This is a genomic window from Sporichthya polymorpha DSM 43042 (genome assembly GCF_000384115.1).
Taxonomy (GTDB): domain Bacteria; phylum Actinomycetota; class Actinomycetes; order Sporichthyales; family Sporichthyaceae; genus Sporichthya; species Sporichthya polymorpha.
This window is the reverse complement of sequence record NZ_KB913029.1, coordinates 1,872,244-1,926,524: the sequence shown is the minus strand read 5'-3', so window position 1 is coordinate 1,926,524 and position 54,281 is coordinate 1,872,244. Positions and strand designations below refer to the sequence as shown.

Here is a 54,281-nt window from a genome sequence, read left to right as displayed (position 1 = left end):
CCTGGGCGATGATCTATCTCGGCATCGTCCAGCGCGTCGCGAACGCGATGCCGATCGGCGGCACCGCCGCCCTGCCGAAGGCGCTGCACGCCTGCTTCGTCGCGCACGGCGGCGAGGTCCGCCTCTCCGCGCCGGTCGCCGAGCTCACGGTCGAGGGCGACCGCGTCGCCGCGGTGGTGCTGGAGTCCGGCGAGACGATCCGCGCCCGCGAGGCCGTGGTGACGACGTGCAACCCGATCGTCACCCTGACCAAGCTGCTCCCGCCGGGGACGTTCGGTTCCAAGCTCGAGGCGCGCGCCAAGGACATCCCGATCCGCAAGACCCACGCGACGTCGCTGAAGATCAACGTCGCGACCAGCGGCAAGATCACGATGGAGAAGCACCGGCAGTGGCGTAAGGACAAGCTCGACCCGACCGGGATCCTCGTCGCCTGGGCGACGCTGGAGGAGCAGAGCGCCGCCTGGGACACCACCGTCCGCGGCGAGTGGTACTCGCCGATGCCGGTGCACTGCTCGATCGTCCCGAGCCGGGTCGACCCGACCCAGGCCCCCGAGGGCGGCGACACCTTCTGGCTGTGGTCCGGCATCCCGCCGGTCAACCCGGTCGTCCCGTGGGAGCAGGTCCGGCACGAGGTCGGCCAGGCGGTCATCAAGGACGCCGCCCAGTACTACGTCGGCCTCGACACGTACGAGATCGGGCGGACCGTGCTGTGCGGCCCCGATCTGGAGGCGCGCTTCAACGCCCCGGCCGGGAACGTGTACCACGTCGACCCGCTGATCACCCGGTTCGGGCCGATGCGCCCCGCCCCCGGTTTCGGTCGGTACCGGACGCCGCTGAAGGGTCTCTACCTCTCCGGCGCCGGCACGCACCCGACCGGTGGCGTGTGCTCGCTCCCGGGCAAGCTCGCTGCCCAGACGCTGCTCGGGGACCTGTCGAAGAGGAAGTGACCAGGGGGACGTGAGGAGCGCCGCCGAGGGGGCCACACCCAGGGAGTAGTCAGGTGTGACTGCTCGCGGCCGGGGCAGTCCGGCGGGGACACGCACCCGCCCTTCGGAGGAACTCATGCCCCGGTCGCCCCTCGCCCGCCGCACCGTCGCCGTCGCCGCCGCCGCCGTCATCCTCGGCAGCGGCCTGCTGGCGGGCTGCGGGGACGACGAGGACGAGAACCCGGACGTCGGTCAGCAGATCACCGACACGACCGACGACGTCCAGAACGAGGTCGAGGACAAGGCCGGCGACGCCCAGGACGAGGCGGAGGACGCCAAGAACGACGCCGAGGACGCCACCGAGGACGCCGCGGAGGAGGCCAAGGAGAAGGCCAAGGACGCGAAGGACGACGCGGAGGACAAGGCCGAGGACACGGCCGAGGACGCGCAGGACGACATGCAGAACTAGGGACCGGTCCGCCGAGACATGAGAACGGCCCCCGCCGGTGGCGGGGGCCGTTCGTTGTCCGTTGGGTAACGGGAGTGGTCAGTACACCTCGACGACGACCGTGAGGTCGCCGAATCCGTCCGGCGCCGGGGCGCTCACCCGCGGAACCCGGAACCGGCGACCGGTCGTGGTCCCCGGGGGAACCCGGAGCCGCACGACCGTGCCCGGTGCGGGCACCTTGATCAGAGCCCCGTGCGCGGCCTCGGTGGCCGAGATCGGCACCACGAGAACCAGCTCGGACCCCTGCCGCTCGAACCGGGGTGTCGGCGCGGTCTTCGGCACGGTCTTCAACGCCGGCGCCGCACCACCCGGACGGGAGGCGGGTACGACGGGGCGAGGCTGGGACCAGTACTCCCGTTCTAGCCACGTCATCGCTGTCATGCCCAGACTCCTTCCCCCTCCGACCTGTCCGTACTCCAGAGTTGCTCGCGAACCGCACGGATGTGTTGCGCCGGAGTGAAATCCGCAAGTCCGTCGGGCCACGGATTGCTCCGGCGCCCGAATCTCCCACCACGCCAACGATCAAGCCCCGCTGACAGTGCCCGGCGACCAGCCCACTCCGGGCCCGGAGCGGTGTCAAGGCGCGAGCTCCGACGGAGCCGGCGCACCCCGGACATACAGGTAGATTCCCCGAGGCAGCTCGAGGAAGGTCCCGATCCGCGTGCAGCTGGATCTCGTCCCGGAGATCGTCGTCCTCGGCCTGACCGTGGCGGCGCTCTACGGCATGCTCCCGGTCGCGATCGTGCTCACCTACCGCATCAGCCGGACCATCGCCTTCGTCCACGGCGGCATCGCGATCTTCGGCGCCCTGACCTACGCCTACCTGGCGCGGGGCCCGGCCGGCACCACCGCGGAGGACTTCGGGCGCAACGATCCGATCGTCGCGACGAAGCTCGCGCTGCTGCTCACGATCGGCGGCGGCGCGGTGGTCGGGGTCGCGTTCGGGGCGCTGGTCATGTCGCGCTGGATGGCCGAGCTGCCCGGCATGACGTTGACGGTCGTCTCGATCGCGGGGCTGCTGGTCATCGGCAACCTGTCCGGCTACTACATCCGCCCGGGCGGGCTCTCGAGCACACCGAGCCCGTTCGGGGACGGCGGGACCCGGGTGGGCGACGTCGTCGTCACGCATCACCGCCTGGCGGCGTTCGTCGTGCTGTGCGTGCTCGTCGCCGCGCTCGCGCTGTTCCTGTCCCGCACCTACACCGGGTTGGCCATCCGCGCGATCGCCGACGACGTCGAGGCCAGCGTGTGGTGCGGCGCGAAGCTGCGCCTGATCGGCACCGGGGTCTACGGGGTCTCCGGCGCGGTCGCCGCCCTTGCCGGCGCGATGTACGCGGCCGCCGTCGCCGAGCCCGTCGACGGGCTGCTGCTTCTGATGGTCCGCGGGATGCTCATCGCCGTCGTCGGCGGGCTGCGGAGCCTGCCGCTCGCGCTCGCCGGGGCGGTCGTCTACGGCATCCTCGAGACGGCCCTGGTCGTCGGGTTCTTCGGCGAGGTCACCGCGGGGACGCGCGAGATCACGCTGTCCGGCACCCTGCTGGCGCTGATCGTGATCGCGGCCCGGTTCCGGCGCGAGACGTTCTTCCTGCTCGAGCGGCGGCAGGCGTGAGCCGCCCAGCCGGCACGGCCCCGGGCATCTTCGACGGCCTGGAGACGAAGTCCCGCCCGGTCGTGCGGGCGATGAGCAGTCCCGCCTCACTGGTTCTCGCCGGGTTGCTCGTCATGTGGGGCCTGGTGATGGCGGACTACCGGGTCTTCGGGCTCACGGCCGCGATCCCGGTCGCGATCCTCGGCCTCGGGCTGCTCGTGCTGCAGGGGTGGGCGCGGGAGATCTCGCTCGCCTCGGCCGGGGTGTTCGCCTCGGCGATGTACTACTTCAACTGGCTCGACCGCGACGACCAGGGCAAGGGCCTGCCGTGGATCGTCGCGGCGCTGATCGCGGTCGCGATCGCCACGGCGTTCATGGCCGGGCTCGCCCTCGTCTCCGGCCGGCTGCCGTCGATCTACCTCGTCATCCTGACGCTCGGCCTGCAGGTGACGATCGAGAAGACGATCTACCCGATCGGCTACCTGTCGGGCGGGGTCTCCGGCGGCAACGGCGGGGCGCCGCTGGTGAACCCGAGACCGGAGCCGTTCGGCGTCGACCTCGTCGACGACCGGACGTTCTACTTCTTCGCCCTCGCCTGGCTGGCGGTCGTGCTCGTGCTGCTGATCCGGCTGCGGCGCAGTCCCGCCGGGCTCGCGTTCCTCGTCGTCGGGTCGAACCGCCAGTCCGCGGCGGCGCTCGGCATCCCGCCGGTGCGGTTCCGGGTGCTGGCGTTCACCCTCGCCGGGTTCCTCGCCGGGACCGGCGGCGTCCTCGGCGCGATGTTCTACGTGACGCCGCCGCTGTTCCTCGGCTGGGACGTCGAGACCTCGCTGCTGCTGCTCTGCATCCCGGTCCTCGCGGGCGTCGACTCGATGGCGGCGGTGATCGTCGTCGCGGCCTACCTGTACGTCATGCCGATCGAGCTCGAGCGCTGGGACATCGAGCAGAGTTTCATCGCCTCCGTCGCGCTCGGGTTCGGCGCGCTGTTCGGGGCCCGCGGCGTCGGCGGACGGATGCAGGACCTGGAGCGGCGCCGCCGGTTCGGCAAGCGCCGGCAGCGGACGCGGCGCAAGCGGATGGCGACCGCGGTGCTGCGGGAGTCCGCGGGGCTGGCGGACGAGAACACCAGCGTCCTGAGCTCCGCCGAGCGCACCGCGTGCCTCGAGGTTCTCGAGCGCTGGCTGCCGCCACGGCCCGAGCGCGGGATCGCGCTGCGGACCACCGACGTGCGCCTGGCGTTCGGGCCGATCTCCGCGCTGACCGGGGCGAGCATCGAGGTGCCGGTCGGGCGGATGGTCGGCCTGATCGGTCCCAACGGCGCGGGCAAGACGACGCTGTTCGACGTCGTCTCCGGATTCACCGCGCCGGACACCGGCACCGTCGAGCTGTTCGGTCGCGATGTCACCCGCACGAACGCGTGGGACCGCTCGCGGCTCGGCATGACCCGGACGTTCCAGAACACGCGCGTGATCGGTGAGCTCACCGCGGGCGACAACATCTGCGGCGGGGCGTGGGCGTCGGTGCGCGCGCGGACCGCGTCGTTCGTCGCGGGTCGCCCGTCGGCGTGGGCCGCGCTGCGCGAGGCCGAGGAGGCCGGGTACGCGGCGGCGCGGCTGCTCGACGTCCACACCTACTGGGACGAACGGGTCGGGACGCTGGAGTTCTCCGCCCGGCGCCGGGTCGAGATCGCCCGCGCGCTGGTGGCCGGCCCGCGGCTCCTGCTGCTCGACGAGCCCGCGGCCGGGCTCGACCCCGCCTCGTCGTCGGCGATGTTCTCGCTGATCCGCCGGTTGCACAGCGACCTCGGGCTCTCGGTGCTCATCGTCGAGCACTACGTGAAGGCCGTGCTCGACAGCTGCGACCTCGTCCACGTCCTCGCCGAGGGCCGGGTGCTCGCGTCGGGCACGCCGGCCGAGATCGCAGCCAACACCGAGGTGCAGCAGCGCTACCTGGGCACGCGGCTGGACTACCTCGAGGGCCTGGAGCGCGTCCGTGACTGACGCGATCCTCGCGGTCGAGAACCTGGTCGCGGGCTACAGCGGGCAGGCCGTGCTGCACAAGGTGACGCTCGAGGTCCGTGCCGGCGAGGTCGTGTCCCTGCTCGGCGCGAACGGCGCCGGCAAGTCGACGCTGCTGAAGACGATCGTCGGCACGGTCCCGGTGATCGGTGGCTACATCCGCCTCGACGGCGTCGGCATCTCGGCGTGGTCGCCGCACCGCCGCGTCGCCGCCGGCATCGGCCTGTCCCCCGAGGGCCGGCGCATCTTCGCCAACCTCACGACCGAGGAGAACCTGCTGATGGGCGCGGCCTCCCTGCCGCGCGCCCGTAAGCGCGACGGACTCGACCGCGCGTTCGCCCTGTTCCCCGTCCTCGCCGAGCGACTGAGCCAGAAGGCCGGGACGCTGTCCGGCGGCGAGCAGCAGATGGTCGCGATCGCCCGGGCGCTGATGTCCGCCCCGAAGCTCCTCCTGGTCGAGGAGCCGTCCCAGGGCCTTGCTCCGGTCGTCGTCGACGCGGTCTACGCCACGCTCCGCGAGATCGCGGACGACGGGGTCGCCGTCCTCGTCGCCGAGCAGTTCCAGCAGGTGCACGAGGAGGCCAGCGACCGGATCCTCGTCATCGACAAGGGCACGATCGTCCCCGACCGCCACCGCTCCCGCTGATGCGAGTGCGGCGCTGACGGCCCGTCAGTCGCCGAGGGTGTCGATGACGCCGTCGAGGTCGGAGAGCTGCTGGTCGAGCGAGGTCGCCGCGGGCGGGGGGATCTCGGTGCCGGGGTCGTCGCTGCCGCCGGTGGTCGCGACGACCACACCGACGGTGGCGCCGACCGCCAGCAGCACCCCGACGACGGCGAGGACGATCTTCGCGCTCGGGCGGCGCCGGTAGCGATACTCCGGCGGGAGCGGAGCGGCCGGCACCGGAGCGGCGGTCGGCAGCGCCAGCGGCAACTCGGTGGCGGCCGGGGTCGGCTGAGCTTGCGGAGCAGCGGCCGGGGCCGCGAGCGGGAACAGCGGCGGCGGTTCGGCGACGGGAACAGCCGCGACCGGCGGGAACGGGACGTCGTCGACGGTCCGGGCCCGCGGGACCGGGGCGCCGCCGAGGAGGGCGAGGGCCTCGGCCGCGGAGCCGGGACGGAGGACGGACTCGTCGGCGGTGAGCATGCCGATCAGGACCAGCACCGGCGCGGAGGCGTACGGGCCCGCGGCGGCGGAGAGCACCTGCCCGCAGGCGAGCAGGTCGGCGCTGACGTCGTCGCCGCTCGGAGCGGGCCCGCGCTGGGTGCCGATCTTCGAGCTGTGCAGCCGGCCCTCGCCGTCGAGGCGGACGGTGTCGGGACGCAGATCCCGGTGCACGGTGCCCTTGGCGTGGAGCTGGGCCAGCATGTCGAGCAGGTCGCGGGCGAGCTGGGTCAGCTCGTCCCGCCCGAGCGGGCCGGCCTGGAGCCGGTCGGCGAGCGTCCCGCCGAGGTGGTCAGTGCGCACCGGAGCCTCCCGAACGCTGATCGCGGTCCCGGTCCTTCTTCTGGTCGGCCTTCTTCTCGGCCTTCTTCTCGGCCTTCTCGCGCTCGGCCTTCTCGCGCTCGGCCTTCTCCTGCGCCTCACGCTCCGCGAGCCGCGTCTCGATGTACTCCGCGAGCCGCTCGCGGAGCAGCTCGCTGAACCGGGCACCGGTCTCGCCCTGCAGGATCTGCTCCGGGCTCAGCGCCGGCGTGACCGGAGCCGCGACCGGCGCCGGCTCGGGCGTGGGAGTCGGGGTCGCAGTCGGAGTGGGCTCCGGCGTCGGGACGACGACGTCGGTCATCACCTTCGTCGCGATCGCGTCGGCGTGCGCGAGCAGACCCGCGGCCTCGCTGTCGGTCAGCTCCCCGGCGGCGAGCAGCCGCTGGACCTCGGCGCGGAACGACTCCACCGCCGCGATCGCCGCGTCGCGGTCGGAGCCGTCCGCGGCGGCGCGGACCTGCGCCACGCGCTCGTGCAGCAGCTCCTGCGACGCCGCACCCAGCGTGGTCGAGGCGCCGTTGCACCCCGCCAACGCGAGCACGGCGAGGCCCGCCACCACCATCCGACCGCACGCGGGCAGCCGTCGACCTTGTCGCGCAAGCATGCGCGTCCCCCTCCGTCGCCTACAACGCCCCCCGGCGCCGCCCGGATCCGGGCGTTCTGACGGTGTCTCTGCATCCACGAAAGCACGAGACGGAGCCGTTCGTCCCGGGACTTGCGGCATTCGTGTGCATCGTGAAAGTCACTCAGAATCACCTCTCAGCGACGGACCGCCTCGATCGCGGCGTCCAGCCCGTCGAACTGCTGCGACAGCGAACCCTGCATCGGATTCGGGACATCACGGGGCGCTTCCGACTTGCCGGAACTGAGCACGACACCCGCCGTGACCAGCACGACCGCGGCGGCCACCCCGGCGATCAGCGCTCGCGGCGGCGTGTGTCCGGCCGTCCGCAGCGGCGGCGCGGACCGGACGGGCAGCGTCGGTGCCGGCGCCGGCCGCACCTGGGCCGGGATGCTCGGCCGCGCGGCGACGATCGGTGACGTCGGCTCCCCGCCCGCGAGCAGGGCGAGCGCCTCGACGGCCGACGCCGGTCGCCGCGCCGGGTCGTCCTGCGTGAGCCGGGCGATCAGCGCCTGCACCGGCGGCGAGACGTCCTCGCCCGCGCACTCGGCGAGCAGCACCCCGCACGAGTACAGGTCGCTGCGAACGTCCGCGGGGCCGCCGGCGAGGACCTCGGGCGCCAGGTAGCGCTGCGTGCCGATCAGTTCGCCCGTGCCGGTGACCCGCGTGCCGTCCGCGAGCTGCGCGACGCCGAAGTCGGTGAGCCGCACCCGGCCGTCGGTGCCGAGCAGCACGTTGGCCGGCTTGAGGTCGCGGTGCAGCACCCCCGCGTCGTGCAGGTGCGTCAGCGTCCCGAGCAGGTCGCGCGCGAGCGCGGTGAGATCCCAGCGGTCCAGCCCGCAGGTCTCGATGCGGTCGGCCAGCGTCCCGCCGGGGACGTACTCCATCGCGAGATAGGGCCGCTCGGGCCCGCCCTCGACGAAGGCGTCGAGGATCCGGACCGCACCCGGGTGGTCGAGCGAGGCCGCGAGCTTCGCCTCCCGCGCGAACCGCGCGACGAACGCGGGGTCGAGCGCGAGCGAGTCCGAGAGGATCTTCAGCGCCACCTCGCGGCCCGTGCGCGTGTCGTCGGCGACCCACACCGAGGCCATCCCGCCGGTGCCGAGCAGGCGCAGCAACAGGTACCGGCCGTCGCGGCCGAACCGCTGGCCGGCGACGACGTGCACGTATCCCGCGGTCAGCGGTTCCGTTCCGGCGGTCATGCGCGCCCCCGATCGTCGCGGCGGTCGTCCCGGTCGCGGTCGTGGTCCCGCCACCCCTCGCGGGCTTCTTCGTCCATCCGTTGCTCGATGCGCTTGCGCAGCAGCGTCCAGAACGAGGACAGCTCGTCCCGGTCCGGAGTCCGGGCGACGGTCTGCTTCCGCTTCGGCTGCGGCTTCGCCACGACCTTCGGCTTCGGGGTCGGCTCGGGTGTCGGCGGGCGGACCTCGGCGGAGATCTGCTCCGCGACGGAGTCCGCGTGGGCGAGCAGCGTCACGGCCTGGTCGGGCGTGAGCTGCCCGCTCTCGAGCAGGCTCGCGACGTCGGCCCGGAACTGCGCCAGCGCGGTGCGCGCCGCGTCGGGGTTGTCGAGCACCGCGGCCGCGCGCATCGCGGCCACCCGGCCGTGCAGGCCGGTGGCGTCGGCGGCGGCCAGCCCCGTGGTGCCACCGGAACAGCCCGCGAGCCCCAACGGCACGGCCAGCGCCACGCCGGCCGCGACCCCGCGCCAAGAACGTACGGACACAGTCTTCCCCCCAAACGAGCGCATGCGCCCCCCTCTCGCGCCCCCCGGCGCCGCCCTCCCCAGGACGTTCCGACGGGATACCCACTCGGTCGGCGGCCGAATCATCGGGTTTGTCCACAGGGCGAAAGCTCGCCGGGCGCGGTGTCGGTTCGCACGCCTAGGGTGGGCCGCATGTGCCGCAACATCCGGACCCTGCACAACTTCGCGCCGCCCGCGACGCAGGACGAGATCGCCGCCGCCGCGCTGCAGTACGTGCGCAAGATCAGCGGGACGACCAAGCCGTCCGCCGCCAACGCCGCTGCCTTCGAGCGTGCGGTCGCCGCGGTGACGGCCGCCTCGGCCCAGCTGCTCGACGAGCTCGTCACCTCCGCGCCACCGAAGGACCGCGAGGTCGAGGCGGCCAAGGCCAAGGCGCGCGCCGCGGTGCGGTACGGCAACGCGTGAGTCCCTCCGCCGACAGGTCCGCCGGCGACCGGGCGCTGACGCAGGTCCTGACCTCTCTCGCCGGGCCGGACGCCCGCCCGCGCGCGGACCAGATCGAGGCCGTCGACGCGCTGCTCACCGGACGCCGGGTCCTGTTGGTGCAGGCGACCGGCTGGGGCAAGTCCGCGGTCTACTGGGCGGCGGCGTCCGCCCTGCGCGCCGCCGGCCGCGGCCCGACGCTCGTCATCTCGCCGCTGCTCGCGCTGATGCGGGATCAGGTCGCCGCCGCCGAACGGGCCGGGCTGCGCGCGGCCACCGTCAACTCGGCGAACGTCGACGACTGGCAGGCGATCTTCGACGACCTCGCCGCCGACCGCGTCGACGTCCTGCTCGTCTCGCCGGAGCGCCTGGCCAACCCGAAGTTCGCCGACCGCGCGCTCCCGTTGCTCGCCGGAGCCGGCCTGCTCGTCATCGACGAGGCCCACTGCATCTCCGACTGGGGCTTCGACTTCCGGCCCGACTACCAGCGCCTGACCCGCCTGCTTGCGCGCCTGACCGAGGGTGCGCCGGTGCTCGCGACGACCGCCACGGCCAACGGCCGCGTGACCGAGGACGTCGCCGCCCAGCTCGGCCCCACGACCCTCGTGCTGCGTGGTCCGCTCGCCCGGGCCACCCTCAAGCTCTCGGTGGTCCCCGGCCTCGGCGGCGTGCAGCGGTTCGCGTGGGTCGCCGACGCCCTCGCGACACTCCCCGGGTCGGGGATCGTCTACGGCCTGACGGTCGACGCCACCACCTCGCTCGCGGAGTTCCTCCGCAGCCAGGGCCACCACGTCGCCGCGTACACCGGCGCGACGCCGCCGGAGGACCGCGCCCGCATCGAGGCCGCCCTGCGCGCCAACGAGCTCAAGGCCGTGGTGGCCACCTCCGCCCTCGGCATGGGCTACGACAAGCCCGACCTCGGCTTCTGCGTCCACGTCGGGTCGCCGGACTCGCCGGTCGCGTACTACCAGCAGGTCGGCCGGGCGGGCCGCGCCCTGCCGCCGGAGCTCGCCGCGCAGGGGGCCGTCGGCGTCCTGCTGCCGGCGGCGGAGTCGGACCCGCGGATCTGGGACTACTTCGCCACCGCCACGATCCCCGACCCGCAGGCCGCGCGACAGGTCCTCGGACTGCTCGACGCGCTCGCCGAGGCGCAGGGCCCCGACGCGACGATGTCGGTGCCCGCGATCGAGGCCGAGACCGGGCTGCGCCGCGGCCGCCTCGAGGCGCTGCTGAAGACGTTGCACGTCGACGGCGCGGTCGAGCGCAAGGGCTCCGGCTGGTGCTCGACCGGCACGGGCTGGACCTACGACGCCGCGAAGTACGACCGCATCGTCGAGGCCCGGCGCGCGGAGGCCGACCTGATGCGGACCTACGCCGTCGGCCGGCGCTGCCTGATGGAGGTCCTCACCGAGGCCCTCGACGACCCGGCGGCCGGGCCGTGCGGGCGGTGCTCGGTCTGCACCGGCGAGCTCCCCGCCCCCGGCGCGGAGCCCTCCCCGGCGGCGCTGGCCGCCGCCACCCGGCACCTGCGGGGACGGCACCACGTGCTCGAGCCGCGCAAGATCTGGCCCTCCGGCGTCGCGCGCAAGGGCCGCCTCGCCGGGGTGGAGCCCGGCCGCGCGGTCGCCTTCGCCGACGACCCGGCGTGGCTGGAGCTGATCGCCGAGCTCGCCGGCCCCGACGCCGACCCGTCCGAGGAACTGCGCACGGCGTTGGTCGACGTCCTCAAGGCCTGGGCGAAGGACTGGGCCGAGCGTCCGGTCGCGGTCGTCCCGGTCCCGAGCCGGCGCCGGCCGCGCCGCGTCGCGGGGATGGCGGCGCACATCGCCTCGGTCGGGCGGCTGCCCCTGCTCGATGTGCTGACCGTCAGCGGTCCGGCGCCCGAGGCGGACGTCGCCTCCGCGGCCCGGGTGTCCGGCCTGCTCGCCGGGCTCGCGGTCTCCCCCGACGCGCCGGCGCTGCCGGACGGGCCGCTGCTGCTCGTCGACGACGTCAGCCGCACCGGCTGGACCCTCACCGTCGCGGCCGCGCTCCTGCGCGACGCGGGAGCGGGCCCCGTCCTCCCGCTGGTCGGTCATCGGTTGCCGTGATCGCCGCCTGACCGCGGGACTCGAAAAGCGGAAGGATGACCGCATGGCGTTCGAGATCCGCGCACTCGGCGAGCAGGACGACGCAGCGGCCTGGCAGCTCTCGCGGTTGGCCTTCGGCGGGCCGGTGGAGCGGCCGGCGTCCCGGCGACCCACCCCGGCCCCGGGGGCGCACGCGCTCGGCGCCTTCGCCGACGGGCGGCTGATCGGCAAGGCCGTCGGGCTGGAGCACTCGTACTTCTACGGTGGCCACGCCGTGCCCGCCGTCGGCATCGCGGGAGTGGCGATCGCGCCCGAGTTCCGCGGCGGCGGTGTGCTGCGCGAGCTGCTGGGCCCGGTGCTGGCGCAGGCCCGCGAGCGCGGTGCGGCGATCTCCGCGCTGTTCCCGACGACGGCGGTCCCCTACCGGCGGCTCGGGTGGGAGCTCACGGGCGTCCTGCGCTGGACGGCGGTCCCGACCGTGGCCCTGGCCGGCGAGCGCCGGCCCGCGAATGTGACGGTGCGTCCGGCGGAGGAGGGTGACGTCCCCGCGATCCTCGGCGCGTACTGCGCCTGGGCCGCGGACGGCGCGGGGATGCTCGCGCGCACCGGACCGCTGTTCGACCACGCCCCGGGCGCGGTGCTGTCGGGCCACGACGGATTCACCGTCGCGGAGGGCCCGGCCGGGGTCGAGGGCTACGCGAGCTGGGACCGCGAGGGCGGCTACGACTCCGCCGGCGTCCTCGCGGTGCCGGACCTCGTCGCCCACACCCCACGGGCGCTCACCGCGCTGCTCGCGATGCTGGGGACGTGGCGGAGCGTCGCGCCGACCCTGCACCTGCGGCTGCGCGCCGACGACCCGGCGTGGCTCGTGACCGGCCTCGCCGGGGCGCGCACGCACTCCGAGCAGCCGTGGATGCTGCGCCTGGTCGACGCCCGCGCCGCGGTCGAGACTCGCGGCTGGCCGCACGCCCTCGCCGGATCGGTCGACCTCGACCTCGCCGACGAGCTGTGCCCGTGGAACGCCGGGCCGCACCGCCTCACGCTCGACGGCGGCCGCGGGACGCTCACCCCCGGCGGCGACGGCACCGTGCACCTCGGGCCGGGCGGCCTCGCCGCGATCTACGCCGGCGCCCGCACCCCGACCGTGCTGCGCCGGGCGCACCTGCTCTCCGGCGGCGACGAGCGCACCGACGCGTTCCTCACCGCCGCGACCGCGGGTCCGGTGCCCTCGCTGCTCGACTACTTCTGAGCTGCTGAGGACCTGTCAGTACAGGAGCAGGCGCGGGACCACGACGCTCTCGAGGTGGTCCCAGCCCGCGATGCCGACGCGGCCGGTCTCCCAGTCGGCGAGCGGGACGTCGACGACCGCCCCGGCCGCCGGGTCGTAGACCACGACGGCCTCGTTGCGCGCGGAGATCGCGAGCACCACGTGCCGGTCGACGTGCCGCCCGACGTAGACCGGCACCGGGACACCGGCGGTCACGCCGCGCAGGACGGCGTCGAGGCACCGGCGCAGGTGGACGGGGTCGCTGCTGTCGACCGGGACCCAGCCGTAATGAGCCCCTGTCAGATTCGGGAAACGGTTGAGGAACGCGGCCAGGGCCCAGGGCGGGGAACCGAGTGCGCGCGGCCACGGCACCGGGCCGAGGGCCTTGCGCGTGAGCGCCTCGTGCACCGCGTGCTGCTGGCTGCGGAACCGCTGCTCGAACGGCAGTCCGTCGCCCGAACGCTCCGGCTGCAGGTGCTCGCCGCTCGTCAGCCACAGCGCGTACGCCGGGTCGAGCAGCACGCGGGTCAGGATCGCGCAGGTCGGGCCGCAGGTGGTCGGGCTCAGCTGGCGCAACCGCAGCGGGGCCCCGTCGTCGTCGACGAACGTCGCCGGACCCGCCAGACCGCTGAGCACGCCGAGGTGCCGGTGCAGCCACTTCGCGTCCTTGGCGTGGGGCGCCACCGCGGCCGCGAGCTGCTCGACGGCGCGCGGTCCCTGGCCGGTCGCGAGCATCGCGACGAGGTACGTGCTCAGCGCGAGCGAGGCACCGCTGAGCGCCTTGACCACGGTCTCGCGGCCCTCGACCCCGGCGGTGGTGAGCCGGTCGGCGGCGAGCACGAGGCGGTAGTGGGTGAGGATCGGACGCCCGTCGCCGCGGCGCACCTCCTCCACGGCCGCGAGCCCGGCCGGTCCGAGCAGTGCGCCGAGCTGTTCGCGGGCCCGGCCCAACGCGACATCGGAGACGACCGGCGCGGGCGGGGCCTCCGGGTCGAGCACACCGAGAGCGGCGTCGAGCGGCCCGGCCCCGGCGGCGGGTCCCCGCCGCAGGCCGGACTTCACGCGGTGCACCACGGTCCACAGCTCCGGCATCTCGACAGCCTGTCATTTCGCTGAGAGAGGTCCAAACGACCGCCCGCAGACGTGGCCTTTCAGTTCGGCAGCAGGACGCCGGGATTGAGCGTGCCGGTCGGATCGAACGCCGCTTTCACCGCGCGCCACAGCGCGATCTCCTCGGCGGAGCGCACCAACGGCAGCCACCGCTGCTTCGCGCGCCCGATCCCGTGCTCGGCGCTGATCGACCCACCGGCCGCCGCGACCAGCCGCAACACCGCGTCGTCCGCCTCCTCGTCGGCCGGGTCCAGGCCCGTGATGTTCAGGTGCAGGTTTCCCTCCCCGACGTGGCCGAAGATCCACGCCCGGGCGTCGGGGCGGCTGCGGGCGAGCTCGGCGGTGACGTCCTCGACGAAACGCGTGAGGACGGGCAGCGGCAGCGCGACGTCGAGCTTGTGGGGGATCCCGACGCGGCCGACCGACTCGGTGTGCAGCTCCCGGTAGGCCCACAGCCGCCGGGCGTCCGCGGCGTCGACCCCGGCCGCCGCGTCCGCGACGCCGGGCACGCGCTCGACCAGGTCACCGAGCAGCCCGCCCGCGTCGACGGCCGCGGTCACCTCGACGAGCAGCAGCACCGGCGGCTGCGACGCGAACGGCGGCGACATCCCGTGCTGTTCGCAGACGAGCTCGACCCCGGAGGCGAACATCAGCTCGAGCACCTCGACGGCGGGCTCGCGGCGCAGGATCGCCGCCGCGGCCACCGCCGCGGACAGGTCGGCGAAGCCGAGCAGCGCGGTGGCCCGGTCGGCGGGGTCCGGGAGCAGCCGCAGTCGGGCCGCGGTCACGACCGCGAGCGTCCCCTCGCTGCCGCAGATCCAGCGAGGCAGGTCGTAGCCACTGTTGTCGCGGGTCAGCCCGCCCCGCCGGGAGAGCACCGCGCCCGTCGTCAGCACCGCCTCGACGTCGATCAGCTGGGCGCGAGTGTCCCCGAGCCGGACGGCCCGCAGCCCGGCGGCGTTGGTCGCGATCGTGCCGCCGATCGTCGCGGTGTCCCGGCTCGCGAGGTCGACGCCGTAGCGCAGCCCCGCAGCGCGGGCGGCGGCCTGCACCGCCCCGACGGTGGCACCCGCGCCGGCCACGACCGAGCCGGCGACCTCGTCGACCTCGACCGAGTTCAGGCGGCGCAGATCGAGCACGACCGCGCCCTCCGGGACCCCGCCCCCGACCAGTCCGGTGTTACCGCCCTGGGGCACCACACTCACGTCGGCGTCGACGCAAATGTGCAGGACCTCTCGAATTTCCGCGACGTTGTGCGGCGCGACAACAAAAGGCGCGGAACCGGTCCATCGACCCGTCCAATCGGTGACATGTGACGACAAATACCCCTCGTGCACATGAGAGGGACCTACCGCCGCTTTCAGGGCATCCGCTAAACCGTCCACGCTCGGCACCTGCCGCTACCTCCCTGATCCAAAAGGGATACCCGACACCAATTTCCCCCCTTACGGAGGACTCCCTGGGGAAGGGAATCGGCGTTAGGTTGGGCCTTCCAGGTCGCAAATGGGAGCGACGCTGGAGCAGAGGGACGAAGGGTGCACGTGATGCTCGCAAGTTTGCGCACGGTGTGTGCCACCACAGCGGTCGCTCTGGTGGCGGCGGTCGCTCCCCTGGGCACCGCCACCGCCGTCGAGACGGCCCCGGCGGCCGAGACGAAAGCCGTCGCCAAGAAGAACCACGCTCCGCTGATCACCTTCACGATCTCGGAGGACCGCACGGTGGTCGAGGGCGCGCTGACGCAGCCCGCGGGTCCGCTCCACCTGCGCGTGCTGGCCGAGGACGAGGACCACCTTCTCTCCCTGTTCCAGTTCAAGCCCGGCTACACCGTGAAGCAGATGCGCGCCGACACGCGCGCGCTGGGCCGGATGTACCGCGAGGGCGGCGCGGAGAACGCGAAGGCCGTCAAGCGGATGCAGCGCAACACCATCACCTACGGCGGGGCGAACGCCAGCATGGGCTCGATGGCCACCGCCATCGTCAACCTCAAGCCCGGCAACTACTTCATCAGCGACAACGTCGGCCCGCCCGGAGGCCACCTCTACAAGCTGAAGATCGTCCCGGGCAAGAATCCCGCGGCGCTGCCGGACGGCGTCCCGGTCATCAAGATGACCGGCGACAACGAGTACAAGGGCGCGAGCCGACTGCCGGCAACCGGCACCGTCGAGATCGTCAACGCGATACGCAAGGGCCACGAGTGGCTGCAGGCCGCGTTCCTCGAGGTCCAGCCGGGCACGACCGAGGAGCAGGTCGCGAACCTGTTCCGGGGCACCGGCGACGGCGGGTTCGTCCTGTCCGGCTACGCGGGCGGCGACACGCTCTCGCCCGGCAACCGGCAGTTCCTGAAGTACTCGGTGGAGCCCGGTACGTACGCGCTGATCTGCTTCTTCCCGGACCCGAACAATCCCGGGTCGACGTACGTCGCCGACGGCATGGTCCGCATCATCTCGATGGACTGACCGCACCGGCACCCCGAACCCTCCGACACCACTCGACGAAGGCCGCGGCGCACGCCGCGGCCTTCGTTGTCGTCCGGGCCAGGGTCCCGACCGGCGGGCGGCGTACCGTGGGAGCGAGATGACCGATCCCGAGCGCCCCGTGATCCCCGACCGCAGCGAGGACGACTCCGACCGCGGCTGGGGCGACGACCGTCCCGGCGACTCCGACACCGACGCCCACGAGGAGTGGCTGCGCCGCCAGCGGCCGCCGCACCACGGGGGCTGAGCGCCCTCGACGGCCCGACGGTCGGCCGGTCGCCTAGGTGCGCAGGATCGCCTCGACCAGGTCGACGAGGGCGTCGTCCCCGGCGCCGAGCAGGCCCGCGAGGGCGTGGAAGTCGTGCCAGAGGCCGGGGTAGTCGCGGTGGTCGACGTTCACCCCGGCCGCGCGCGCCCGCTCGACGAGCTCGAACCCGTCGGCGCGCAGGATGTCGTCGCCGGCGGTGTGCACCACGAGCGGCGGCAGACCGGCAAGGTCCGCGTGCAGCGGGGACGCGCGCCAGTCGTCGCTGGCCCCGCCGACGTAGTCGCGGGCGAACCCGAGCACGGCGGCGCGGCTGAGCAGCGGGTCCGGGTCGTCGCCCGAGCGCCAGGACGCATCGGCGGTGAGGTCCACCCACGGGCAGATGAGCGCGGCGCAGCGCGGCCGCTCCCCCTCGTCCCGCAGGCGCATCGCCAGCGCGAGCGCCATGCCGGCCCCGGCCGAGTCGCCGCCGAGGATGATCCGGTCGGCCGGCGTCCCGCCCGCGCGCAGCGCGCGGTAGGCGGCGACCCCGTCGTCGAAGGCGGCCGGGAACGGGTGCTCGGGCGCGAGGCGGTAGTCCAGGCCGATCACCGGCAGGCCGGTGCCGACCGCGAGCCGGACGAAGCCGGGACGGTGCGAGGTCGGCGACCCCACCACGTACCCGCCACCGTGGAAGTAGAGGACGGCGCCGGCCTCCCGCGGCTTGGGATCTCCGGGCGGGTCGACGCGCAGTGCGGGGACGCCGCCGATGCGACCCCACGTCGCGCGCGTCCCGCCCGGGCGCGGCATCGAGCCGGCGACGAGGTCGAGCGCGGCCCGGCGCACCGGTCGAGGCAACCGGGGGGCGACGCTGAGTTCACGGACGAGGGGCAGTGTGGCCCGGACCACCGGGATGGGGAGACGTAGCACGCCTCGACCCTAGGGAACCCGAGCGGTAGGGTCGAGACGCGCGAGGGCCCGGGGAAGCCGGTGAAAGTCCGGCACGGTCGCGCCACTGTGTGCTCCGAGCGATCGGGGCGAGTCAGGACACCGGCCCTCACGACGCCGCCCCAAGCAGTGGGACGCACGATCCCCGAGGAGCCGACATGAGCAGCACGACCCCGAACGCGCACACCCACGAGACCGCGACGCCGCTGGTCCTCCCGACCTCGGCCGCGATGACGTGGCTCCTCGGGACGACCGTCGTCGCGATGATCGTCTACTACTTCATCGGTGTGGAGCAGGGCGCGACCGCCGTCTTCAGCGGTGCGCAGGTCCACGAGCTCATCCACGACGCGCGCCACTTCCTCGGCTTCCCCTGCCACTGACCCGTCGGGTCTGACCTGAGGGGACACCCGTGGAGAAGAAACTCATCTTCAGCGGGCTGCTCGCCGGTGCCGTCGGTGGCCTGGCGGCGTGGATCTTCGCGCTGATCTTCGCCGAGCCGCTGATCGACCGTGCGATCGCCTACGAGGACGGCCTGGCCGCCGCGCAGGAGGCGCTCGACCGCGCCGCCGGCTTCGAGGTCGTCGCCGACGACGGCGGTGACGTCGTCAGCCGGGGCATGCAGTCCACGCTCGGTCTCGGCATCGGGCTCGTGGCCTTCGGCCTCGCGCTCGGTGCGCTGTACGCGGTGACCTACACCGTCTGCCTCGGCCGCACCGGCCGGATCCGGGCCCGGCAGCTCGCGCTGCTCGTGGCCGCGGCCGGGTTCGTGACGGTGTCGCTGATCCCGTTCATCCGGTACCCGGCGAACCCGCCGGCCGCCAGCAACGACGACACGATCGACGACCGCGCCGGCCTGTTCCTGCTGACGCTGATTCTCGGCGTGCTCGCCGCGGTGATCGCGACCGCGGTCGGGCAGCGGTTGCAGCCGCGGTTCGGGACGTGGAACGCCGCGCTGCTCGCCGGCGCCGGGTTCGTCGCGGTCATCACGGTCGCCCTCCTGCTGCTCCCGCCGCTGGGACACCTCGACGCGAACGAGCTGGCCGACGGCGGGCAGCGGGCGACCGAGACCCCGCGGGCGCTGCGCGACCCGGACGGCAACATCGTGTTCCCGGGCTTCCCGGCCGACGTGCTCGCGGAGTTCCGCGTGTACGCGATCGCCGCGCAGGCTCTGCTCTGGGGCGTGATCGGCGTCGTGTTCGCGCCGCTCGCCGACCGGCTGCTCCGCTCCGGTCAGCGTCCCGAGGTCGCTCCGCCCCCGCGGGAGTCCGTCGGGGTCTGACGCCCCAGCAGAACACAGTCGCCGCAGTACCCGCCGCCGGGCACCTGGTAGTAGAGGCAGCAGGTACTGCGGCGAAATGCTGGTCCGGTGAAGGTGCCGGCGCCGTCCAGCGGCGCCTGCGCGACCAGGCGGTTGCCGACCGCGAGCGCGACCGCGCCGTGCTGGGGTGACGCGGCGGTGAGCATCTTGACCGCACCCGCCGCCGCGGACGCCACGTTCCCCCACAGCAACCGCGACGAGACGCCCCCGGCCGCCGCGATCGCGGTGGTCAGGGCGGCCACCGGACCGGCCGCCCACTGGGCGGACAGGGCGTCGGCGACCGCGACCGGGTCGTCGCCCGCGACCTCGGTGCCGCCGGGGTGGGGCAGCGTGAGCGGGACGGGGCCGAGCACGTCCCGCCACCACAGGCCGCGCAGGTCAGGGACGACGCCCCGCAACAGCGCGGCCCCGAGAACCGGCGAGATCAGTCGCGACGCCAGGCCGAGGTGAGCGAGGGACGCCGCCGCCCGCGGCGGCACCTCCTCGAGCGGGAGACCACCGCGCTCGGCGATGCCGGTGCGGATCGCGGCGATCCGGGCGCGCGTGACGTCGTGGTCGTCGGTCAGGTCGGAGAACGGCCGCCAGGTCGGGGCGCCGTCGGCGGACGTCGCCGGCGGGAGGTCGGTGTCGAGGGCGAAGAACGGTCCGAGTTCCGAGGCGGCGGCGAGCGCGTCGAGGACCCGCACGTCAGCGGCCAAGCAGACCCCGCACGTAGGCCGCCTGCCCGGCGTGCTGGAGACAGTCGTCCGCGACGCTGACCAGCCGGACCCCGAGGGTGACCGGCGGGTCGTAGGAGGTGTCGACGACGCGGTCGAGGTCGGCTCCGGTCAGCGAGCCGAGGTACTCGGCGGTCCGTGCGTCGACGGCGTCGAGGTAAGGGATCAGGTCGGCCGGACTCTGCGGCCGCACCGCCGCGACCTGCTCGGAGGTGTGGCCGTAGCCGATGTCGTCGGGATCGGCGTCCAGGCCCAGTCGGGCGGCGTGATCCCCGTCAATCCAGACCTGCGAGTTTCCCGAGACCTCGCCCACCTGATGGTCCAGCACTCGAGTGAGATGCCACACCAGCCAACCGATGTGATTGGCCGTCGGGGCAGGGCGCGCATTCAGCGCATCGGCGTCCAGACCGTCGACCGCATCCCGCGCCAACGGGGCGATCCGGCCGTACAACTCACGCAACAGGTCGGAGATCTCCATACCCCGATCCTTCCCACCTTCTCGTGGCGCATCGTCCACAGGCCGTTGATCAGTCGTCAGATCTTGTTGTTACGATGCCCTCGTGGCTAAATCTGACGCTCCGAAAGTCAAGCTCCGCACCGTCGACAAGCGCGTCGCCGGGCGTCGAGCGACCGAGACCCGGGACCGCATCCTCGAGGCACTGAGCACCCTGCTCGGTTCGATGTCGTACCGCAACGTGCGGGTCACCGACGTCGTGCGCGAGGTCGGCACGTCGCCAGCGACGTTCTACCAGTACTTCGCCGACGTCGAGACCGCCGTGCTGGCGCTCGCTCAGGACACGGCGAAGGAGTCCGCCGGCCTGAAGACCGCAGGCGCCGGTGCGCGCAACGCGGGTGCCGCGGTGGACCAGGTGATCGCCGCCGTCGCCGCGTACGTGAAGAAGAACGAGGCGCTGCTGCGGGTCATCGACACCGCGGCCGCCGAGGGTGACAAGCGCTTCGCGAAGGTTCGCCAGACCGTGGTGGGCAACGCTGCCGCCGGTCTCGCCGTCGTCGGCGGCAAGACCAAGGAGGTCGCGGGCAACGCCGACGTCCTCGCCACGCTGCTGCTGGCCGGACCGTCCGACGCTGCTGCTGCCCGCCGCCTCGTGCACTGGGGCCTGACCGGGCGCAAGCCGACGGGTTGATCCCGACCGATCGGCCGCTCGGGTACTGGATCAAGCACCTCGACAACCTGCTCGAGGAGTCGCTCGACCGCGTACTCGCCCGCAGCGGCATGCGACGGCGCCACTGGCAGGTGCTCAACGTCCTGCGTGAGGGGCCGCGGAACCGGGCGCAGATCGCCGAGGCGATGCTGGCGTTCTGGCTCCCGGCCTCCGTCACGCAGACCGATGTCGTCGACGATCTCGTCCGGCGTGGCTGGGCCGAGATCGACGGCGACGTCTACGCCCTCACCCCCGACGGTGAGGAGGCGTACTCCCGGGTGTCCCTCGACGTCGCCACGCTGCGGGCGCAGGTGACGCAGGGCTTCTCCGCGGACGAGTACGCGGCGGTCGTTTCCGCGCTGGCGCGGATGGCCGAGAACCTCGAAGGTTCAGAGCAGGGGCGGTAGCGGCAGGTCGGGGTCGAGTTCGACCCCGACACTGGCCAGCGCGGTCGAGATCATCGCCCAGGTCCACGCGGACAGGTGCTCGACGATCACGTCGGCGTCCTCGGCACCGTCGGCGCTGCCCTCCGGGCCGCCCTGCTCCGTCCACCGTTCACTGACCGACTCGACCATGCCCACGACCGCGTAGGCGATGGTCTCGGTCGTCTGGTTCTCGACGCCCACCAGCGAGAGGTAGGCGCCGAACAACCGCGTGAGGTGGTCGGCCACCGCCCGGCGCACCCCCGCGTAGCCGTCGAGCGCGCCGTCGTCGTCGTCCGGCCGCGCGTGCCGGCGCAGGTAGGCGTAGAGGTTGCGGTTCTCGGCGAGCCAGCCGACGTGCGCGGCGATCGCGCCGCGGATCATCTGCCGGGCCGAACCCTCGGGGCGCCAGAGCGGCTCGAGTTCGGCGACGATCATGCCCGCGACGCGAGCGGAGATCGCGCGTTCGAGGTCCGCGCGGTCGGTGAAGTGCCGGTAGACGCGCGTGCGCGCGACGCCGGCCTCGGCGGCGAAGTCCTCCAGCGACGCGCTCGGGCCCTGCTGCGCAATGACGCGGAGCGCCGAGTCGACGAACTCGGCCTGCCGGCGCTCGCGCTGCCCGGCCCACCGGGCGGCCTGGCCGGACAGGGGCTCGGGGCTCGTCACGAGAACAGCCTAGCCAATGACTGGTACGTGGCGTACCGTGTACCGGGTAAGAGTGGTACTCGATGTACCACCTCGACTGGGAGGGCCGAATGACCCCGCCGCTTCACCCGCTGTCCGGCACCGAGCTCGAGACCCGGCGCGAGCACGTCGCCGGCCGGCTGCTCGAGTCCTCGGCCCGGCACTCCTTCGACCCCGTCACCGAGGTCGGCTGGGACGCCCCGCTCGTCGACGACCTGCCGTACATGCCGTTCGAGCGGATGTCCCTCTACGGAACCGAGCTGTGGGAGGGCCTGACCCACTCCCAGCGCGTCGAGCTCTCGAAGCACGAGTTCGCGTCGGGGATGCAGGTCGGGCTGTGGTTCGAGCTCATCCTCATGCAGCTGCTCGCCCGCTACGCCTACGACCTGGACCCGCGCAGCCGACACGCGCAGTACGCGCTCACCGAACTCGGCGACGAGACCCGGCACTCGATCATGTTCGCTCGCGCCGCGGACAAGCTCGGCGTCCCGCACTACAAGCCGGCCCGCCTCACGCACGAGCTCTCGCGGCTGGCGAAGGCGACGATGGGCGGCCCGTCGATGTTCGGCGCCGTGCTGGTCGCCGAGGAGACGACCGACCGCATGCAGCGGGCGATGATGGACGACGAGAACATCCAGCCGCTGATGCGTCAGGTGAACCGGATCCACGTGATCGAGGAAGCTCGCCACGTGCGGTTCGCGCGCGACGAGGTCGTGCACCGCATGGCGGGGATGAACCCGGTGAGCCGCGAGTTCCACCGGCACGTCTGCGCCGTCATCTCCTACATGATCATCGACTCGATGATCGACCCGCGCGTGTACGCCTCCGTTGGCATCGCGCCGCGCGAGGGCCGCGCGGCCGCGCTGGCCAACCCGCACTACCAGGACACACGGCGCTGGATGGCGGAGAAGATCACCGCCTTCCTCCGCGAGAACGGCCTGATCGGTGGCCCGTCGACGGCGATCTGGAAGCGCGCGTACCTGATCTGACATCTGACCGGCGGCGCGTGCAAGACTGCGCGCCGTGGAGACGCTGGCCCCCGTACGACTGCAGCGGCTGGCCAGCTTCCTGCCGTGGGCGCTGGTGTCGCTGATCCTGCTGTGGGGCGGTCAGCTCGGCTCCGATCCGTCGGACAAGGTGATCGGCTACGGCGGCGCCGCGGTCCTCGCGGTCGTGTCCTACCGGGCGGCGCGCATGCGGCTGATGCTCGGCGACGAGGTCGTGGTCGTCGGATGGTTCCGCACCCGTCGCGTGCCGTGGTCCGAGGTGGAGAAGTTCGTCGTCACCGAACGCGGCCTGGCGATGCGGATGCGCGGAGGCCTGGAGGAGCAGATTCCCGCGTTCCCGATGGGCGGCTGGTTGTTCCGGTCGATGCGGGACTCGATGCGGGCGGATCTCGAGCGCGTCTGCGCGAAGGCGGAGCAGGCCCGGCGCGGGCGGCGCGGCCGTAAGTAAGGCGCACGCCGGGTCTGTGTGATCTTGGTGCGGCCGCCGGAATGGGGCCGGTCAAGTCCTGATCTGTCCGAGTTTCTGACGGTCTGACCAGCGGTAACGTCAGTCGGGCAGTTCCTGCCGACCCTTGTCGGATCGCCTGACAGGCCGTCCGGACCCGTCTTACCCTCGGCTCGGGGGGAGTTGTCATGCGCCGTTCGTGGCTTGCCGCGGCTTCGGTCGCGTTGTTGGCATGCCTGGGCGCGTGTTCCTCCGACGGCGACTCCGCATCCGTCGAGGCCGCGTCCGTCGAGCCCACGCCCACGCCGGTGCCGACCCCGTTCGACCCCTACGGCTGGGCCGACGTCGAGTACGAGGACTACCTCGAGGCCGCGCAGGAACTGGGTCTGCGTCCGGACGTCCTCGTGCCACAGGCCGGCTTCAGCTCCGGACTGAGCGCGCTCTGCCGCAGCTCCGCCGAAGAGCTCGCCGAACTGCGCACCTCGCACGCCGCGTACACCGAGGACTCGGAGACCTACTCGACCGCCAAGTACCTCACCGACGAGGTCGGCCTCCGGCTCGGACTCGCGTGCCCCCAGCGCATGGGCGACTGGACCGAGGCGTCGATGGAGCACGAGACGGGTCCGTCGGATTCCGACGCGGAGAACAGCGCCGTCACCGACGAGGACCTCGCGCGCGCCGCCGAGGAGGAGGCCCAGGGCGACGGTCACTCCTACGGCTCCCACGACTCCGATGACTCCGATGACTCCGGCCACTCCGACGAAGAGTCCCCGTCGGCCGAGCTGACGACGCCTCAGGCCACCCAGGCGCCGGAGTAGATCACCAGATTGGTGATGCCGCCGATGCGGGTCAGTTCCCCCTGGGGGTTGGTGGGGTCGAACCAGGCGAGCTGACTACCTGCGGCGTCACCGGTACGACGGACCAGCAGGCGACTCGCGTCCGGGTTCCACGCGATCGGTTGCGAGAGTCCGAGCTGCAGCTGCTTGCCCGCGACCGGGTCGAGCAGGATGACCGCGGCGGACGGGTCGTCACCCTTCTTGCGTTCGACGTTGTTCATGGCGACCGCGATGTAGCGCGATGAGCCCCACAGGAGCTCTCCGATGTCCCCTTCGATCGAGGTCTCGCGCGTGGCCCCGTCGGCGGCGCGAATGACGACGGACTCCCGGCCGTTCTTACGGGAGCGCACGAGCGCGACCTGGCCCTCGGGACCGGGCGCGGAGCTGATCAGGTTGTCCCGGATCTGGAACAGCGTCGACTTCGCCCGTTCCGTCTCGTCGAACAGGAGCGTGCGGTTCACCTGCACGTCCTCCTCCGGCACAAGGACGTCGTCGAACATCAGCGTGTGGTTGTCGACGAACGACGGGTTGTAGGCGAAGGGCCGGCCCAACCCGGGGATCTCGGTGAGCTCCCCGGCGGCGGTGACGAACGCGAGTTGGTCGACGGCGCCGTCGGCGGCGGCGACCACGACGCGGCCGTCCTGGGCGTCGACGGTCGAGATCCGCTTGTCGTGCGTGATGCGGACGGCCGTCAGCGGGTCGAGCGTGATGCCGTACAGGTCGGCGGCGAGCGCGTCGTTGGACTCGCTCGCCACGACGACGAGGTCGAAGCTGCTCAGGGGCCGGGGGCTCGCGCCGGTGGCCGAGTCCGCGGCGGAGGCCCCGTCGTCGCCGCACCCGGCCAGCCCCAGGAGCAGGGTGGCCGCGCAGAGGGCGGCAACGACCGAACGGAGGGGGCGCATGCCGTCATCGTGACCGGACCTCGTTACGCCTGTGTGTCCGCCGTGTCAGCCGGGGCCGTCGGCGCCGATCAGTAGGAAGAGGCCTCCACCACACGGAACGTCGAGGCGCCCAGGGCGGCGGCCGTCGCACCGGTGTGGTGCGAGAAGAGCGTGACGACCGTCGACTGATTCGGAGTCAGCGCCGTGGTGAACACGGCGTCGAGGGTCACCCGCCGGCCGGCCTCGTCGAGGGCCTCCACCGTGACGTTGTAGGACAGCGTCCGGTCCGAGGTGTTGGTCAACGTGACCGGCAACCCGCCGGCGGCGTACGTGCCGAGGCCGACGCCGAGGTCCTGGGCGAGTACCTGGGCGGTCGCGGCCCCGTTCGCCTTGGCGATCCGGCCGGCCGCGTCTCCGTTCCCGCCGAGGGAGACCGCGGCCAGGAGGCCGGCCACTGCGAGGACCACGGCGGCGCCGATGCCGAGGCTGAGCTTGAGGCGCGATGCTGAGGCGACCGGCGCGGACGCGACCGGGACGGACGCGAGGCGCTGAGCGCTCGGCGGTGCACCGAGGACGCGCTCGAGCGTCTCGTCCGGACTCGGTGCGGCCTGGCCGGGGACGCCCATCAGCAGTGTGAGGTCCACGGACTCCAACGGATCGATCTGACGCTCGTACGGACTCACAATCCCCCCCGAGATCGTGTCCAGGACGCCGCGGACACCCCGGCGGCGTTGTGACGGACCGGGACGCTGCCACGGGTCGGTAGGGCGCACCAGGCGCGATGGTGCGAGTGGGTGAGTCCGTCTCCGGCCGTGGTGTGACAAATGCCGACGAAGTCGCCGGGCGGCGCGACGACCGCGGACCCGACCTACAGTGGGCTTGTGGGGGCCGTGTTCGAGGAGATCGACGAGACGCTCGCGGGGTGGATCGCCGAGCAGCCGATGTTCTTCGTGGCGACGGCGCCATTGGCCGGCGACGCCCTGGTGAACGTCTCGCCGCGCGGGCACGACACGTTCTCGGTCCTCGGACCGCACCGCGTCGGCTGGGTCGACTACACCGGCAGCGGGGTCGAGACCATCGCGCACCTGCGTGAGAACGGCCGCATCTGCGTCATGTTCTGCGCGTTCGGCGCGAGCCCCCGGGTGGTGCGTCTGCACGGCCGCGGGTCGGTCCACCTGCCCGGCACCGCGGAGTTCGACGAGGTCGCCAAGCGGCACCCGTCCCACCCCGGAACCCGCGCCGTGATCACCGTCGACGTGCAGCGAATCAGCGACGCCTGCGGCTTCGGGGTCCCGATGATGGACGTCCTCGCGGAGCGCACCACGCTCCGGGTCCTCGGCGATCGCGCCGCCCCCGGCCAGATGGCCGAGTACCGCGCGAAGGCCAACGCCCGGAGCATCGACGGCCTCCCCGGCATGCCTGACGTCGTCTGACGTCCCGTCAGATCGACCGGTTCGACGCCGGCCTCAGGTGAGCCGCCGGTACCGGCGATAGCCGAAGAACGCGGCCGCGGCGGCGAGGATCAGCCCGATCCCCCCGAGCCCCGGGGAGTCGTCCGCCTCCCCCGCGACGACCAGGAACGCTCCGAGGACGATCAGCAGAACCGGGAGCACCAGCACCCGAACACGTGGCGACATATATCGAGGTTCGCTCGGAACCTATCGATTGTCAATCGGTTTCTCTCGAAATCGGCGGAGGGCCAGGGATTCGAACCCTGGAGGACGATCACTCGCCCTAGCGGTTTTCAAGACCGCCGCACTAGGCCACTATGCGAGCCCTCCTCGGCCGCCGAACCCGACGGCCGCATCGATCCTGCCACGTCGGGGAGGGCTGCCGATCCCGCCGGGAGGCCGGGCATCTCGACGTCGACAGCGACCGGGTCGGCGGTGAGGTCGACGATTAGGGCGGTCGGGGTGCGACCGGTGTCGGAGACGACGGCGTAGTAGCGACCGGCCGCCGGGTGGAGGGCGAACCGTCCGTCGGCATCGGCGCGGGCCCGGGTCACCTCGCGGCCGTCGGGGCCGAGGAGGGTGAGGACGGCGCCGGGGACCGGGAGGCCGCCGCGGCGGACCGAGCCGGTGAGGGCGACGGGTGAGAGGACGGTGTTCTCGACCGCCTCGGCGAGGGCGGGTTCGACGATCGGCGGGACGGCGACCGGGACCTCGGCGGGTTCGCGGCCCGGGCGGGGGATCGCGAGGACGCAGAGCAGGGCGAGGCCGAGGGCAGCGGCGAGGAGGACGAACGTCAGGGTGTAGCCGGCCTCCCGCGGGAAGCCGGTGTTCGCGACGACGTATCCGGTCAGCACCGCGGCGGCGACCTGACCGCCGATCGCTCCGCCGACCGTGCGCATGATTGCGTTCATGCCGGTGGCGACGCCGGTCTGGGTCGGCTCCACGGCCTCGATGATCAGGTTCGGCATCGCGGAGAACGCGAAGCCGGTGCCGAGGCCGGAGACGAAGCTGACCGCGTAGATCATCCACGGGTCGGAGTGCCACACGGCCAGGAAGATGAACGACACCAGCACCAGAACGGTGCCGAGCAGCAGGGCGAACCGCGACCCGTGACGAGCCGTCAGGCGCCCCGTCAGCGGGCCCGCGATGAGCATGGCGCACGCGTTCGGCAGCAGGAACATGCCCGCCTCGGTGACGCTCGAACCGAAGCCGTACCCGGCCTCCGACGGCGTCTGGACGAACTTCGGGAACAGGATGAACGAGCTGTACATCCCGAACCCGATCAGCACGGCCGCCAGGTTCGTCGTGAACACCGGCCGGCGGCTCATCATCCGCATGTCGACCAACGGCTCCGGGTGCCGCTGCTCGTACGCGACCCAGAACACCAGCAGCAGCGCGGCGGCCGTGAACAACCCGATGACCCGCGAGTCGAGCCAGCCCCACGAGTTGCCCTCGCTGACGCCGATCAGCAGCGCGACCATGCCGCCCGAGAGCAGCGCGGCTCCGCCCCAGTCGATCTTCGCCGGCGCCGTCACCGGCGACTCCGGGATGTACAGGGCCGTGAGGACGACGGTGAAGCTGGTGAACGCCAGCCCGATCCAGAAGACCCACTCGTAGCCGAGGTTGTCGACGATGACGCCGGAGAACACGACCCCGGTGGCACCGCCGATGCCGATCATCGCGCTGACCAGGCCGATGCCGCCGGCGACCTTCTCGCGCGGGAACTCGTCGCGGACGATGCCGAACGCCAACGGGAAGATCGCCCCCGCCGCGCCCTGGATGACCCGGCCGGCGATCAGCACCTCGATCGACGTCGAGAGGGCACTCACCAACGACCCGAGGCCGAACATCGCCAGCGTCGCGACGAGCATCTTCTTCTTGCCGAACATGTCGCCGAGTCGGCCGATGATCGGCGTCGACACCGACGCGGAGAGCAGGAACGCGGTCAGGACGTAGGTGACCGCGGTGGTCGAGACGTCGAGATCCTCCTGGATCGCCGGCAGGGCCGGCGCGACCAGCGTCTGCTGCAGGCCGTAGGCCATCGACGAGAAGACCAGGATCGCCAGGGTGAGTCGGTAGTGCTGGCGGACCGGAGCGTGCGTGTCGGTCACAGAGCGTCCAGCGCCTCGGCGAGACGGGGCAACAGGTGCTGCAACTGCGCCCGCTCCTCGGGCCTGAGCGAGGAGTACACCGCGGCCCGCCGGGCCTCGACCTGCGAACGCTTGGCCTCGAGCACCTCACGGCCGCTCGCGGTCAGCGTCACGCACACGCGGCGCTGGCCACGGGCCGACGCCTCGCGCGTGACGATGCCGTCGCGCTCGAGCCCCGCGAGCATGCGGGTGACGGTCGGCGCGCTCGCCCCGACCTCCTCGGCCAGCTCGCGCAGCCCGGCGTCGGGGCAGCGCTGCACGGCGCACAGCAACCGGAACTGCGAGATCGTCAGGCCGTCCTCGCGGGCGGCACGACCGCGGACCCGGCGCATGGCCGCGAAGAACTCGTCCCACGCGGTCCAGAACTCGACGGGCTCACCGGAAGCGGGGCGCGCGTCGGGCTGCGACCCGGTGACCGGAGCGTTCGCACTCGGCATCTCGGTCTCCTTCGTCAGCTCGCCAGGCGGCGCGGGGGAACCGCGCCGACGACACGGGGAACAGTGGGGGTCTCGGTCTCGACGAGCGGGACGCCGGTCGCGACCTTGGGCTCCGCGCTCGGCTTCTGACGAGGAATCAGCAGGGCGACGCCGAACGCACCCGCGACCGCAGCGGCGCACACCCAGAAGGCGACCGCGAAGCCGTGCTCGGTGGCGTACCCGTTCACGAGGTGTCCGGTGAGGATCGCCGCCGCCACCTGCCCGCCGAGCGAGCCACCGATCGTCCGCATGATGGTGTTCATGCCGGTCGCGACGCCGGTCTTCGTCGGCTCCACCGCGCCGATGATGACGTTGATCATCGAGGCGAACGCGAAACCGAGCCCGAGGCCGAACAGTCCGGTGGCGATGAGGATCGACGTCGCGCTGGAGTGCTCGAGCGCGAGGAACACGTAGGCCACGAGGGCGACGAGCAGACCACCGGCCAGGGGGATCTGCGGTCCGATGCGCCCGCCGAGCCAGCCCGCGACCGGGCCGGCCACGAGCGTCACGGCGGTCGCCGGCAGCAGGAACAGCCCGGCCTCGGTGACCGAGGCGCCGAACCCGTAGCCGGTCGAGGAGGGCGCCTGCACGTACTGCGGCACGAGGATGAACAGGCTGAACATGCCGAAACCGACGAGCACACCGGCGAGGTTCGTCGTCAGGACGGTGCGCTCGCGCATCATCGCCATGTCGACCAGCGGCTGGGGGTGCTTGTACTCGAACGTGCCCCAGGCGAGCAGGAGCACCGCGGACGCCGCGAACAGGCCGAGGATGCGGGCGTCGGTCCAGCCCCAGTGGTTGCCCTCGCTGACGCCGACGAGCAGTGCGATCAGCCCGCCCGACATCAGGACGGCACCGCCCCAGTCGATCTTCGCCGGGGACGTCACCGGCGACTCGGGGACGTAACGCCACGCCATGAACAGCGCCGCGACGACGACGAGGAACCCGAAGCGGAACACCCATTCGTAGGAAAGGTGGTCGACGATCACGCCGGAGAGGACGACGCCCGCGCCGCCGCCGATGCCGAACGTCGCCGACAGCGTCCCGACCGCGCCCGGCACGCGCTCGCGCGGGAACTCGTCGCGGACGATCGCGAACGACAGCGGGAAGACCGCCGCGCCGCCGCCCTGCACGGCGCGGCCGGCGATCAGCAACTCGATCGACGGGGCGAACGCGCAGAGCAGCGAGCCGAGGGCGAAGACCCCGAGGGCGATCACCAGCATCCGCTTCTTGCCGAACATGTCCCCGAGCCGGCCGGCGATCGGCGTCGCCACCGAGGCCGACAGCAGGAACGCGGTGAGCGTGTAGGTGACCGCGGTCGTCGAGGTGTCCAGGTCCCGCTGGATCGCCGGTAGCGCCGGCGAGACCAGGGTCTGCTGCAGCGCGTAGGACAGCGTGGCCAGCAGGAGCACCCCGAGTGTGAGGTTGTGGTGCGGCCGCGCGGGAGCGTGTCCGGGCGGCGTCACGGGAGTTCCTCTCGCGGGTGTTAGCTAGCTAAGTGAGGATACGTCCGCGTTCCGCCGAAGGAAAGGTGACGTGGGCCTCGTGGCCGTCCCCGCGTCGATGGCGACGGGGCGGCTCGCTCCCCACAACACGAGATCACCCCGCACCGATTCCCCGTCCGCGCTCCCGCTGTCCACGGGAGCGCCGATCTGAACGACCTCCGAGCCGTGCTGCCCCTCGAGCTGGGCGACGACGTAGTAGAGCCCCGCCCCCGGCAGGTCGAGGCCGTAGGTGCCGTCGGCCGCCGTCCGCGTCCGCGCCACCTCCCGACCGGACCGGCCGATCACGGTGACCATCGCGTCCGCCGCGGAGGCGCCGGTCGCGGTCCGAACCGTCCCCACGAGGTTCTCTCGCACGGGCTCGGCCCCGGCTTCGGCGGCCAGACCGGCCGCGACCGGGTGCGCGGCCACCGGCGAGGGAGCCGGGACCGGAACCGCGGCCACGACCCGACGCGGGATCGCGAGGACGAGCAGCAGCGCGACGGCCACGCCGCCGGCGAGGACGCCGAACGCGACGGTGTACCCCGACTCGCTCGGGAGCCCGGAGTCGCCGGTGTGCGCCATGAGCACCGCGGCGCCGATTTGCCCGCCGACGGCGCCGCCGACGGTGCGCATGATCGTGTTCATGCCCATCGCGACGCCGGTCTCGGTCGGCTGCACCGCGCCGAGGATCAGGTTCGCGGTGGCCGCGAAGGAGAAACCGATCCCGAGGCCGGAGATCGTGATCGCAAGGACGATCATCCACTTCTCGGAGTGCGCGACCGTCAGGAACGCGTAGGCGACCAGCGCGAGCGTGGTCCCGAGCAGCAGCGGCACGCGGTCGCCGAAGCGGTTGCACATCCAGCCCGCGACCGGACCCGCGAAGAGCATGACGACCGACGACGGGAGCATGAACAGCCCCGCCTCGGTGACGCTCGATCCGAAGCCGTAGCCGGCGCCGTCCGGGGCCTGGACGAACTTCGGCAGCAGGATGAACCCGGCGAACATGCCGAAGCCGAGCAGCAGCGCCGACAGGTTCGTGGTGAGCACGGTGCGGCGGCGCATCATGCGCATGTCGACCAGCGGCGCCGGGTGCCGGTTCTCGTACCCGACCCACGCGATCAGCAGCGCCGCCGCGGCCGCGAACAGCCCGAGGATGCGCGCGTCCGACCAGCCCCAGCTGTTGCCCTCGCTGACGCCGACCAGCAGCGCGACGAGCCCGCCGGAGAGCAGGGCCGCACCGCCCCAGTCGACCTTGCCGGCGGCCAGGACCGGCGACTCCGGCACGAACATCGCCGCGGCGACCAGCGCGATCAGGATGACGGCGAGGCCGAGCCAGAAGATCCACTCGTAGTCGAGGTTGTCGACGATGACGCCGGAGAGCACGATCCCGGCGCCGCCGCCGATGCCGAAGGTCGCCGACAGCAGGCCGACCGCGCTCGCGACGCGCTCCCGCGGGAACTCGTCGCGGATGATGCCGAACGCCAGCGGGAACACCGCCGAGCCGATGCCCTGGATCGCGCGCCCGGCGATCAGGACCTCGATCGAGGACGAGAGCGCACAGACCAGTGACCCGAACGCGAAGACGCCGAGCGCGATGACCAGCAGGCGCTTCTTGCCGAACATGTCGCCGAGGCGCCCCATCACCGGCGTCGCGACGGACCCGGTGAGCAGGAACGCGGTCAGCAGGTAGGTGATCGCCGTCGTGGAGACGCCGAGGTCGTCCTGGATCGCCGGCATGGCCGGCGCGACCAGGGTCTGCTGGAGGGCGTACGCCATCGTCGCCAGCACGAGGATGCCGAGCGTGACGTTGTGGTGCTGACGCCCCGACTCGACGTGCGTTGCTGACTCCACGAATTCCCCCGCCCAGCGGCGTTAGCTAGCTAAGGGAACGAGTGTACGACGGCGTACTCCATGCCCCGAACCCGTTTTCCGCCCTGCCGGTGTGAGGTCAGTCAGGTGGTTCGGGGGCGGGGTGAGAGGGCTCCGCGACGTCCCCCGCCGGCTCGTCCGGCTCGCCCGCCGCCTCGTCCGCGGCCTCCTCGGCGGCCCCGTCGGCCGCCTCCGCCCGGACCTTCTCCTGCGCCGGGGCGTCGAGGTCGTCGATACGTTCCCGCACGTCATCCGGTGCGGGAACGCCGTCACGCGGGACGGGACGGGACTCGGCCGAGGTCATGCAGGCACCCTCCGGGATCGATCGGCGGGGGTGCCCCTACCCCGGGGCGGGGCGCTCAGTCCTCGCCGTCAGTGCTCGCCGTCAGTCCTCGCCGTCAGTCCCGGGGGAACTGCTGGGTGCAGGAGACGGCGCCGCGCTTGCCGTTCTTGAGCTTGAAGGTCACGACGGTGGTGACCGAGCCCATCTCCTGGCGCAGCGACTTGTTGTAAGCCGCGCGGTCGCCGCGGCGCTCCGCCGACACGGCGCTGCCGATCCGGTCGTCGACCTTCTCCGACTCGTAGAGGAACGTCGTCGTCACCGAGCGCACGCGGGAGGACCGGTAGTTCCCGACGCCGTCGGGGTGACTGACGCGGACCCGCAGCGAGCGGACCTTGTTGACGTCCTTCTTCGAGGCCATGTTGAACCGCATCCGGACCCGCAGCGGGACCCCGTGGGCCGTGGTGGAGCAGGCCTTCGCGACGACCGTGCCCTTCCCGGCCGCCGCCGTCCCGGCCGTCGGAACCGCCGCCCCGGCCGCACCTGCGGGCAGCCCCGCGGCCAGCAGCGCCGCCGCCACGCCCCCCGCCACGGTCAGAACCTTCGGCGTCGCTCGCACGGTGGTGCCCTCCCCAGCTCCGATGATCTACAGCGTCGTCCCGGGGGCCGGCGCTCGCGGCCCCTCCCCGAGCCGCTGAGCCCCAGCCTTGTTCCCTCCCGCGCCGAGGGCGCGGACTTTCCCCGGTCTTTAGAGCAGCCCGACCTGGACGTCCCCGTCCGGACCGGCGGACTTCGGGGTGACGGTGACGGTCTCGGTCTGGTTGCTCGCGCGCTGCACCTCGACCTCGAGCTCCTGCCCGGCGCGACCGGCGAGGGCGGCATCGAGGTCCGACGGCTCGCCGGTCCGGACGTCACCGACGCGCTGGATGGCGTCGCCCTTCTTCAGCCCGGCCGCGGCCGCGGGGCTGCCCGCCGCCACGGACGTGACGGCGATGCCCGGTCGGCCGGACAGCGGCGCGACCTCGACGCCGATCGTCGCGGGCTTCGGGGTCGCCCAGTAGTTCGGCGCCTTCGACATGTCGCCGAGGGTCAGCACGACGTCGGTGACCTTGCCGCCGCGGTCGACCGAGAACGTGACGTCCTCGCCCGGCTCGTGCGCAAGCAGCTCCGGCCCCAGGCCCTGCTTCGGGTTGTTGCCGGCCACCGAGACGATCCGGTCCCCGACCTGCAGCTTGCCGTCCGCCGGCCCCCCGGCGATGACGTCACTGACCATGACGCCTGGATTCTGACTGCTGCTCACCCACACGCCGACCCACGGGCGGCTGTCAGCGATCACGGCCACGCCGTTGTCCTCGGTCAGGCCGACGGTCTGGGTGTACTCGGCCGGGTCGCCGCCGTTCACCCACGGGTACCACCAGTTCGGCACCGACAGCTGCTGGGCGTTCCCGGAGCCGGTGACCTTCGGCGCCCCGAGGTCCTGCGCCATCTCGAAGTGGTCGAGGTTCGCGCGGCCGGGCTCGGTGACGAAGTCCACGACGGCGAGCATGCCGAGCACGTGCGGGTTGTCCTTGTCCTCGCCGTAGATCACCAGCGAGGGCGATTCCAGACCGAAACGCACCGGCTGCACCGCGACCTTCTCGACCCAGTGCTTCTGGTTCAGCACGGGGTCCGGGCTCCGGTCGGACTCCGGTGCCCCGAAGTCGCCCTGCATCTCGAACGGCACGATCGCCTCGGCCGCGTCGAAGACCTCGGTCCAGGCCGCGTCGCGGTAGGCGAAGACCTGCACGTTCTGCGTGCCGCCCTTCACCGCGTCCTTGTCGGCCGAGACGACCACCTGATACTCCGGCTCGCCCGCCGGCCCGAGCGGCATGGGGGCCACCGACTTCACCGTGTACCCGGGGCGGATCAACGCCTTGGCGTTGAACGGACCCACGGTCGCGGCCGGGCGCGCACTCGGCGTGCCCTCGGCCGACGGGGCGGCCACCGCCTCGTCGTCGTTGCCCCCGCACCCGGCCAGCACCGTGGCCGTCAGGCCCGTGAGCAGGGCGAACGTCGCCACCCGCCCGTACCGGCTGCCTCGCTCGAACCGCGTCATCTCTCCCCCAACTCCACACGTATCGCAACCACGACGCGCAGCCACCGGAAAAGGTTCACACCGATCGGTGCGCCGCCGGCATCGATCTTGTCCCGTGTCGCCCGGCGATCCGGGTTATCCACAGATCGCGGACGACCCCGAGCGGATTCGGGCGATTTCGACCAAGGTGTGCGCACCACACACCGGAGGGGGAGCCATGGCAAGTTCGCGAGACCGCAAGAACTCACACTGTCTGCCCGGCCTGACGGCGGCTCAGAGTCAGCAGGTGCGCAGCCTGACCCGGACCGCACTCGCCGAGCGTGGGCTTGAGGCCGTCGTCCACGCCGACCATTTGGTCACCGTCGACGGCCGGCAGTTCGGGCTCACCACACTCGGGTCGCTCTGCCGACGCAGCGGAGGCTCCGAGCGCTGGGCTGAGGTCGTCAGCCGCTGGGTGGACGACCTGCTGACGAACTTCCCGGCCGAGCCGGCGCCGCTGACGCCGGATCAGATCCGCGCCGGCGTGCACCTGCGCCTGGTGCAGCTCGACGCCGAGAAGGCGCGGTGGTACCGCCACGCCCGTCCGATCGGCGGCGGATTCCACGAGATGCTCGTGCACAAGGACGGCGACTACGTCCGCTGGATCTCCGACCGCGAGCTCGAGGGCGTCGACGTCGCCGGGACGCACGCGCTCGGCCGGCAGCGACTGCTGGAGATCGAGCCGGACGACGTGGAGGTCCTCACCAAGCGCGACGGGGTCACGATGTGCATCCGCGGACGGTCCGGTTTCGTCGCCTCGAAGTTGCTGGTCCTGCCGGAGCTGCTGCACCAGATCGCGCCGCAGTTCGAGTTCTCCGACGGGCACCTGGTCGCCGTCCCGAGCCGGCACGAGCTCGTCGTCGCGCCGGTGACCCCGGCCGTCGACGACTGTCTGGAGGCGCTCGAGCTGATCGCCGGCTACGACTACGCGCACGACCACGCGCCGATCAGCCCGCGCGTCCACTGGTGGCACGAGGGCCGGATTCACCCACTGTTCGACGCGAGTGTCCCGGGCCGGACGTTCTTCCCCGACGTCCCGGCGGAGTTCCGCGCGACGCTCGCGCGCAATCGCGGCGAGGGGGCGGCGTGATGGCGGCCCGACACGTGATCCTGATCGGCTGCGTCCAGACCAAGCTCGACGCGCCCGCGCCGGCCGCGGACCTGTTCACCAGCCCGCTGTTCAAGGCCCGCCGCGCGTACGCGGAACGCAGCCGCCGACGCTGGTACGTCCTCTCCTCGCGCTACGGCCTGCTCGCCCCCGACCGGATCGTCGCGCCCTACGACCTCCCCCAGGCCCGACAGCCCGTCGACGACCGCAACATCTGGGCCGAGATGGTCCTCGCGCAGCTGCAGGAGGAACTCGGGGGTCTGAAGGGTCGCGTGCTGGAGGTCCACGCGGGGTCTGCGTACGTCGACCCGATTGCGCCGAGCCTCGCCGACCTCGGGGCGACGGTCCTGGCCCCGCTGCGCGGGCTGGGACTCGGTCAGCATCTCGCGTGGTACGCCGCCCAGACCCCCGCGCCGCGGGCGCCCCGCAAGCGGGCGCGAACCTGACGCCCTGCCAGAACTCGGACCACCGCTGACAAGGGTTGCACCGGCCACAGGGGAAGCCAGTGGCCGGTGCAGTCTGCGGGGCGGTCGGTCCGTCGGTCGGTCGGTCCGTGGGTCGGTCGGTCCGCCGGTCAGCGCGCGAGCGCGACCTTGTCGACCTTGGAAGTCGCCTTCGCCCGGGTCTTGTCGCCCTTGTAGACGGCCCGCCAGTCGCCGGCTGCCTTCGCCTTCGCCCCGTAGGAGAAGACACCGTTGGCGCCGGAACGAACCGTGGCGAGCGTGGTCCACGTGGAGGTGCCGGCCTGGCGGAACTGCACCGAGACCGACTTGTTCGCGAACGGCGCCCATCCGCTGACCACGGCCTGCTGGAGCTTGCCCTTCACCGTCAGCGGCGAGCCCTTGCGGACCGGCTCCGGCGTCACGTCCAGAGTGGCAACCCGCGTCGCGTACTTGAGCACGAAGGTGTCGCGGACGGTCGTGATCCCGGTGGACCGGTTGCCCTTGACGTCCTCGGCGAAGGCGCTGACCTGCCACTCCCCCATCGGCACCTTCGTCGGCATCGTGATGCGGGCGCGGAAGACGCCGTCCCACGACTGGCCGCCGACGCGCTCGGTCGCGAAGCCGACGGGCTTGGCGTAGGTGCCCTTGGTGTCCATCAGTCCGACGACCACGCGCGCGATGTCGATGTTGTCCTTCGCGCGGACGGTGATGTCGAACGTGGCGCCCTTGCTCGTCAGGCCCACGATCGACGGGGCCGAGACCGAGACGACCTGGGGCGCCTGGGTGTCCCCCGCCGCCGCCGCGCCGCCGGTCGGCAGCACCATCGCTGCGGCCACCGCGGCCAACACGGTCGCGCCCACCTGTGATGCGCGCATCGGACCCACCCCCTGGTCTGCCCGGCGCGACGGCCCCCCGCCGCCGCGCTCGGTACCAGATTGACGCGGGACCGGTGCCCTCGGTTGCACGATCTGTCGGGTTTCGGCCGCGATATGTCCGTTCGTGGTGGCCTGACGTCAGCCGTTCGGAGGAGGCGGCCGGCGGACGCGTCGGAAGCGGAGCGTCAGGACGAGCCGCGCTCGCGGCGCCGCTGGACGATGTCCTCGACGACCGCCGTGCCGCCGCGGATCAGACGACCCACCTGCTTGCGGACGAACGGGAGCGGGATCAGCAGCAGGTCGCCGATCCCGTTCGCGGTCTCCCGGTCGTACTCCAGTCGCCGCTTCGGGTCCGAGAGAACCTCGAACGCCCGCTGGGCGGCCAGGAACTTCGCCGCCGCCTCGGGGCTCGGGTCGCGGTCCGGGTGCCACCGCCGCACGGCGTCCCGGTACGCCGCGCGCACCGCGTCGGCGTCGGCGCCGCGCGAGAGTCCCAGCGCCGCGTAGTGGTTCATGCGGCAAGTGTGCCGAACCCGGGGCCGCGCGGTCAGCACACCGTCAGGTTCCGCACCTTCGAGGTGGTCGCCGTGTCGCGGGCGTCGCCGGCGAACACGACGCGCCAACTGCCGGACTGCGAGACCTTCTCGCCCAGGGTGAACGAGCCGTCGGCGGCCGTGACCGACCTTCACGGTGTCCTGGCCCTTGGCCGGGATGACGGCTCGTCCGGTTTCACCGATTCGTGTGATCTGCGCGAAAAGGAGTGCGCGACCAGGAGGCGGTGCCGTACTACGGTCACCGCATGGCCGACCTGTCGAACTTCGCCCGCGTGGTCGAGAAGGACCACGGCCTGTCGATCGTGTCCGTGCTCCGGGCCGACGGGACCATCCAGTCGACGCTGGTGAACGCCGGCGTCCTGGACCACCCGACCACCGGCGAACCCGTCGTCGGCTTCGTGGCGGTCGGGAAGGCCCGCAAGCTCGCGCTGCTGCGGGAACGTCCGCGCATCACCGTCGCCGTGCGCGGCGGATGGGAGTACGCGGTTGCGGAGGGCGAGGCCGAGCTGATCGGGCCGGACGACCCGGCCGAGGGCGTCGACGCCGAGCACCTGCGTGTCCTGCTCCGCGAGGTCTTCACCGCCTGCGGCGGCACCCACGACGACTGGGACACCTACGACCGCGTCATGCGCGAGGAGCGCCGGACTGCCGTCCTGATCCGGCCCGACCGGACCTACCCGGCCGCCGCGAGCTCCTGAGCCGTGCCCGTCGTCGACCTCTCGCACCCGATCACGCCGGGGATGCCGGTCTGGCCGGGTGACCCCGCGGTCGCCACGGAGCCCGCGGCGACGGTCGGTACCCACGGCTACAACCTGCTCGCCCTGCACCTCGGCTCCCAGACCGGGACCCACGTCGACGCCCCGTTCCATGTCGACGACGCCCTGCCGACGCTCGACCAGCTGCCGCTCGAGCGCTTCACCGGCCCGGCGTGGGTCGTCGACCTGCGGGGGCACACGGGCGCGATCCGACCCGAGGACCTGCCCGACCTGCCCGGGGGCTCGGTGCTGCTGCTGCACACCGGCTGGTCCGCGTACTGGGGCACCGAGCGCTACGGCGACCACGCCTGGCTCGACCCGCACGCCGCGCGGGAGATCGTCGCGGCCGGGATCCGGACCGTCGGCATCGACGCCCCGTCGATCGATCGGCCCGGGGACCCCGCGCTGCCCAGCCACCACGTCCTGGCCCGGGCCGGGGCGGTCATCGCGGAGAACCTGACCAACCTCGAGGCGGTGCCCGACGGCGCCGTCGCCTGGCTGCTGCCCCTGCCGCTCGCGGGCGCGGACGGCGCGCCCGTCCGGGCCGTCGCGGTGTTCTGAGCCCGGTCGGGGCAATACTCGAGCACATGGCGAGGAACCCGCTGGGCTACCAGGCGATCCCCGGGACCGATCTCGCGCTCAATCCGCCGGGCGCGATCTCCCTGGAGCGTGCGCGCGACCTGCGCCCGGCCAACCCGCTCCGCGCGGGCGCCGAGCGCCTGCTCAGCCTCCGCACCGACGAGGCGTGGCTGCGCATCACCGCGAACGCCGAGCGGAAGGTCGCCGTCGACCTCGAGCGTCTCGGCTCGCGCTGGCGCATCCTCCACGCGATCCCGGTCGGACCGGACCGGCCGGCGATCAGCCATCTCATCGTCGGTCCGCCCGGGGTCTTCACGGTCGTCACCCGTGGCTTCCGGGCTCTGCACCCCCGCGGGCCGCTGGACCGCGTCGAGGCCCAGGTGATGGGTGACGAGATCAAGATCTACGGCTCCTCCTGGCCCTATCTGAAGGAGGCTCGGGCGCAGGCGTGGCGCAGTGCCCGTGCGCTCTCGGGAGCCGTGGGGTGGCAGGTCTTCGTCCGCCCGGTCGTGGCGCTGGTCGGGGTCGACGAGGTTCGCTTCTACGACATCCCGAACCGCGTCGACGTCCTGCCGCGACGTCAGGTCGTCCGGTTCCTGCAGGGCTTCCCCGCGCGGCTGGACCCGGCGTCCGTCGAGGACGTCTACACCGCTGCGCGGCTCGGCGACACCTGGCTGGACCCGGCCGGTCGCTCCGCCGACGGGCTGTTCGAGAACTGAGCCGTCAGAGCGGGTTGCGCAGAACGAGCACGGCGATGTCGTCCCGCGGCGGTTCGGGAGCGAAGGCGAGGACGTCCTGCTGCACCCGGTCGGCGATCTCCTGCGCGGGCCGACCCGCCATCGTGCCGAGCAGGTCCCGCAGCCGCTGGGTTCCGTACATCGAGCCCTGTCGCCGGCGCTCGGTCACTCCGTCGGTGACGAACACCAGCGCATCACCCTGACGGAGCGTCAGGTTCACCTCGGGTGTCTCGAACTGCTCGACGAGACCGACGGCTGACCCGCACTCCCCCACGGAGCGCACGGCACCGTCCGCCTCGAGCAGGACCGGCCGGTCGTGTCCGGCAAGACAGAGCGCGACGTCGAGCGTGCGCGGACGTCCGGGCGGCTCGAGCCGGGTCACCATTGCGGCCGCGACGGTGGCGTAGCGGTCGTTCGCACTCGCGAGCAGCGTCCGATTCAGTGTCGCGAGCATGTTCGCCGTCGCCCGGTCCTCGCCGATCAGCGCGCGCATCACCTCGCGCACGGCGCCGGTCATCACCGCGGCCTGACTGCCCTTGCCGCAGATGTCGCCCATCGAGACGAACCAGCGGTTCCGCCGAACGCCGAAGACGTCGTAGAAGTCACCGCCGACGTCACCCGTCCCCGCCGGCACGTACACCGCGCCGAACTCGATGCCCGGCGCCTCGGGCAAGGGACGCGGCAGCAACGCGCGCTGGAGCTCGTCCGCGACGCGGATCCGCTCGGCGTGCGCGGTGGCGTTGTCGATCGCGAGCGACGCCCGCCGCGCGAAGTCGGCCAGCGCGGCAGCGTCGTCCCCGCTGTGCACGCGGTCCGCGAACCGGCCCACGGACAGCACGCCGATCACGCGGCCACGGGCGACGAGGGGCAGCGCGAGCCCCGCGAGGTCGCCGTCGAAGGGGACCGTCGCGGCCTGGTCGAGCACCGCCGCGAGGCGCGTCCGGGTCTCGGCCGCCTCGGCGTGCGCACGGATCCGCGGGATCGCGTGCTCGTCGGCGTGCGCGACCGCCACGGTCCGCAGCTCTCCACGGGGATCGACCAGGTGCACGACGGCCCAGGACCCGAGCCGCGGCACGACCAGTTGCGCGGCCAGGGCCGTCGTCAGCTCGAGATCGAGGGAGTTCGCGAGCAGCTCGCTCGCCTCGGCGAGGAACGTGACCCACCCCCGCCGGCGCATCTCGTCGCCCTGCAGGCGTTCGGCGTCGATGCCGATCGCCATTCGCTGGGCCGACAGCGCCGCGAGCTCCTGCCAGTACCGTCCCGGCCGCCGCCCGGCGGGCGGGTGGAGCACAACCTTGCCGCGCAACGGATGCGCGACCGGCAACGGGACCACGACGGTGTCCGCCTCGTCCCCGGGAGCCGGCCGTGGGCCGTGGGGCGAGGAGTAGCCCGCGAGTCGGCGCTCCCCGGCGGTGTCCCCGCGGTCGAGCCACACCGATCCGGTCGCCGCGCCGGTCACGTCGCAGAGCCGCTCCAAGAGCTCCGACACCAACTGAGGCATCGTCAGACGAGACCGCAACGCCTCCGGCACGTGGTCCAGCCACACCCACGCCGCGGGCGGGACGGCGGTGCCGTCGGCGGCCGGGGCCGCGTTCGGGGCCGGCGCCGCGATCGCCTCGAGCGCCGACGGCAGCGCCGCGTCCGTCGCGGCGGTTCCGGATGCAGCCTCGACGGTCTCGACCGGCACCACCGGCGGGCCGGTGTCGGGAACGGTGTCGGTGCCGAGGCGGAACCACACGCTCTTACCGGTCGCGTGGTGGCTGGTGCCCCAGGCGCTCGCGAGCCGGTCGACGAGCATCAGCCCGCGGCCACGCTCCTCGAGCTCGACGGTGTCGTCCCACACCGCCTCCGCCGCGCCGGCGCGCGCGCGTCCGTTGCCGTTCCCCGTCGGGGCGAGGTCGCCGTCACCGTTGGGGCCCCCGGCCGCGATGAGGTCGAACGGGCCGCTCCGCACGGCCGTCGTCGCGCCCACCAGGCCGGACTTCTGGTCGGAGACGGTGATCGTCACCCCGGTGTCGTCGGCGAGCACGTCGACGTCGACCGGCGTCCCCGCGTGCACGATGCCGTTCGTCGACAGTTCACTGACCAGCAGTAAGGCCTCGTCGAGCTGGTCGGCCCAACCACCCGCGAGCAGCACCTGCCGCACGGCCGCGCGGGCGACGGCCGGGGTTCGGTCGTCGGCAGGCAGGCGCAGCCGACGGTGAGCACGGACTGACATGTCAGCCGCGTCTTTCCCACAATCCGCCCGGTCCAGTCCCAGCGGGTGACTGAGATTCGGCGGTCAGATCTCGGCGGTCAGATCTCGGCGGTCAGGTCCACCGGGTTGTCGCCGCCCTCGAACCGGACCGACGAGTGGCCGGGCTGGACGTAGTCGCCGTCAGAGGTGTGGATGTGGATGCCGGAGAACACGGCGATGTCGGCGTCGCGCCAGCTCTTCATGCGGGCGGCGGTGCGGCCGAGGTCGTCGAGCATCACGTCGCGGGCGATCGTGGTCAGCTCGATGATGTCGGGGACGTTGCCGTAGGGGATCGAGCGGAGCAGCCGTTGGCGGAGCAGGCTCATCTCCAGGTCGTACGGGTCGATCTCGCCGTACACATGACCGGACTCGAGCTCGGAACGGAACGCCATCAGGGCACCACAGGCCGTGGTCGTGACGTCCTGGCCGGGGCGGCGGACGTAGCCGATGCGGCCGTCGTCGTCGATCCCGATGTGGGGCATCACGTAGGCGACGTACCGCCGGCGACCGTCGGCGCCCGGGGCGTGGAACTGCGCCGCGCGCAGACCCGCCTGGCCGAGGAAGAGCATCCCGGCCATGCCGCTCATGCGGAACGGCGGTCCCCAGGCCGCCCGGATGGGCTCGGTGAGCGCGTCGGTCAGCTCGTCACGGCAGACGCCGACCATCGCGAGCGTCTTCTCCGACACCAGGCCATGCACCAGGCAGGCGTCGTAGGTGCGCTTGACGTATTCCTCGACGCGGATGGCCCCGGGAAAGGCCTGCAGACTCATACCGGAAAACCGTAGTGCCTCACCGGCACTTCTCCCGCTGCCGCGGAACGCCCCGCCGCGTGAAGGTGTCCAAGACCACAGCTCACGCGCGGCGTGCCGTGTACTGCGCCGCCGCGAACAGCCCGCCCGCGCCGGCGAGCGCGGCGACGCCGACGCCGATCAGCAGCGCCGGGTCCGACCCCGCCGAGGCCCGGGGCGGGGTCACCGGCGCGACCTGAGCAGCCGGCGCACCCTCCACCGGCCGGGTGGTGGTCGCGCGGCTCGACTGCGCGTCCGGCAGGACCACGACCGGGACGGCGACCGCGAGGCCGCCGAGCACGACGGCGCTGACGGCGAAGCCGCGGGCGGTGAGCGTCATGCGAGATCCCGACTGCTGATGTCCGGGGGCTTCGGCAGCGCCCCGACTACGACAGATCCTCAGCTTTCGCACCGCCGGACTCACCCGCAACGATCACCCCATTTGTCCAATTCATCCCCAAATCTCCCAGGTCGCGCTGCCGGTAACGTCGCCGTCCATGCACGCAGTCACGATTCGCGAGCCGGGCGGCCCCGAGGTGCTCGCCTGGACCGAGGTGCCCGACCCCGAGCCCGGCCCCGGCGAGGTGCTCCTCGACGTCGTCGCCACGGCCGTCAACCGCGCCGACCTGCTCCAGCGGCAGGGCCGCTACGACCCGCCGCCGGGGGCGTCGCCGTACCCGGGCCTGGAGTGCTCGGGGCGGATCGCGGCGCTCGGAACCGACGTCTCCGGCTGGTCCGTCGGCGACGAGGTCGTCGCCCTGCTCGCCGGCGGCGGCTACGCCGAGCGCGTCGCGGTGCCCGCCGGCCAGGTGATGCGCCGGCCGCAGGGCATCGGCCTGCGCGACGCGGGCGGGCTGGCCGAGGTCGCGTGCACGGTCTGGTCGAACGTCTTCCTCCTGGCCAACCTGCGCCCGGAGGAGCTGCTGCTCGTCCACGGCGGCGCGAGCGGGATCGGCACCACCGCCATCCAGCTCGCCAAGGCCGTCGGGGCGCGCGTCGCCGTCACCGCCGGCACGAAGGAGAAACTCGAGCGGTGCCGCGAACTCGGCGCGGACGTGCTGATCAACTACCGCGAGGACGACTTCGTCGACGCCGTGCGGGAGGCGGGTGGGTCGGCGGGAGGCGCCGACGTCATCCTCGACAACATGGGCGCCAAGTACCTCGGCCGGAACGTCGACGCCCTCGCCACCAACGGGCGCCTGGTGATCATCGGGATGCAGGGCGGGATCAAGGCCGAGCTCGACATCGCGAAGCTGCTCGGGAAGCGCGCCGCAGTGCTCGCCACCTCCCTGCGGGCCCGCCCGGTCGCCGAGAAGGCGGCGATCGTCGCCGCGGTCGCCGAGCACGTGACGCCGCTGGTCGACTCCGGCGCCTTCCGCCTCGTGATCGACCGCGTCCTCCCGATCACCGCCGTCGCCGAGGCGCACCGGGTCCTGGAGTCGAGCGAGCACGTCGGGAAGGTCCTCCTGGAGGTTCAGCGTTAAGGGCTGTCAGAGAGGATGAGGACATGACGGAGCAGCAGGACCAAGACAACGGCGACCAGCGCGTCCTCGTCGTGACCCCCGCCGGCATGGCCGTCGAGGGCCCGCCGGACGACGGCAGCGACGAGCAGTCGATCACGCAGATGGTCGAGCAGCCCGCGAAGGTGATGCGCCTCGGCAGCATGATCAAGCAGTTGCTCGACGAGGTGAAGAGCGCGCCGCTCGACGAGGCCAGCCGCGCCCGGCTGGCACAGATCCACGCCTCGACGATCCAGGAGCTCGAGCAGGGCCTCGCGCCCGAGCTCGTCGACGAGCTGGGTCGCCTCTCCCTCCCGTTCAGCGAGGGCCAGGTGCCGAGCGAGTCCGAGCTCCGGATCGCGCAGGCCCAGCTCGTCGGCTGGCTGGAGGGGCTGTTCCACGGCATCCAGACCGCGCTGTTCGCCCAGCAGATGGCGGCCCGCGCCCAGCTCGAGCAGATGCGCCGCGCCCTCCCGGGCGGCCCGCAGATGGGCATGGACCCGAACCAGCCGCAGCGGCCGATGTCCGGCGGCCACGGGCAGTACCTGTAGTCCCGCGCACGTGAGCACCTTCACGCCCCGGGACCCGGCGTACGCCGAGAAGGTCCGCGACAGCTTCGCCCAGCAAGGCTTCATGGCGACGCTGAAGGCGGAGCTGCTCTCGGTCGAGCCGGGTCGCGTCGAGGTGGGCGTCGAGAACTGGCCCGGCCTGCAGCAGCAGCACGGCTTCGTGCACGCCGGCGTCACCACGACCCTGCTCGACAACGCGTGCGGCTACGCCGCGATCTCCCTCAAGCCCCCGGGCATCGAGGTGCTGACGATCGAGCTCAAGGTCAACCTGCTCAACCCCGGCCGCGGCGAGCGCATGGTCGCGGTCGGCCAGGTGGTCAAGGACGGCCGACAGGTGACGGTCGTTCAGGCCGACGCCTACGGCCTTCAGACCGACGGCTCCCGCGTCCACGTCGCCACGATGCTGGCCTCGATGATGGCGTTCGACCTGTCCCGCGCCTGACCCAGCCGGTAGCCCGGCTGAGGACGCGTCAGAGGCCCAGGATCTCCTCGAGCACCACGGCGACGCCGTCCTCCTCGTTACTCGGGGCCCGGCGCTCGACGGAGCGGAGCACCTCGGGGTGGCCGTTGGCCATCGCGTAGGGCCGGCCGGCCCAGCCGAGCATCGGCAGGTCGTTGCGCTGGTCCCCGAAGGCGACGACGTCCTCGGGCCCGATGTCGTGGGACGCGCACAGGCGGGCCAGGGCGGTCGCCTTGGTCACCCCGGCCGCGGAGGCCTCGACGAAGGCCGGGCCCGCGTTCGAGGAGTGGGTGATCTCCAGCAGCCCGCCGACGACCTCCTGCAGGGCCTCGGCGAGATCGTCGGAGCTGTGGTCGCCGTGGCGCAGGATCAGCTTCGCGCCGGGCCGGATCAGCAGCTCGGAGACCGGCACCTCGTGGTGGTCCGGGCTCTTCCACTTGTCGAGCATCGGGAACGCGGACTCGTAGGAGAACGAGTCGCCGTACTCCATCCCGAACGTGACGCCCGGGACGGCGGCGCGGATCCGATCGATCGCCTCGGTGAGCGTCTCCGGGCTGATCAGGTCCTCGGCGACGACCTTCTCGGTGTGCAGGTCGTAGAGCTGCGCGCCGTTGCCGCAGATCGCGAGGCCGCGGTGGTCGGTCTGGTCCGCCACCGGGTGGATCCAGCGCGGCGGCCGGCCGGTGACGAAGACCAGCAGGATCCCCACCTCCTCGACCACCCGCAACGCGGCGCGCGTGCGCGGAGAGACCGTCAGGTCGTCCCGCAGCAGCGTCCCGTCGAGGTCGCAGGCCACGGCCCGCGGCAGTTCCGTCCCGCCCGTCACCCCCTCATGGGATCACGCGCCGCCGGGCGGGACCTTGGGGGGACACCGAACGCGGCGGGTACTTTTCCCCCCATGACGCCCGACCTGGTGCGCCTCCTCCGCCGCCTGTGCGTGCCGGTCCTGGTGCTGACCGCGGTCTTCACCGCGGCCGGTCTGGTGATGCACCACTGGCCGGCGCCGGACTGGCCCTACGAGGTCTCCGGTGGCTGGCGCGCGCTGGCCCGCACCGCGGAGGGCCTCGGCACCGCGGCGGTCGCCGTCCCCCCGGTGGTGCTCCTGGTCGCCGGTATGCGCGTGGGCTTCCGGCGCTGGCGCGAGAGCGTCTTCCTGCTGACGTCGATGCTGATCGCCGGCCTCGTGCTGATCGTCGCGAGCGCCGCGGTTCCCGGCACGACGTTCCCGGCCGGGGCGTCGGGGCTCGCCGCCGCGACGTACGGCGCGATCTCGGTCGTCCTCGGGCGCCGGCTCGGCACGCCGGTCCGGCGGACGCTCGGCGGGATCCTCCCCTGGTTCCTCGTCCTCGGCGTCGGCGTGGGGCAGCTCTACCTCGGCGAGTACCGCGTCGAGGAGATCGTGGTCTCGGTCGCCGCCGGCGTCGCCGCCGTGGCGGTGGCTACGCGGTACGTGCTTCTCGGCGGCAGCTTCGAGCAGCGCCCCGCGATCGACGACATCCCGCTCCCCGACCGGCGCCGTGCCGCGGTCATCGTCAACCCGACGAAGGTGGCCGACCTCGAGGAGGAGCGCCGCGCGGTCACGGCCTACCTCGCGGCGGCGGGCTGGCACCCGCCGTGGTGGCTGGAGACCCGGCTCGACGAGCTCGGTGTCGGTCACGCGAAGGCCGCGGCGGAGGGCGGCGCGGACGTCGTGTTCGCCTGCGGCGGCGACGGCACGATCATGAGCGTCCTGTCCGGTCTGGCCGGCACCGGCGTCCCGCTCGCGATCCTGCCCGCGGGCACCGGCAACCTGCTGGCGCGCAACCTGCAGCTCCCGCCCGACCGGGACGCCTGCCTGCGGATCGGCCTCGGCGGCGTGGACCGCAAGATCGACGTCGGCCGCGTCGACGAGAACCACCGCTTCGCCGTCATGGCCGGCATGGGCCTCGACGCCGCGATGATCATGGACGCCCCCGAGAAGCTGAAGAAGCGCATCGGCTGGCCGGCCTACGCGGTCTCCGGCGCCCGGCACCTCTTCGACCGGCGGGCCCACGTGACGATCACCGTCGACGACGCCGAGCCGGTGGAACTGCGCGCCCGCGGCATCGTCATCGGCAACGTCGGCAAGCTGCAGGCCGGGATGGTGCTGATGCCCGACGCGCGACCGGACGACGGCATCCTCGACGTCGCCGTGCTCGTACCGAAGTCGCTGCGGCACTGGCTGATGCTCAGCCTGCACGTGATCCGGCGCCGGCCGCGCGCACGCGGTGCGCGCATCGAGCACTTCCGGGGCCGCCGGATCCACGTCGAGTGCGACCGCGTCTGGCCCCGCGAGATCGACGGCGACCTCCTCGAGCCCAGCAAGGAGATGACGGTCGTCGTCGAGCCCCAGGCGTTGATCGTCCGGATCCCGCCGGGATCCGACGTGATGACCTGACGATCCGTCAGCGCGTGGGCTGCGCCGCCCCGCGAGCCGGGCTCGGGATCCGCACCGCACCGGAGCGGGTCGCGGGCCGCAGCGCCGCGTCGACGACGCTGATCTCCTCCGGCGAGAGCCGCAGGTCCGGGACCCCGCGCTTGAGGGTCTTGATGTAGCAGCGGGTGTCGGTGCGGTTCACCAGCGAGGTGAGGACGACCCCGTCGCCGTGGTCGTCGAGCAGCGCGACCGACCAGGAGAGCCGGCCGCCGACCTCGCCGAAGGCGTCGTAGCGGAGCACCGCGACGCGGCGCAGCGACTCGTCGACCTCCGTGCGGAACGCGTCGAACTCCCGGTGGAGCCGGCCGACCTCGGCGCGGAGTCGTTCCATCTCGGCGGTCTGACGGGACACGGCGACGATGAATGAGCTGTGCTCGGCGTCGCCCTGCAGCACGGAACAGGCCTTCTGCAGGCGCCGGAACCTCAGGTGCGCCGAGGCCGCCACCAGCACCGCGAGCCCGGACGTCCCCGCCGCGACCAGGCTTACGGGATCACTCACGTTCTCCAGGCTAGGCCCCACACCTAGGGTGATCCGGAATCGGCACGCGAGCGATGTGAGGGGGATCGGGGTGCGCAGCCTCCGACGCGCCTGCGGCTCCCTCGTCGCCGTGCTCGTGCTCCTCGGCCTGGCCCTGGGCCTCACCTCCGGACTTCCCGGCGGCCCGGCCCGGGCCGCGACCGCTGACGAGCCCACTGCCGCTCGTGTCCTGTTCCCCCGGGGCGCCCCGGCCCCGGACGTGATCTTCGTCGGCGTCCCGGGCCTGCGGTGGTCGGACATCCAGGGGGCGATCCCGACCCCGGCACTGTGGCTGCTGGCCCGCGAGTCCTCCCTCGGCGCGCTCGCCGTGCGGACCGTCGAGCCGACGTCCTGCCCGGTCGACGGCTGGCTCACGCTCAACTCCGGCGCCCGCGCCGTCGGGCCCCGGCCGGACCGCGGGTGCGGGGCGGTGCCGGCGCCGCGCGGGACGGGGACGAGGGCGACGATCCCCGGCTGGGCCGAGCTCGTCGCCCCGAACGGTGAGCACTCCTACGACCCCGTCTGGGGGACGCTCGCCCGGGCGCGCCCGGGTGCCGTCGCCCCGCCGCCCGCCGAGCGCTGCGCGGTCGGACCGGGCGCGGCCGTGGCCCTGGCCGACGGCACCGGCGCGGTCCACGCCACCTACGCGGCCGACTTCGCCGACCTGCCCCGCACGGCCTGCTCGGAGCTCCTGCTGGTGGACGCCGGCCCGCTGCCGGCCGGACCGACGCGGCTCCCCGCGCTGCGGCAGGTCGACGAGCTGATCGGGCAGATCCGCGCCGAGATCCCTGACAGCGCCCTGATCGTGGCCGGCATCGCCGACAGCGACCCGGACGAGCCGCACCTGACCGCGATCATGGTCGAGGCGGGCGCGGACAGCCTCCGCGGGCTGCGCCGCGGGTGGCTCCGCAGCGACAGCACCCGCCGGACCGGCACGGTCACGATCACGGACCTGACGCCCACTTTGATCGGCGACGCGATCCCGCCGGACCTCGACGGGCACCGGCTGCAGTACCGCCCCCGGATCGAGAGCACCCCGTCCTCGGTACGGGAGCTTGAGCAGCGCGACATCGCCGCGCGCGTCATGAGCGACATCTTCGTGTGGTTCTTCGCGGTGCTGATCGCCGGTCAGTTGCTGCTCTACCTGGGGGTCTGGCTCGCGCGCCGCTCCGGGGCCGACCGCCGGTCCTGCGCCCGCGTCCTCCGCGGCGTCGGACTGACCTTCGGCGCGGTGCCGGCCGCGGCCGTCCTCGCGAACCTGCTGCCCTGGCGTGCGTCGGACCACCCGGCCGTCGCGCTGTGGGTGCTGATCGCCGCGGGGGCCGGGGCGATCGCCGCGACGGCCGCCGGCGGGCCGTGGCGCCGCGCGCCCTACGGCGCGGCGACCGCGGTCGCGGTCGTCACGGCCGGCACCTTCGGGCTCGACGTCATGTTCGGGTCGCGGCTGCAGATGAACAACCCTTTCGGACTCTCACCGCTGATCGCCGGGCGCTTCTACGGCTTCGGGAACATCGCCTTCGCGGTGTTCGCCGTGTGCGCGCTCGTGGCGGCCGCGGGCGGCGCCGCGGCCCTGATCCGGCGCGGCCGGCCCGAACCCGCCGCCGTCGTCGTGCTGGTCGTCGGCGCCATCGCCGCGCTGGTCGACGGGTGGCCGCGCTTCGGGGCGGACTTCGGCGGCGTGATCGCCCTCGTCCCCGGTGTCGCCCTGCTCGCGGCGGGGGTGGCCGGGATCCGCGTGACCGTGGGGCGGGCCCTCGCAGTCGGCGCACTCGCGGTGGCGCTGGCCGCCGCGATCGCCGTCCTGGACTGGCGCCGGGGCCCCGGCTCCCGCTCGCACCTGGGCTCGTTCGTCCAGGACGTCGTCGACGGCGAGGGCCTGGACGTCATCGGCCGCAAGCTCGACGCCAACCTCGGGCTACTCGTCGACGCCCCGATCATCGTCGCCGCCGCGGTCCCGCTGACCGTGCTCGCGGTGCTCACGCTGCTGCGGCCGACGGCGCTGGGCCTCGACGCGCTCGCCCGCGCTCAGGCCGCGGACCCGGTCCTGCGGCCGCTGATGCTCGCCTGCCTGACCACCGCGCTGATCGGCTTCGCCGTCAACGACTCCGGTGTCATCGTTCCCGCGGTGGCCCTTCTTGCGGCCGGCCCGCTCCTGGTCGCGATCTGGGCCAACCTCTGGGTCCGCGAACGGGCCTGAGCGCAGACCTCCCCGTCAGCGCCCCCGTCAGCGCCCCCGGTAGCGGAGCAGCGCGCGCCGGACGTGCAGGTACTGCCGGAACCGGTGCACCTGACCACGCCAGTCCTTGCCGGTGACGCGGTGGTGGAGGTCGCACTCGACCTCGCGGACGCGCAGCCCCGCGCGCAGCAGGTCGATCGTCAGCGCCGTCTCGACGCCGAACCCGCGGGCCAACGGACGGGCCGCCTCGAACGCGGCCCGGGTCAGGCACCGCTGACCGGACAGCGGCTGAACCGGGGAGAAGCCGGTGGCGCGCGCGATCCCCGTCCGCGCGGCGCGGACGACGAACCCGTGTCCGCCACCCGCGGTTCGCTGCGGCGGCAGGGTCGCGATCGTCATGTCGGCGACGCCGTCGGCCACCGGCGGCACGAGCACCGCGGCCGCGGCCGCGGTGCCTTCGAGGTCGGCGTCGAGGAACAGCAGCAGCCGCGGGTCGTGCGGGTCGTCCAGCCCGCCGACGGCGGCCGCGCCGGTCTCCATCGCCGCGGCCTTGCCCCGGTTGCGGGCGTGCGAGACCACTCGCGCCCCCGCGGCGGCCGCCACGGCCGCGGTGTCGTCGCTGGAGCCGTCGTCGACCACGAGCACCAGATCGACGCCGGGGATCTGCGCGGCGGCGCGCACGGTGGTCGCGACCCGCGCGGACTCGTCCTTGGCGGGGATGACGACCGCGACCGCCGGCACGACGGCTAGCGGATCGTGAGCTGCCGGCTGGCCAGCCCGTCGCGGGCGCGGCGCTCGACCGCGGTCAGCGGCTCGGTGTTGGCGAGCGCCTCGTCGAGGCGGGCCTGGAACGCGGTGACGCCGGCCTCGAACTCCTCGGCCGGAGCGCCCTTCGGGACCTCCCAGACCGGGGCGAGCAGACCGTGGCAGCGGAAGGCGCCGACGTACTTGGTGCCGTCCCCGATCGCGTCCACGCGCGCCGCGTGCAGGCGGGCGAGCGCGTTGAGCAGCGGGTACTCCTCGTGGGACATGACCCAGCGGACCCACGCCCGCTCGCCCTCGTCGCTCCAGTACGCGGCCGGGACCGAGGTCAGGCGCGCGGTCGGCGGGGCGGCGCTGTTCGCCTGCTCGAGCGACTGCTTGACCTCCTCGGTCATCTCGTCCGGGTTCTCGACCCAGAACTCGAAGCCGTCGTGGACGGTGACCTCCAGCGGCACCGCCGGGTCGATGAGCTTCTGCAGCGGCGGGGTGTCCGGGGTGATGCCCACGTCGGTCGGCGTCGCGCCCGGCTCGATGCTGAGCGCGGCGAGCAGCGCGGCGGCCACCTGACGGCTCGCGTCGCCGGCCGAGACCTGCGTCTGCAGCGCGACGAGGACGCTGCCGTCGGAGCGCGTCAGGCACGGCAGCGCCAGCGGCAACACCGTGCACGCGGTGACGGTGCGGTCGGCGTACTCGCCGGTCAGCTTCAGCGGCGCGGTCGCGGCCGGGACGATCTCCCGCATCGCGACCAGGTCGCACTCGGAGGCCAGGCCCTCGAAGGGGCGCAGGACGAAGGATTCGCGTTCGGCGGCGCGGCGCGCGCGGGAGGCCTTACTCATGGGGCAAGACCCTAACGGTCGCCGGAGCCCTTGATCACGGCGCGGATCACCGCGCGGCGAAGACCTGCTCACGCACCGCCCGCGGACGGTCGGTCGTGATCGTGTCGACGCCGGCCGCGAGGCAGCGCGCGACGTCCTCGGGCTCGTTGACGGTCCACACGTTGACCCGGTGCCCACGGGCGTGCGCGCGGGCCACGTAGGCGGGGTCGGCGCGGACGATGTCCTTGCTGATGCCGGCCCAGCCGACGCCCTCCGGCAGCGACCCGTCGCGGTAGCGCCGGGGCAGCCGGGCCATCAGGTGGACGAGGTCGAGTTTCGGGGTCAGGCGGCGCATGCGGCGCATCGCCACCTCCGCGAAGCTCATGACGCGCACGGCGGGACGGCCGTCGGGGTGCACAATCCGCCGGTCCAGCCCGAACTCGCCGAGCAGCTCGGCCAGCTTCTCCTCGACCCGGCCGCCGTAGCGGGTCGGGTGCTTGATCTCGATGAGGAGGCCGACCGGACGCCCGGCGTCGGCGACGAGCTCGAGCAGCTCGCGCAGCGTCGTCAGACGCGTGGCGTCGGGCTCGGCGTCCGCGGGCGGCGCGACCGGACGGCCCCCGCGGTAGCGGTCGACGGGCCGCCACGGCCGCCGGGCACCGAAGCGCACCGCGCGCAGCTCCTCGAGCGTCATCGTGGAGACCGTCCCCCGTTGGCCGGAGACGAACTCCAGCCGACGGTCGTGCAGGCAGACCAGGTGCCCGTCCGCGGTCAGGCGGATGTCGCACTCGAGGGCGTCGGCCCCGTCGGCGATCGCCTGGCGGAACGCGCCGAAGGTGTGCTCGTACACGCCCTCGCGGGACCCGCGGTGGCCGACGATCTCCGGCAGCGCCATGCCCTCATGGTGACACCGCGCGCGCAGCCGTGCGGGGCAACGATCACGTCCGGGCGAGGCTGACGCGACGTCAGCTCGGTTGGGACCGGAGGAATCGCCCGAAGTGGGGCACAGTGAACGCCACCGACCCCCGTTCGCCGGCGAAGATCAGGCCCTTCTTGATCAGGCCGTCCCGCGCCGGGGACAGGCTCGACGGCTTGCGGCCGAGGTGCTCGGCGACCTCCGCGGTCGGGACCGGCCCGTCGTCGCTCGCCTGCCCCAGCGCCGCCATCGCGCGCATGTAGTCCCGCTCGGCCGGGGTCGCCCGCTCGTAGCGGCTGCCGAAGAAGCCGACCGCGAGCTCGGCCTCGGCGTCCGGCGCCGCGACGCGCACGTCGTCGGCGGTGATCGGCGAGGCCGGCGCCGCGTCCCACGCGACCTTGCCGTACGCCTGGACGAAGTACGGATAGCCGTCCGAGAGCTCGTAGAGAACCTTGAGTGCGTCCTCGTCGAACTCGACGTCCTCGGCCGCCGCGGGCGCCCGCAGCGCGCGGTCGGCCGCGGCGCGGTCCAGCCGGTCGATGCGGACGTAGCGGAACAGCCGCTCCGAGTACGACTTCGACGCCGACAGCACCGCGGGCAGGTGCGGCAGGCCCGCCCCGACGACGATGAGCGGCGCCCCCGACTGGGACAGCTCGTGGCAGGCCCCGCACAGGGCGGAGACGTCGGCCGGGCCGAGGTCCTGCATCTCGTCGAGGAACAGCGCGATCCCCGAGCCGACGTCGGTGGCGACCGACGCGGCGTCGGTGAGCAACTCGGTCAGGTCGATCTCGATGTCGCCCGAGTCGGCGCGGCCCCGCGCGGCCGGGACGTCGATGCCCGGGTCCCAGGCCCGCGCGCTGGCCCGGCCCCGCTTGGCCGGGCTGACCTCCGCGTCGCGGAGCGCGAACGCCTTGAGCACGCCGAGGAACGCCTCGACCCGCTCGGGGTCCCGGTGCCGCGGCGCGAGCTCACGGACGGCCATGTGCAGCGCCCCGGCGATCGGACGGCGCAGCGACTGGTCCGGCCGGGCCTCGATCTTGCCCGTCCCCCACAGCCGGCCGATCGCGGCTGACCGCAGGGCGTTGAGCAGCACGGTCTTGCCGACCCCGCGCAGCCCGGTGAGCACCATGCTCCGCTCCGGCCGGCCGCGGGCGACCCGCTCGAGCACCACGTCGAAGTCGGCGAGCTCGCGGTCGCGACCGGCGAGCTCGGGCGGCCGCTGGCCCGCCCCGGGGGCGTACGGGTTCCGGACGGGATCCATGCCTACGACGGTATGGGGCTCTCTAGCGAAATCCGT

Annotated in this window: 60 protein-coding genes, 1 tRNA gene and 1 riboswitch (1 of these 62 running past the window's edge); of the genes, 28 read left to right on the top strand and 33 right to left on the bottom strand. The window is 73.0% G+C overall.

Features of this window, described 5'->3' with window-relative positions:
• Together SPOPO_RS0109535 and SPOPO_RS28695 are read left to right on the top strand one after the other, a co-directional pair.
• Positions 1-947, top strand: the 3' portion of a protein-coding gene (locus SPOPO_RS0109535) for a phytoene desaturase family protein (RefSeq protein ID WP_019874552.1). 661 nt of this gene lie to the left of the window's left edge; only the last 947 of its 1,608 coding nucleotides appear in the window; the start codon falls outside the window, past its left edge; its stop codon occupies positions 945-947.
• Positions 948-1,062: 115 nt separating this feature from the next.
• The gene (locus SPOPO_RS28695) at positions 1,063-1,395 is read left to right on the top strand and encodes a hypothetical protein (RefSeq protein ID WP_019874551.1); all 333 of its coding nucleotides are present in this window, start codon (positions 1,063-1,065) and stop codon (positions 1,393-1,395) included.
• A 78-nt stretch (positions 1,396-1,473) separates the two neighbouring features.
• On the opposite strand, the gene SPOPO_RS28690 is transcribed toward SPOPO_RS28695, so the two are convergent.
• Positions 1,474-1,815 carry a DnaJ C-terminal domain-containing protein gene (locus tag SPOPO_RS28690; protein WP_084670959.1) on the bottom strand — a complete coding sequence of 114 codons (342 nt, stop codon included), beginning with the start codon at positions 1,813-1,815 and terminating at the stop codon, positions 1,474-1,476.
• 280 nt (positions 1,816-2,095) lie between these two features.
• On the opposite strand from SPOPO_RS28690, the gene SPOPO_RS0109520 reads away from it, so the two are divergent.
• From SPOPO_RS0109520 to SPOPO_RS28685, 3 genes are read left to right on the top strand one after another with little or no spacing between them, the layout of a single operon-like run.
• Positions 2,096-3,043, top strand: a complete 948-nt coding sequence (locus tag SPOPO_RS0109520; protein ID WP_019874549.1) for a branched-chain amino acid ABC transporter permease — start codon at positions 2,096-2,098, stop codon at positions 3,041-3,043.
• Positions 3,040-5,022 carry a branched-chain amino acid ABC transporter ATP-binding protein/permease gene (locus tag SPOPO_RS0109515; protein ID WP_019874548.1) on the top strand — a complete coding sequence of 661 codons (1,983 nt, stop codon included), beginning with the start codon at positions 3,040-3,042 and terminating at the stop codon, positions 5,020-5,022. The genes SPOPO_RS0109520 and SPOPO_RS0109515 overlap by 4 nt, the downstream gene beginning before the upstream one ends.
• Positions 5,015-5,686 (top strand): ABC transporter ATP-binding protein, encoded by a 672-nt coding sequence (locus SPOPO_RS28685; RefSeq protein WP_019874547.1) that lies wholly within the window; start codon positions 5,015-5,017, stop codon positions 5,684-5,686. The genes SPOPO_RS0109515 and SPOPO_RS28685 overlap by 8 nt, the downstream gene beginning before the upstream one ends.
• A 24-nt stretch (positions 5,687-5,710) precedes the next feature.
• On the opposite strand, the gene SPOPO_RS0109505 is transcribed toward SPOPO_RS28685, so the two are convergent.
• From SPOPO_RS0109505 to SPOPO_RS0109490, 4 genes are all read right to left on the bottom strand, one after another.
• Entirely contained in the window at positions 5,711-6,505 is a 795-nt protein-coding gene (locus tag SPOPO_RS0109505; RefSeq protein WP_028984644.1) for a protein kinase family protein, read from the bottom strand.
• Entirely contained in the window at positions 6,495-7,127 is a 633-nt protein-coding gene (locus tag SPOPO_RS0109500; RefSeq protein ID WP_169577178.1) for a hypothetical protein, read from the bottom strand. The genes SPOPO_RS0109505 and SPOPO_RS0109500 overlap by 11 nt, the downstream gene beginning before the upstream one ends.
• Before the next feature lie 155 nt (positions 7,128-7,282).
• Entirely contained in the window at positions 7,283-8,347 is a 1,065-nt protein-coding gene (locus SPOPO_RS28680; RefSeq protein ID WP_019874546.1) for a serine/threonine-protein kinase, read from the bottom strand.
• Positions 8,344-8,871, bottom strand: coding sequence for a hypothetical protein (locus SPOPO_RS0109490; RefSeq protein ID WP_156869739.1), 528 nt, complete (start codon positions 8,869-8,871; stop codon positions 8,344-8,346). Before SPOPO_RS0109490 ends, SPOPO_RS28680 begins: the two co-directional genes overlap by 4 nt.
• A 171-nt stretch (positions 8,872-9,042) precedes the next feature.
• Between SPOPO_RS0109490 and SPOPO_RS0109485 the strand changes: the two genes are divergently transcribed.
• Genes SPOPO_RS0109485 through SPOPO_RS0109475 form a run of 3 tightly spaced genes read left to right on the top strand, consistent with a single transcriptional unit; the run spans position 9,043 to position 12,651 of the window.
• Positions 9,043-9,315 (top strand): DUF2277 domain-containing protein, encoded by a 273-nt coding sequence (locus SPOPO_RS0109485; RefSeq protein WP_019874544.1) that lies wholly within the window; start codon positions 9,043-9,045, stop codon positions 9,313-9,315.
• Positions 9,312-11,423, top strand: a complete 2,112-nt coding sequence (locus SPOPO_RS0109480; RefSeq protein WP_019874543.1) for a RecQ family ATP-dependent DNA helicase — start codon at positions 9,312-9,314, stop codon at positions 11,421-11,423. The genes SPOPO_RS0109485 and SPOPO_RS0109480 overlap by 4 nt, the downstream gene beginning before the upstream one ends.
• Before the next feature lie 43 nt (positions 11,424-11,466).
• On the top strand, positions 11,467-12,651 hold the full coding sequence (locus tag SPOPO_RS0109475; protein ID WP_019874542.1) for a GNAT family N-acetyltransferase: 1,185 nt from the start codon (positions 11,467-11,469) through the stop codon (positions 12,649-12,651).
• Positions 12,652-12,666: 15 nt separating this feature from the next.
• Here the strand turns inward: SPOPO_RS0109475 and SPOPO_RS0109470 are convergent, their stop codons facing one another.
• Together SPOPO_RS0109470 and SPOPO_RS0109465 are read right to left on the bottom strand one after the other, a co-directional pair.
• Entirely contained in the window at positions 12,667-13,761 is a 1,095-nt protein-coding gene (locus SPOPO_RS0109470; RefSeq protein ID WP_019874541.1) for a hypothetical protein, read from the bottom strand.
• A 59-nt stretch (positions 13,762-13,820) separates the two neighbouring features.
• Positions 13,821-15,116: an FAD-binding oxidoreductase gene (locus tag SPOPO_RS0109465; RefSeq protein ID WP_245541704.1), complete on the bottom strand. Its 1,296-nt coding sequence runs from the start codon at positions 15,114-15,116 to the stop codon at positions 13,821-13,823.
• Between the two features lie 207 nt (positions 15,117-15,323).
• Here SPOPO_RS0109465 and SPOPO_RS0109460 point away from each other — a divergent pair, with 207 nt between their 5' ends.
• Both SPOPO_RS0109460 and SPOPO_RS34780 read left to right on the top strand, forming a co-directional pair.
• A complete protein-coding gene (locus tag SPOPO_RS0109460; RefSeq protein ID WP_245541703.1) occupies positions 15,324-16,235 on the top strand; it encodes a hypothetical protein in 912 nt (303 codons plus the stop codon).
• A gap of 118 nt (positions 16,236-16,353) precedes the next feature.
• Positions 16,354-16,500, top strand: a complete 147-nt coding sequence (locus tag SPOPO_RS34780; RefSeq protein ID WP_019874538.1) for a hypothetical protein — start codon at positions 16,354-16,356, stop codon at positions 16,498-16,500.
• Between the two features lie 33 nt (positions 16,501-16,533).
• Here the strand turns inward: SPOPO_RS34780 and SPOPO_RS28675 are convergent, their stop codons facing one another.
• Entirely contained in the window at positions 16,534-17,427 is an 894-nt protein-coding gene (locus tag SPOPO_RS28675; protein ID WP_156869737.1) for an alpha/beta hydrolase, read from the bottom strand.
• Between the two features lie 51 nt (positions 17,428-17,478).
• A riboswitch (cobalamin riboswitch) is annotated at positions 17,479-17,549 on the top strand.
• Positions 17,550-17,603: 54 nt separating this feature from the next.
• Between SPOPO_RS28675 and SPOPO_RS0109445 the strand changes: the two genes are divergently transcribed.
• Both SPOPO_RS0109445 and SPOPO_RS0109440 read left to right on the top strand, forming a co-directional pair.
• Positions 17,604-17,825 (top strand): CbtB domain-containing protein, encoded by a 222-nt coding sequence (locus tag SPOPO_RS0109445; RefSeq protein WP_019874536.1) that lies wholly within the window; start codon positions 17,604-17,606, stop codon positions 17,823-17,825.
• Between the two features lie 29 nt (positions 17,826-17,854).
• Positions 17,855-18,724, top strand: coding sequence for a CbtA family protein (locus SPOPO_RS0109440; protein ID WP_019874535.1), 870 nt, complete (start codon positions 17,855-17,857; stop codon positions 18,722-18,724).
• Here SPOPO_RS0109440 and SPOPO_RS28670 read toward each other — a convergent pair.
• Positions 18,676-19,461, bottom strand: a complete 786-nt coding sequence (locus SPOPO_RS28670) for a (2Fe-2S)-binding protein (protein ID WP_019874534.1) — start codon at positions 19,459-19,461, stop codon at positions 18,676-18,678. The genes SPOPO_RS0109440 and SPOPO_RS28670 overlap by 49 nt on opposite strands.
• A complete protein-coding gene (locus SPOPO_RS0109430) occupies positions 19,451-19,957 on the bottom strand; it encodes a mycothiol transferase (protein WP_019874533.1) in 507 nt (168 codons plus the stop codon). Before SPOPO_RS0109430 ends, SPOPO_RS28670 begins: the two co-directional genes overlap by 11 nt.
• A gap of 82 nt (positions 19,958-20,039) precedes the next feature.
• Here SPOPO_RS0109430 and SPOPO_RS28665 point away from each other — a divergent pair, with 82 nt between their 5' ends.
• The gene (locus tag SPOPO_RS28665; protein WP_019874532.1) at positions 20,040-20,624 is read left to right on the top strand and encodes a TetR/AcrR family transcriptional regulator; all 585 of its coding nucleotides are present in this window, start codon (positions 20,040-20,042) and stop codon (positions 20,622-20,624) included.
• Positions 20,621-21,049 (top strand): MarR family winged helix-turn-helix transcriptional regulator, encoded by a 429-nt coding sequence (locus tag SPOPO_RS0109420; RefSeq protein WP_019874531.1) that lies wholly within the window; start codon positions 20,621-20,623, stop codon positions 21,047-21,049. Before SPOPO_RS28665 ends, SPOPO_RS0109420 begins: the two co-directional genes overlap by 4 nt.
• Here SPOPO_RS0109420 and SPOPO_RS0109415 read toward each other — a convergent pair.
• Entirely contained in the window at positions 21,032-21,730 is a 699-nt protein-coding gene (locus SPOPO_RS0109415; protein ID WP_019874530.1) for a TetR/AcrR family transcriptional regulator, read from the bottom strand. The genes SPOPO_RS0109420 and SPOPO_RS0109415 overlap by 18 nt on opposite strands.
• Before the next feature lie 89 nt (positions 21,731-21,819).
• On the opposite strand from SPOPO_RS0109415, the gene SPOPO_RS0109410 reads away from it, so the two are divergent.
• From SPOPO_RS0109410 to SPOPO_RS0109400, 3 genes are all read left to right on the top strand, one after another.
• A complete protein-coding gene (locus tag SPOPO_RS0109410) occupies positions 21,820-22,737 on the top strand; it encodes an AurF N-oxygenase family protein (RefSeq protein WP_033386113.1) in 918 nt (305 codons plus the stop codon).
• Between the two features lie 34 nt (positions 22,738-22,771).
• A complete protein-coding gene (locus SPOPO_RS0109405; RefSeq protein ID WP_019874528.1) occupies positions 22,772-23,203 on the top strand; it encodes a PH domain-containing protein in 432 nt (143 codons plus the stop codon).
• Between the two features lie 185 nt (positions 23,204-23,388).
• Positions 23,389-24,018 (top strand): hypothetical protein, encoded by a 630-nt coding sequence (locus SPOPO_RS0109400; RefSeq protein WP_019874527.1) that lies wholly within the window; start codon positions 23,389-23,391, stop codon positions 24,016-24,018.
• Here SPOPO_RS0109400 and SPOPO_RS0109395 read toward each other — a convergent pair.
• Together SPOPO_RS0109395 and SPOPO_RS0109390 are read right to left on the bottom strand one after the other, a co-directional pair.
• The gene (locus tag SPOPO_RS0109395; RefSeq protein WP_019874526.1) at positions 23,994-24,938 is read right to left on the bottom strand and encodes a hypothetical protein; all 945 of its coding nucleotides are present in this window, start codon (positions 24,936-24,938) and stop codon (positions 23,994-23,996) included. The two genes, SPOPO_RS0109400 and SPOPO_RS0109395, sit on opposite strands and share 25 nt — an antisense overlap.
• A gap of 68 nt (positions 24,939-25,006) precedes the next feature.
• Positions 25,007-25,600 (bottom strand): hypothetical protein, encoded by a 594-nt coding sequence (locus tag SPOPO_RS0109390; RefSeq protein WP_019874525.1) that lies wholly within the window; start codon positions 25,598-25,600, stop codon positions 25,007-25,009.
• 141 nt (positions 25,601-25,741) lie between these two features.
• Between SPOPO_RS0109390 and SPOPO_RS0109385 the strand changes: the two genes are divergently transcribed.
• Positions 25,742-26,350 carry a pyridoxamine 5'-phosphate oxidase family protein gene (locus SPOPO_RS0109385; protein WP_019874524.1) on the top strand — a complete coding sequence of 203 codons (609 nt, stop codon included), beginning with the start codon at positions 25,742-25,744 and terminating at the stop codon, positions 26,348-26,350.
• Positions 26,351-26,383: 33 nt separating this feature from the next.
• Here SPOPO_RS0109385 and SPOPO_RS34315 read toward each other — a convergent pair whose 3' ends face one another.
• From SPOPO_RS34315 to SPOPO_RS0109320, 9 genes are all read right to left on the bottom strand, one after another.
• Positions 26,384-26,554, bottom strand: coding sequence for a hypothetical protein (locus tag SPOPO_RS34315; protein ID WP_156869735.1), 171 nt, complete (start codon positions 26,552-26,554; stop codon positions 26,384-26,386).
• A 55-nt stretch (positions 26,555-26,609) separates the two neighbouring features.
• Positions 26,610-26,698 (bottom strand) — tRNA-Ser (locus SPOPO_RS0109375).
• Positions 26,662-28,479 carry an MFS transporter gene (locus SPOPO_RS32610; RefSeq protein ID WP_245541702.1) on the bottom strand — a complete coding sequence of 606 codons (1,818 nt, stop codon included), beginning with the start codon at positions 28,477-28,479 and terminating at the stop codon, positions 26,662-26,664. Before SPOPO_RS32610 ends, SPOPO_RS0109375 begins: the two co-directional genes overlap by 37 nt.
• Positions 28,476-28,955, bottom strand: a complete 480-nt coding sequence (locus SPOPO_RS32605; protein ID WP_019874522.1) for a MarR family winged helix-turn-helix transcriptional regulator — start codon at positions 28,953-28,955, stop codon at positions 28,476-28,478. Before SPOPO_RS32605 ends, SPOPO_RS32610 begins: the two co-directional genes overlap by 4 nt.
• Before the next feature lie 14 nt (positions 28,956-28,969).
• Positions 28,970-30,460 (bottom strand): MFS transporter, encoded by a 1,491-nt coding sequence (locus tag SPOPO_RS0109340; RefSeq protein ID WP_019874521.1) that lies wholly within the window; start codon positions 30,458-30,460, stop codon positions 28,970-28,972.
• A gap of 24 nt (positions 30,461-30,484) precedes the next feature.
• Positions 30,485-32,329: an MFS transporter gene (locus tag SPOPO_RS0109335; protein WP_019874520.1), complete on the bottom strand. Its 1,845-nt coding sequence runs from the start codon at positions 32,327-32,329 to the stop codon at positions 30,485-30,487.
• A gap of 97 nt (positions 32,330-32,426) precedes the next feature.
• Positions 32,427-32,651 (bottom strand): hypothetical protein, encoded by a 225-nt coding sequence (locus tag SPOPO_RS0109330; RefSeq protein ID WP_019874519.1) that lies wholly within the window; start codon positions 32,649-32,651, stop codon positions 32,427-32,429.
• A gap of 94 nt (positions 32,652-32,745) precedes the next feature.
• Positions 32,746-33,219 (bottom strand): hypothetical protein, encoded by a 474-nt coding sequence (locus SPOPO_RS0109325; protein WP_156869733.1) that lies wholly within the window; start codon positions 33,217-33,219, stop codon positions 32,746-32,748.
• Positions 33,220-33,375: 156 nt separating this feature from the next.
• Positions 33,376-34,722 carry a PDZ domain-containing protein gene (locus SPOPO_RS0109320; protein WP_019874517.1) on the bottom strand — a complete coding sequence of 449 codons (1,347 nt, stop codon included), beginning with the start codon at positions 34,720-34,722 and terminating at the stop codon, positions 33,376-33,378.
• A 265-nt stretch (positions 34,723-34,987) separates the two neighbouring features.
• Here SPOPO_RS0109320 and SPOPO_RS0109315 point away from each other — a divergent pair, with 265 nt between their 5' ends.
• Complete coding sequence (locus SPOPO_RS0109315; RefSeq protein ID WP_019874516.1) at positions 34,988-35,830, top strand: DUF1444 domain-containing protein; 843 nt, start codon at positions 34,988-34,990, stop codon at positions 35,828-35,830.
• On the top strand, positions 35,830-36,294 hold the full coding sequence (locus SPOPO_RS28655; protein ID WP_019874515.1) for a DUF6884 domain-containing protein: 465 nt from the start codon (positions 35,830-35,832) through the stop codon (positions 36,292-36,294). Before SPOPO_RS0109315 ends, SPOPO_RS28655 begins: the two co-directional genes overlap by 1 nt.
• A gap of 128 nt (positions 36,295-36,422) precedes the next feature.
• On the opposite strand, the gene SPOPO_RS32600 is transcribed toward SPOPO_RS28655, so the two are convergent.
• Entirely contained in the window at positions 36,423-37,166 is a 744-nt protein-coding gene (locus tag SPOPO_RS32600; RefSeq protein WP_156869731.1) for a hypothetical protein, read from the bottom strand.
• A 185-nt stretch (positions 37,167-37,351) separates the two neighbouring features.
• Complete coding sequence (locus SPOPO_RS32595; protein WP_019874513.1) at positions 37,352-37,681, bottom strand: J domain-containing protein; 330 nt, start codon at positions 37,679-37,681, stop codon at positions 37,352-37,354.
• 284 nt (positions 37,682-37,965) lie between these two features.
• On the opposite strand from SPOPO_RS32595, the gene SPOPO_RS0109295 reads away from it, so the two are divergent.
• The 3 genes from SPOPO_RS0109295 to SPOPO_RS28640 are packed head-to-tail and all read left to right on the top strand — an operon-like array spanning position 37,966 to position 39,773.
• Positions 37,966-38,418, top strand: coding sequence for a pyridoxamine 5'-phosphate oxidase family protein (locus SPOPO_RS0109295; protein WP_028984636.1), 453 nt, complete (start codon positions 37,966-37,968; stop codon positions 38,416-38,418).
• A gap of 3 nt (positions 38,419-38,421) precedes the next feature.
• Complete coding sequence (locus SPOPO_RS0109290; protein ID WP_019874511.1) at positions 38,422-39,036, top strand: cyclase family protein; 615 nt, start codon at positions 38,422-38,424, stop codon at positions 39,034-39,036.
• A gap of 26 nt (positions 39,037-39,062) precedes the next feature.
• A complete protein-coding gene (locus SPOPO_RS28640; protein ID WP_019874510.1) occupies positions 39,063-39,773 on the top strand; it encodes a nuclease-related domain-containing protein in 711 nt (236 codons plus the stop codon).
• A gap of 4 nt (positions 39,774-39,777) precedes the next feature.
• Here the strand turns inward: SPOPO_RS28640 and SPOPO_RS0109280 are convergent, their stop codons facing one another.
• From SPOPO_RS0109280 to SPOPO_RS0109270, 3 genes are all read right to left on the bottom strand, one after another.
• Positions 39,778-42,009, bottom strand: a complete 2,232-nt coding sequence (locus SPOPO_RS0109280) for an ATP-binding SpoIIE family protein phosphatase (protein WP_019874509.1) — start codon at positions 42,007-42,009, stop codon at positions 39,778-39,780.
• A gap of 77 nt (positions 42,010-42,086) precedes the next feature.
• Positions 42,087-42,797 carry a hypothetical protein gene (locus tag SPOPO_RS0109275; protein ID WP_019874508.1) on the bottom strand — a complete coding sequence of 237 codons (711 nt, stop codon included), beginning with the start codon at positions 42,795-42,797 and terminating at the stop codon, positions 42,087-42,089.
• 82 nt (positions 42,798-42,879) lie between these two features.
• The gene (locus SPOPO_RS0109270; RefSeq protein ID WP_019874507.1) at positions 42,880-43,155 is read right to left on the bottom strand and encodes a hypothetical protein; all 276 of its coding nucleotides are present in this window, start codon (positions 43,153-43,155) and stop codon (positions 42,880-42,882) included.
• Positions 43,156-43,312: 157 nt separating this feature from the next.
• Between SPOPO_RS0109270 and SPOPO_RS0109265 the strand changes: the two genes are divergently transcribed.
• From SPOPO_RS0109265 to SPOPO_RS0109255, 3 genes are read left to right on the top strand one after another with little or no spacing between them, the layout of a single operon-like run.
• Positions 43,313-44,299: an NAD(P)H-quinone oxidoreductase gene (locus tag SPOPO_RS0109265; RefSeq protein ID WP_019874506.1), complete on the top strand. Its 987-nt coding sequence runs from the start codon at positions 43,313-43,315 to the stop codon at positions 44,297-44,299.
• 23 nt (positions 44,300-44,322) lie between these two features.
• Positions 44,323-44,865 (top strand): bacterial proteasome activator family protein, encoded by a 543-nt coding sequence (locus SPOPO_RS0109260; protein WP_019874505.1) that lies wholly within the window; start codon positions 44,323-44,325, stop codon positions 44,863-44,865.
• Between the two features lie 10 nt (positions 44,866-44,875).
• Positions 44,876-45,325 (top strand): PaaI family thioesterase, encoded by a 450-nt coding sequence (locus tag SPOPO_RS0109255; protein WP_019874504.1) that lies wholly within the window; start codon positions 44,876-44,878, stop codon positions 45,323-45,325.
• Between the two features lie 28 nt (positions 45,326-45,353).
• Here SPOPO_RS0109255 and SPOPO_RS0109250 read toward each other — a convergent pair whose 3' ends face one another.
• Entirely contained in the window at positions 45,354-46,169 is an 816-nt protein-coding gene (locus SPOPO_RS0109250; protein WP_019874503.1) for an HAD family hydrolase, read from the bottom strand.
• Positions 46,170-46,241: 72 nt separating this feature from the next.
• Between SPOPO_RS0109250 and SPOPO_RS32590 the strand changes: the two genes are divergently transcribed.
• The gene (locus SPOPO_RS32590; protein WP_019874502.1) at positions 46,242-47,759 is read left to right on the top strand and encodes a diacylglycerol/lipid kinase family protein; all 1,518 of its coding nucleotides are present in this window, start codon (positions 46,242-46,244) and stop codon (positions 47,757-47,759) included.
• A gap of 7 nt (positions 47,760-47,766) precedes the next feature.
• Here SPOPO_RS32590 and SPOPO_RS33680 read toward each other — a convergent pair whose 3' ends face one another.
• Positions 47,767-48,297 (bottom strand): DUF4446 family protein, encoded by a 531-nt coding sequence (locus SPOPO_RS33680; protein WP_211210876.1) that lies wholly within the window; start codon positions 48,295-48,297, stop codon positions 47,767-47,769.
• Positions 48,298-48,367: 70 nt separating this feature from the next.
• Between SPOPO_RS33680 and SPOPO_RS28625 the strand changes: the two genes are divergently transcribed.
• Complete coding sequence (locus tag SPOPO_RS28625; RefSeq protein ID WP_019874500.1) at positions 48,368-50,512, top strand: hypothetical protein; 2,145 nt, start codon at positions 48,368-48,370, stop codon at positions 50,510-50,512.
• A gap of 27 nt (positions 50,513-50,539) precedes the next feature.
• Here the strand turns inward: SPOPO_RS28625 and SPOPO_RS0109230 are convergent, their stop codons facing one another.
• From SPOPO_RS0109230 to SPOPO_RS0109215, 4 genes are all read right to left on the bottom strand, one after another.
• On the bottom strand, positions 50,540-51,232 hold the full coding sequence (locus tag SPOPO_RS0109230; RefSeq protein WP_019874499.1) for a glycosyltransferase family 2 protein: 693 nt from the start codon (positions 51,230-51,232) through the stop codon (positions 50,540-50,542).
• A gap of 5 nt (positions 51,233-51,237) precedes the next feature.
• The gene (locus SPOPO_RS0109225; protein ID WP_019874498.1) at positions 51,238-52,089 is read right to left on the bottom strand and encodes a DUF5926 family protein; all 852 of its coding nucleotides are present in this window, start codon (positions 52,087-52,089) and stop codon (positions 51,238-51,240) included.
• 46 nt (positions 52,090-52,135) lie between these two features.
• Positions 52,136-52,963, bottom strand: a complete 828-nt coding sequence (locus tag SPOPO_RS0109220) for a glycerophosphodiester phosphodiesterase (RefSeq protein WP_019874497.1) — start codon at positions 52,961-52,963, stop codon at positions 52,136-52,138.
• Positions 52,964-53,033: 70 nt separating this feature from the next.
• On the bottom strand, positions 53,034-54,245 hold the full coding sequence (locus SPOPO_RS0109215) for an ATP-binding protein (protein ID WP_019874496.1): 1,212 nt from the start codon (positions 54,243-54,245) through the stop codon (positions 53,034-53,036).
• Positions 54,246-54,281: the final 36 nt, after the last annotated feature.

Excerpts from the sequence above, each read along its gene's own strand:
- SPOPO_RS28695 (WP_019874551.1), top strand. The coding sequence starts at position 1,063 with ATGCCCCGGTCGCCCCTCGCCCGCCGCACCGTCGCCGTCGCCGCCGCC.
- SPOPO_RS28690 (WP_084670959.1), bottom strand. The coding sequence starts at position 1,815 with ATGACAGCGATGACGTGGCTAGAACGGGAGTACTGGTCCCAGCCTCGC.
- SPOPO_RS0109500 (WP_169577178.1), bottom strand. The coding sequence starts at position 7,127 with ATGCTTGCGCGACAAGGTCGACGGCTGCCCGCGTGCGGTCGGATGGTG.
- SPOPO_RS28680 (WP_019874546.1), bottom strand. The coding sequence starts at position 8,347 with ATGACCGCCGGAACGGAACCGCTGACCGCGGGATACGTGCACGTCGTC.
- SPOPO_RS0109485 (WP_019874544.1), top strand. The coding sequence starts at position 9,043 with ATGTGCCGCAACATCCGGACCCTGCACAACTTCGCGCCGCCCGCGACG.
- SPOPO_RS0109475 (WP_019874542.1), top strand. The coding sequence starts at position 11,467 with ATGGCGTTCGAGATCCGCGCACTCGGCGAGCAGGACGACGCAGCGGCC.
- SPOPO_RS0109470 (WP_019874541.1), bottom strand. The coding sequence starts at position 13,761 with ATGCCGGAGCTGTGGACCGTGGTGCACCGCGTGAAGTCCGGCCTGCGG.
- SPOPO_RS0109460 (WP_245541703.1), top strand. The coding sequence starts at position 15,324 with ATGCTCGCAAGTTTGCGCACGGTGTGTGCCACCACAGCGGTCGCTCTG.
- SPOPO_RS34780 (WP_019874538.1), top strand. The coding sequence starts at position 16,354 with ATGACCGATCCCGAGCGCCCCGTGATCCCCGACCGCAGCGAGGACGAC.
- SPOPO_RS0109445 (WP_019874536.1), top strand. The coding sequence starts at position 17,604 with ATGAGCAGCACGACCCCGAACGCGCACACCCACGAGACCGCGACGCCG.
- SPOPO_RS0109430 (WP_019874533.1), bottom strand. The coding sequence starts at position 19,957 with ATGGAGATCTCCGACCTGTTGCGTGAGTTGTACGGCCGGATCGCCCCG.
- SPOPO_RS0109410 (WP_033386113.1), top strand. The coding sequence starts at position 21,820 with ATGACCCCGCCGCTTCACCCGCTGTCCGGCACCGAGCTCGAGACCCGG.
- SPOPO_RS0109400 (WP_019874527.1), top strand. The coding sequence starts at position 23,389 with ATGCGCCGTTCGTGGCTTGCCGCGGCTTCGGTCGCGTTGTTGGCATGC.
- SPOPO_RS0109395 (WP_019874526.1), bottom strand. The coding sequence starts at position 24,938 with ATGCGCCCCCTCCGTTCGGTCGTTGCCGCCCTCTGCGCGGCCACCCTG.
- SPOPO_RS0109385 (WP_019874524.1), top strand. The coding sequence starts at position 25,742 with ATGCCGACGAAGTCGCCGGGCGGCGCGACGACCGCGGACCCGACCTAC.
- SPOPO_RS34315 (WP_156869735.1), bottom strand. The coding sequence starts at position 26,554 with ATGTCGCCACGTGTTCGGGTGCTGGTGCTCCCGGTTCTGCTGATCGTC.
- SPOPO_RS32605 (WP_019874522.1), bottom strand. The coding sequence starts at position 28,955 with ATGCCGAGTGCGAACGCTCCGGTCACCGGGTCGCAGCCCGACGCGCGC.
- SPOPO_RS0109330 (WP_019874519.1), bottom strand. The coding sequence starts at position 32,651 with ATGACCTCGGCCGAGTCCCGTCCCGTCCCGCGTGACGGCGTTCCCGCA.
- SPOPO_RS0109320 (WP_019874517.1), bottom strand. The coding sequence starts at position 34,722 with ATGACGCGGTTCGAGCGAGGCAGCCGGTACGGGCGGGTGGCGACGTTC.
- SPOPO_RS28655 (WP_019874515.1), top strand. The coding sequence starts at position 35,830 with ATGGCGGCCCGACACGTGATCCTGATCGGCTGCGTCCAGACCAAGCTC.
- SPOPO_RS32600 (WP_156869731.1), bottom strand. The coding sequence starts at position 37,166 with ATGCGCGCATCACAGGTGGGCGCGACCGTGTTGGCCGCGGTGGCCGCA.
- SPOPO_RS32595 (WP_019874513.1), bottom strand. The coding sequence starts at position 37,681 with ATGAACCACTACGCGGCGCTGGGACTCTCGCGCGGCGCCGACGCCGAC.
- SPOPO_RS0109295 (WP_028984636.1), top strand. The coding sequence starts at position 37,966 with ATGGCCGACCTGTCGAACTTCGCCCGCGTGGTCGAGAAGGACCACGGC.
- SPOPO_RS28640 (WP_019874510.1), top strand. The coding sequence starts at position 39,063 with ATGGCGAGGAACCCGCTGGGCTACCAGGCGATCCCCGGGACCGATCTC.
- SPOPO_RS0109280 (WP_019874509.1), bottom strand. The coding sequence starts at position 42,009 with ATGTCAGTCCGTGCTCACCGTCGGCTGCGCCTGCCTGCCGACGACCGA.
- SPOPO_RS0109275 (WP_019874508.1), bottom strand. The coding sequence starts at position 42,797 with ATGAGTCTGCAGGCCTTTCCCGGGGCCATCCGCGTCGAGGAATACGTC.
- SPOPO_RS0109270 (WP_019874507.1), bottom strand. The coding sequence starts at position 43,155 with ATGACGCTCACCGCCCGCGGCTTCGCCGTCAGCGCCGTCGTGCTCGGC.
- SPOPO_RS0109265 (WP_019874506.1), top strand. The coding sequence starts at position 43,313 with ATGCACGCAGTCACGATTCGCGAGCCGGGCGGCCCCGAGGTGCTCGCC.
- SPOPO_RS0109260 (WP_019874505.1), top strand. The coding sequence starts at position 44,323 with ATGACGGAGCAGCAGGACCAAGACAACGGCGACCAGCGCGTCCTCGTC.
- SPOPO_RS32590 (WP_019874502.1), top strand. The coding sequence starts at position 46,242 with ATGACGCCCGACCTGGTGCGCCTCCTCCGCCGCCTGTGCGTGCCGGTC.
- SPOPO_RS0109225 (WP_019874498.1), bottom strand. The coding sequence starts at position 52,089 with ATGAGTAAGGCCTCCCGCGCGCGCCGCGCCGCCGAACGCGAATCCTTC.
- SPOPO_RS0109220 (WP_019874497.1), bottom strand. The coding sequence starts at position 52,963 with ATGGCGCTGCCGGAGATCGTCGGCCACCGCGGGTCCCGCGAGGGCGTG.
- SPOPO_RS0109215 (WP_019874496.1), bottom strand. The coding sequence starts at position 54,245 with ATGGATCCCGTCCGGAACCCGTACGCCCCCGGGGCGGGCCAGCGGCCG.